The organism is Superficieibacter sp. (genome assembly GCF_032071645.1).
Classification (GTDB): Bacteria; Pseudomonadota; Gammaproteobacteria; order Enterobacterales; family Enterobacteriaceae; genus Superficieibacter.
In genome coordinates, this window is sequence record NZ_DAMAPU010000010.1 from 25,511 (window position 1) to 83,181 (window position 57,671).

At 53.5% G+C, this 57,671-nt stretch carries 37 protein-coding genes, 1 other RNA gene and 2 pseudogenes (1 of these 40 cut by a window edge); 12 read left to right on the forward strand and 28 right to left on the reverse strand.

Annotated features, from left to right (window positions below; all coding sequences use genetic code 11):
* Positions 1-185: 185 nt before the first annotated feature.
* From proX to RT197_RS16540, 4 genes are all read right to left on the reverse strand, one after another.
* Positions 186-1,181 carry a glycine betaine/L-proline ABC transporter substrate-binding protein ProX gene (proX, locus tag RT197_RS16525; protein ID WP_312952240.1) on the reverse strand — a complete coding sequence of 332 codons (996 nt, stop codon included), beginning with the start codon at positions 1,179-1,181 and terminating at the stop codon, positions 186-188.
* A 65-nt stretch (positions 1,182-1,246) separates the two neighbouring features.
* Positions 1,247-2,335 (reverse strand): glycine betaine/L-proline ABC transporter permease ProW, encoded by a 1,089-nt coding sequence (gene proW / locus RT197_RS16530; protein ID WP_312952241.1) that lies wholly within the window; start codon positions 2,333-2,335, stop codon positions 1,247-1,249.
* Entirely contained in the window at positions 2,328-3,530 is a 1,203-nt protein-coding gene (proV, locus tag RT197_RS16535) for a glycine betaine/L-proline ABC transporter ATP-binding protein ProV (RefSeq protein ID WP_312952242.1), read from the reverse strand. Before proV ends, proW begins: the two co-directional genes overlap by 8 nt.
* 364 nt (positions 3,531-3,894) lie before the next feature.
* On the reverse strand, positions 3,895-4,902 hold the full coding sequence (locus RT197_RS16540; protein WP_312952243.1) for a LacI family DNA-binding transcriptional regulator: 1,008 nt from the start codon (positions 4,900-4,902) through the stop codon (positions 3,895-3,897).
* A gap of 188 nt (positions 4,903-5,090) precedes the next feature.
* Here RT197_RS16540 and RT197_RS16545 point away from each other — a divergent pair, with 188 nt between their 5' ends.
* Complete coding sequence (locus RT197_RS16545) at positions 5,091-6,185, forward strand: cellulase family glycosylhydrolase (protein ID WP_312952244.1); 1,095 nt, start codon at positions 5,091-5,093, stop codon at positions 6,183-6,185.
* A gap of 71 nt (positions 6,186-6,256) precedes the next feature.
* A complete protein-coding gene (locus RT197_RS16550; protein WP_312952245.1) occupies positions 6,257-7,618 on the forward strand; it encodes an MFS transporter in 1,362 nt (453 codons plus the stop codon).
* A 46-nt stretch (positions 7,619-7,664) separates the two neighbouring features.
* Here RT197_RS16550 and nrdF read toward each other — a convergent pair whose 3' ends face one another.
* The 5 genes from nrdF to RT197_RS16575 all read right to left on the reverse strand — a co-directional run bounded on the left by nrdF (position 7,665) and on the right by RT197_RS16575 (position 11,992).
* Positions 7,665-8,627 (reverse strand): class 1b ribonucleoside-diphosphate reductase subunit beta, encoded by a 963-nt coding sequence (nrdF, locus tag RT197_RS16555; RefSeq protein WP_312952246.1) that lies wholly within the window; start codon positions 8,625-8,627, stop codon positions 7,665-7,667.
* 10 nt (positions 8,628-8,637) lie between these two features.
* Positions 8,638-10,782 (reverse strand): class 1b ribonucleoside-diphosphate reductase subunit alpha, encoded by a 2,145-nt coding sequence (gene nrdE, locus RT197_RS16560; protein ID WP_312952247.1) that lies wholly within the window; start codon positions 10,780-10,782, stop codon positions 8,638-8,640.
* The gene (nrdI, locus tag RT197_RS16565) at positions 10,755-11,165 is read right to left on the reverse strand and encodes a class Ib ribonucleoside-diphosphate reductase assembly flavoprotein NrdI (protein ID WP_312952248.1); all 411 of its coding nucleotides are present in this window, start codon (positions 11,163-11,165) and stop codon (positions 10,755-10,757) included. The genes nrdE and nrdI overlap by 28 nt, the downstream gene beginning before the upstream one ends.
* Entirely contained in the window at positions 11,162-11,422 is a 261-nt protein-coding gene (gene nrdH / locus RT197_RS16570; protein WP_312952249.1) for a glutaredoxin-like protein NrdH, read from the reverse strand. Before nrdH ends, nrdI begins: the two co-directional genes overlap by 4 nt.
* A 240-nt stretch (positions 11,423-11,662) precedes the next feature.
* Positions 11,663-11,992, reverse strand: a complete 330-nt coding sequence (locus RT197_RS16575) for a DUF883 domain-containing protein (protein ID WP_312952250.1) — start codon at positions 11,990-11,992, stop codon at positions 11,663-11,665.
* 162 nt (positions 11,993-12,154) lie between these two features.
* On the opposite strand from RT197_RS16575, the gene RT197_RS16580 reads away from it, so the two are divergent.
* Complete coding sequence (locus RT197_RS16580) at positions 12,155-12,505, forward strand: DUF2002 family protein (RefSeq protein ID WP_312952251.1); 351 nt, start codon at positions 12,155-12,157, stop codon at positions 12,503-12,505.
* Between the two features lie 26 nt (positions 12,506-12,531).
* On the opposite strand, the gene alaE is transcribed toward RT197_RS16580, so the two are convergent.
* Together alaE and RT197_RS16590 are read right to left on the reverse strand one after the other, a co-directional pair.
* A complete protein-coding gene (gene alaE / locus RT197_RS16585) occupies positions 12,532-12,981 on the reverse strand; it encodes an L-alanine exporter AlaE (RefSeq protein ID WP_312952252.1) in 450 nt (149 codons plus the stop codon).
* A gap of 724 nt (positions 12,982-13,705) precedes the next feature.
* Positions 13,706-13,885 carry a hypothetical protein gene (locus tag RT197_RS16590; RefSeq protein ID WP_312952253.1) on the reverse strand — a complete coding sequence of 60 codons (180 nt, stop codon included), beginning with the start codon at positions 13,883-13,885 and terminating at the stop codon, positions 13,706-13,708.
* A gap of 168 nt (positions 13,886-14,053) precedes the next feature.
* On the opposite strand from RT197_RS16590, the gene RT197_RS16595 reads away from it, so the two are divergent.
* Positions 14,054-14,212, forward strand: a complete 159-nt coding sequence (locus tag RT197_RS16595) for a YqaE/Pmp3 family membrane protein (RefSeq protein ID WP_103678479.1) — start codon at positions 14,054-14,056, stop codon at positions 14,210-14,212.
* A gap of 36 nt (positions 14,213-14,248) precedes the next feature.
* On the opposite strand, the gene RT197_RS16600 is transcribed toward RT197_RS16595, so the two are convergent.
* A complete protein-coding gene (locus RT197_RS16600) occupies positions 14,249-14,785 on the reverse strand; it encodes a 2-oxo-tetronate isomerase (RefSeq protein ID WP_312952254.1) in 537 nt (178 codons plus the stop codon).
* Between the two features lie 189 nt (positions 14,786-14,974).
* Between RT197_RS16600 and RT197_RS16605 the strand changes: the two genes are divergently transcribed.
* Both RT197_RS16605 and lysM read left to right on the forward strand, forming a co-directional pair.
* Entirely contained in the window at positions 14,975-15,370 is a 396-nt protein-coding gene (locus tag RT197_RS16605; RefSeq protein ID WP_312952255.1) for a YdeI family stress tolerance OB fold protein, read from the forward strand.
* Between the two features lie 206 nt (positions 15,371-15,576).
* On the forward strand, positions 15,577-16,017 hold the full coding sequence (gene lysM, locus RT197_RS16610) for a peptidoglycan-binding protein LysM (protein WP_312952256.1): 441 nt from the start codon (positions 15,577-15,579) through the stop codon (positions 16,015-16,017).
* A 266-nt stretch (positions 16,018-16,283) separates the two neighbouring features.
* Here the strand turns inward: lysM and RT197_RS16615 are convergent, their stop codons facing one another.
* The 3 genes from RT197_RS16615 to RT197_RS16625 form a co-directional block, all read right to left on the reverse strand.
* Positions 16,284-18,257: a PhoX family phosphatase gene (locus RT197_RS16615; protein WP_312952257.1), complete on the reverse strand. Its 1,974-nt coding sequence runs from the start codon at positions 18,255-18,257 to the stop codon at positions 16,284-16,286.
* A gap of 136 nt (positions 18,258-18,393) precedes the next feature.
* Complete coding sequence (locus RT197_RS16620) at positions 18,394-18,714, reverse strand: hypothetical protein (protein WP_312952258.1); 321 nt, start codon at positions 18,712-18,714, stop codon at positions 18,394-18,396.
* Between the two features lie 21 nt (positions 18,715-18,735).
* Entirely contained in the window at positions 18,736-19,440 is a 705-nt protein-coding gene (locus RT197_RS16625; protein WP_312952259.1) for an SDR family oxidoreductase, read from the reverse strand.
* Between the two features lie 371 nt (positions 19,441-19,811).
* On the opposite strand from RT197_RS16625, the gene RT197_RS16630 reads away from it, so the two are divergent.
* The 4 genes from RT197_RS16630 to RT197_RS16645 all read left to right on the forward strand — a co-directional run bounded on the left by RT197_RS16630 (position 19,812) and on the right by RT197_RS16645 (position 22,167).
* The gene (locus RT197_RS16630; protein WP_312952260.1) at positions 19,812-20,018 is read left to right on the forward strand and encodes an SDR family oxidoreductase; all 207 of its coding nucleotides are present in this window, start codon (positions 19,812-19,814) and stop codon (positions 20,016-20,018) included.
* 378 nt (positions 20,019-20,396) lie between these two features.
* Entirely contained in the window at positions 20,397-21,059 is a 663-nt protein-coding gene (locus RT197_RS16635; protein ID WP_312952261.1) for a TetR/AcrR family transcriptional regulator, read from the forward strand.
* Positions 21,052-21,408: a DoxX family protein gene (locus RT197_RS16640; RefSeq protein WP_312952262.1), complete on the forward strand. Its 357-nt coding sequence runs from the start codon at positions 21,052-21,054 to the stop codon at positions 21,406-21,408. Before RT197_RS16635 ends, RT197_RS16640 begins: the two co-directional genes overlap by 8 nt.
* A gap of 33 nt (positions 21,409-21,441) precedes the next feature.
* On the forward strand, positions 21,442-22,167 hold the full coding sequence (locus tag RT197_RS16645) for an SDR family NAD(P)-dependent oxidoreductase (protein ID WP_312952263.1): 726 nt from the start codon (positions 21,442-21,444) through the stop codon (positions 22,165-22,167).
* A 421-nt stretch (positions 22,168-22,588) separates the two neighbouring features.
* Here RT197_RS16645 and RT197_RS16650 read toward each other — a convergent pair whose 3' ends face one another.
* The 3 genes from RT197_RS16650 to RT197_RS16660 all read right to left on the reverse strand — a co-directional run bounded on the left by RT197_RS16650 (position 22,589) and on the right by RT197_RS16660 (position 30,154).
* Positions 22,589-22,909 carry a hypothetical protein gene (locus tag RT197_RS16650; RefSeq protein ID WP_312952264.1) on the reverse strand — a complete coding sequence of 107 codons (321 nt, stop codon included), beginning with the start codon at positions 22,907-22,909 and terminating at the stop codon, positions 22,589-22,591.
* A 952-nt stretch (positions 22,910-23,861) separates the two neighbouring features.
* Positions 23,862-25,259: a hypothetical protein gene (locus RT197_RS16655; protein WP_312952265.1), complete on the reverse strand. Its 1,398-nt coding sequence runs from the start codon at positions 25,257-25,259 to the stop codon at positions 23,862-23,864.
* A 50-nt stretch (positions 25,260-25,309) separates the two neighbouring features.
* Positions 25,310-30,154, reverse strand: coding sequence for an AAA domain-containing protein (locus tag RT197_RS16660; RefSeq protein WP_312952266.1), 4,845 nt, complete (start codon positions 30,152-30,154; stop codon positions 25,310-25,312).
* Between the two features lie 278 nt (positions 30,155-30,432).
* Here RT197_RS16660 and RT197_RS16665 point away from each other — a divergent pair.
* Both RT197_RS16665 and RT197_RS16670 read left to right on the forward strand, forming a co-directional pair.
* A pseudogene (locus RT197_RS16665) lies at positions 30,433-31,595 on the forward strand (IS3 family transposase).
* Between the two features lie 39 nt (positions 31,596-31,634).
* Complete coding sequence (locus tag RT197_RS16670; protein WP_312952267.1) at positions 31,635-31,754, forward strand: inovirus-type Gp2 protein; 120 nt, start codon at positions 31,635-31,637, stop codon at positions 31,752-31,754.
* 210 nt (positions 31,755-31,964) lie between these two features.
* On the opposite strand, the gene RT197_RS16675 is transcribed toward RT197_RS16670, so the two are convergent.
* The 10 genes and pseudogenes from RT197_RS16675 to RT197_RS16715 form a co-directional block, all read right to left on the reverse strand.
* Complete coding sequence (locus RT197_RS16675) at positions 31,965-32,597, reverse strand: retron system putative HNH endonuclease (RefSeq protein ID WP_312952268.1); 633 nt, start codon at positions 32,595-32,597, stop codon at positions 31,965-31,967.
* Entirely contained in the window at positions 32,594-34,180 is a 1,587-nt protein-coding gene (locus RT197_RS16680; protein ID WP_312952269.1) for an AAA family ATPase, read from the reverse strand. Before RT197_RS16680 ends, RT197_RS16675 begins: the two co-directional genes overlap by 4 nt.
* Positions 34,161-35,144, reverse strand: coding sequence for a retron St85 family RNA-directed DNA polymerase (locus RT197_RS16685; RefSeq protein WP_312952270.1), 984 nt, complete (start codon positions 35,142-35,144; stop codon positions 34,161-34,163). The genes RT197_RS16680 and RT197_RS16685 overlap by 20 nt, the downstream gene beginning before the upstream one ends.
* A gap of 432 nt (positions 35,145-35,576) precedes the next feature.
* Entirely contained in the window at positions 35,577-36,818 is a 1,242-nt protein-coding gene (locus RT197_RS16690; RefSeq protein WP_312952271.1) for an integrase, read from the reverse strand.
* 203 nt (positions 36,819-37,021) lie between these two features.
* Positions 37,022-37,383, reverse strand: a transfer-messenger RNA (tmRNA) gene (gene ssrA, locus RT197_RS16695).
* 125 nt (positions 37,384-37,508) lie between these two features.
* A complete protein-coding gene (locus RT197_RS16700) occupies positions 37,509-38,699 on the reverse strand; it encodes an HlyD family efflux transporter periplasmic adaptor subunit (RefSeq protein WP_312952272.1) in 1,191 nt (396 codons plus the stop codon).
* Positions 38,680-40,866: a type I secretion system permease/ATPase gene (locus RT197_RS16705; RefSeq protein WP_312952273.1), complete on the reverse strand. Its 2,187-nt coding sequence runs from the start codon at positions 40,864-40,866 to the stop codon at positions 38,680-38,682. The genes RT197_RS16700 and RT197_RS16705 overlap by 20 nt, the downstream gene beginning before the upstream one ends.
* Positions 40,863-42,266: a TolC family outer membrane protein gene (locus tag RT197_RS16710; protein WP_312952274.1), complete on the reverse strand. Its 1,404-nt coding sequence runs from the start codon at positions 42,264-42,266 to the stop codon at positions 40,863-40,865. The genes RT197_RS16705 and RT197_RS16710 overlap by 4 nt, the downstream gene beginning before the upstream one ends.
* A 255-nt stretch (positions 42,267-42,521) precedes the next feature.
* Complete coding sequence (locus RT197_RS22040; RefSeq protein ID WP_409529702.1) at positions 42,522-45,773, reverse strand: BapA/Bap/LapF family large adhesin; 3,252 nt, start codon at positions 45,771-45,773, stop codon at positions 42,522-42,524.
* Positions 45,771-57,671 (reverse strand): annotated as a pseudogene (locus RT197_RS16715) (Ig-like domain-containing protein) (its annotated part continues 4,557 nt past the right edge of the window); the annotation flags it as partial. The gene RT197_RS22040 and the pseudogene RT197_RS16715, both read right to left, overlap by 3 nt.

Below are 57,671 nucleotides of genomic sequence, written 5' to 3' on the forward strand. Positions count from 1 at the left end.
TCCCCGGCCCTCTCCCGGCGGGAGAGGGAGTGGTTAGTGCCACGGGCAGAGTGATAGGGATTACCCGGCCTGAGGGTGGCGACCAACCCAATGACCACGCCAGGCAGTCCCCTCTCCCTTGAGGGAGAGGGTTAGGGAGAGGGGGAGAGTACAAGCCACGGCATCCTCCCAATCCCCTATAAATATTACTTCTGCGCGGCCAGCGCTTCTTTCACCCAGCCGTCAAACTGCTGCTGGTGGGCTTTGATCCAGCCGTCAACGTGACCCTGCACATCCGCTTCTGATGATTTGCCGTTATGCATCATCGCATTCTGCGCGTTGATATCCGCCAGGGGCAGTTTCATCAGCGAGAACAGTTTCGCCGCCGCCGGGTTTTTCTCCGCCCAGGCTTTGTTCGCCACGATATGCATGGTATTCACCGGGAAGCCGTAGTTCGCGCCATTCGGCAGTTTGGTATCAATCCCTTTCTGTTCGCCCGGCAGGGAGGAGAACGGGACCTGCAACCAGACCACATCTTTGCCCGGTTTCATCACATCGCTCACCCAGTACGGCGTCCAGGTGTAGTACAGAATCGGTTTGCCTTCTTTAAAGCGGGTGATGGTATCTGCCATCATCGCTGAGTAGTTACCGTGGCTCACGTTAACGGTCTTCGCCAGATCGAACGCTTCGTTCTGGTGATTAATCACCGCTTCACAGCCCCAGCCCGGTGAGCAGCCCATCATGTCAGCTTTACCGTCGCCGTTGGTGTCAAAAATTTTGGCGATTTTCGGATCTTTAAGCTGGGCAATATTGGTGATTTTGTACTGTTCAGCCGTTTTTCGGTCGATCAGATAACCCTGCGCCGCACCGTTAACAAAAACGCCTTCGCGGTAGAATTTCTTATCACCGCCAGCGGCAGCGTACATATCGTCATGCAGTGGCTGCCAGTTTACGGCGGTGAAAGTGGCATCGCCGGAGGCAATCGAGGTATAGCCGACGTTGTAATCAACTTCGCTGGGCTTACTGACGGTGTAGCCCAGTTTTTCCAGCGCACGACTGACCAGCAGCGTCTGGAATGACTCTTCAGAAATGGTGCTCTGGACCGGCTGAACCGTAATGCCTTTCCCCGGCAGATCGGCAGCAAACGTGCTGGTGGAAACAAGGGTGGCGAAGGCTGTGGCAAAAATCATGCTATGTCGCATCGTTGTTCCTTTTTGATTAAGTGAGGTATTTCAGGCCCGGCGTTGCCGCCGGGCAAATGACATCGTTATTTGATGAAAGGACGGGTGACGACACCCAGCGGGCCGGTGGCATACCAGCGACGGTTACCACGGCTGCGTGAATCGCGGCCGACGGCCTGGGTCAGGCGGTCAAGGATGATGGCGAGGATCACGATCCCGACGCCGCCAACCGTGGCCAGACCCATATCAAGACGGCCAATGCCGCGCAGTACCATCTGACCCAGACCACCTACGGCGATCATCGAGGCGATCACCACCATCGACAGCGCCAGCATCAGGGTCTGGTTGACGCCTGCCATAATGGTCGGCATCGCCAGCGGGAGCTGAACTTTAAACAGCATCTGATGCGGGCTGGCCCCAAAGGAACGCGAAGCCTCGATCAGATCCGCCGGCACCTGGTTTATCCCCAGAATGGTCAGGCGCACAATGGGCGGCAGGGCGAAGATGATAGTGACCACCACGCCCGGCACGTTACCGATCCCGAACAGCATGACGATCGGCACCAGGTACACAAACGCTGGCGTAGTCTGCATCGCATCCAGCAACGGACGAATAATCTTCGCCGCCCGTGGACTGCGCGCCAGCCAGATCCCCAGCGGTAGCCCAAGCACCACGCAGAACAGCAGGGCGGTCAGCACCAGCGCTAACGTGATCATCGCCTGCGACCACGCGCCAATCGCGCCAATGGCGATAAGCGAAATCAGCGTGGCAACGCCCATGCCGAGGCCGGAAATCTGCCAGGCAATCAGGGTGAAGACAATAATCGCCACCGGCGCGGGCATCCCCAGCAGCAGTTGCTGGAAGCCGTTGAGGATGTAATCCACCGGCACACGAATGCCCTGGAATACCGGGCGGAAGTGGACGACCACCCAGTCGATGCCCTGTGTTACCCAGCTATCAAGCGGGATCAGCGTCTTATGGAACGGGTCCATAATGTTGAAATGTTCCGGTGCAGGTGCCGGCGCGCTATTGAGCCAGTCGGCGCTACCGCCGCCGTCCGCAGGGGCACCGGTCGGTGAACCCCATGCATCAGCGGACTGTGCCGCGCTGTCGGTCGCCTGTGCCGCGCTGTCGGCGGCAGGTGCGGTATCCCACGGATTTGATTGATCAGCCATTGTTAGCCCCCTCGCGATCTAAAGACTGGAGCAGCATCCGTTTTGAGATGATGCCAAGGTACTGTTGCTCTTCATCCACCACCGGTACGGCACAGGGTGCCTGACCGACGTGAGAGAGCAACTCGCTGAGCGGCGTTTGCGCATCCACCGCAAGCGGGGAGTCGATTAACGCCGTGTCGATCCCCTGCTGCTGGCGTAATGCCGTTTTCAGCGAATCGATGGAGACAATGCCAACAAATTTATTGCCGCGTTCAATCACATAGCCATATTCCCGGTCTTCATCCTCCAGTAATTTGAGTGCCGAACGGGGGCCAAAACCAGGCGTTCTGCGAATCAAACCAACCGGGCTACGACGGGCAATATCTTTCGCGCTGAATACCTGACTAATATCCACGCCACGGAAGAAGGTGCGCACATAATCATTCGCCGGATTATTCAGAATTTCATCCGGCGTGCCGACCTGGATCACTTCGCCATTTTGCATAATGGCAATCCGGTCGCCAATTCGCATCGCTTCATCAAGATCGTGGGAAATAAAGACGATAGTCCGTTGATGTTTCGCCTGTAATTTCACCAGCTCATCCTGCATTTCGGTACGAATTAGCGGGTCAAGTGCAGAGAAAGCTTCATCCATTAACAGAATATCAGGATTGATAGCCAGCGCGCGGGCCAGGCCGACACGCTGACGCATCCCGCCGGAAAGCTCATCCGGGTAGCCATGCGCGTAGTTTTCCAGCCCCACCTGACGCAGCGCGTCCAGCGCTTTCTCCTGGCGCTCCTGCGCACCCAGACCCGCCAGCTCCATACCAAAAGCGGTATTATCGAGCACGGTCATGTGCGGCATCAGCGCGAACGACTGGAATACCATCGCAATTTTCTTCCTGCGCACCTCGCGGAGTTCGGCATCAGAGATTTTGGCGATATCGACGCCGTCAATCAGCACCTGTCCACGGGTGGGTTCAATCAGGCGATTGAGAAGGCGTACCATTGTGGATTTACCCGATCCGGATAATCCCATGATGACAAATATCTCGCCTTCTTCAATGGCCAGATTAGCGTCTTTAACGCCAAGCGATAGCCCCGTTTTTTCCAGAATTTGCTCTTTCGAAAGTCCTTTTTCGATGTATTTGAATGCACGCTGGGGATGCTCACCAAATACTTTGTATAGATTCTTAACTTCTAATTTAATTGCCATGCAATAAAAGGATTCCCGTTATTTAATTTTGTCGATTTGCTACCTGTAAGAAATAATCACCGCAATATACCCTAGCACACTGAGAATCTGTGACAACCCTCTCGCTGCGCCTGGCACGGATATTGCGTGGTCAGGATCGGCGGGATGTTCCCGTGATATAAGGGCTGAGAGCTAATTGAATAAAAGTGATATTTTTTGCGATCCACAGCAAAATCGCGCCTGAAATCGGATGATTCAAACGAAAGGGGACAACAATATGTACTGTATCGCAAACTGAAATATTTGTGTGATAATTCTGCAGTCTTTGAGAAATATCCGGGCAGGCTTCATGGAAATATAACCTGCCGAATAATTGAGAATGTTCTTAACGTCGGGTGGAATCGCGCACCATCAGTTTACCCGCCATGGTCACCTGTGTCGCCGCGTCTTCCCCGTCGCACAGATACTCAACCGCCAGACGGCCTAACTCCGCGTAGGGGAGCTGCACGCTGGTCAACTGGGGGATCACCTGGCTGGCAAAACGCTGGTCGTCGTAGCCTGCCACCAGCACGTCCTGGGGAATGTTTATCTGCAATTCTGCCAGCGCCTGATAGCAGCCTAATACCATCCAGTCGCTGGCGCAGAAAATCGCTTCCGGCGGCGTGGAGGCCGTCATTAACTGACGGGTGGCGCGATGCGTTTCGTCTATTCTCCAGTTGGTGCTGACCACCAGCGCCGGATCGAACGGGATGCCAGCCTGGGCCAGCGCATCTTTATACCCTTCCAGGCGGTGATGGGTGGCGTCCATCCAGTATTCGCCGGTGATATGCGCGATCCTGCGCGCCCCCTGAGCGATAAGATGCCCGGTGATTTGCCGCGCGTTGGCGTAATCGTTAGGAAGAAAAGTGGGAAGCAGCGGATAATTTTTGTCGTAAACGTTCAGCAGCACCAGCGGCACAGAAGTGCGTTGATCAAACAGGGAAAAATTAATGGCGCTGGTGACGGGGGAGGCAAGAATAATCCCGGCGCAGCCGCGTTGCGTGAGCTGGCGAATGATGTCCAGGGCGACGTCAACATCATCGCTGTAATCATACAGCGTCAACAAGACATCATTGCGCCAGGCGGCATCGCGAGCCTGGTTAAGCGCGTCAACGAAGGGATCGTAGCCGGGCATGGAGTTGATCAAAATGGCGATCCCTTCCTGACCTTCATGCTGATGCGGCGACGGGATTTTTTTGTAGCCCAGTTTTTGCGCCGTCTCGATCACCCGCTGGCGCGTTTCGTCGCTCAGCTTGATCGCCTGGGAATTATTCAGCACTAACGACACCGTTGCCTGGGAAACGCCCGCTTCACGAGCAATGTCGGTCATCGTGATTTTCTCTTTCTTTTTCATCCTGTTCGCCAGTGTTTACCTCTGCTTTGGGCACTATACCACAGCGTAGTGACGGCGGCGGGGCGCGGGGAGTTATAGCGAAAAATTGTGATCCACGTTGTAAATATTTTAGCCACCGCTTGCGATGGCGCGCCTTCAGTAATAATTATTAGCTAATATTTATTACGTAACCTACTGAAGGAAAAAATATGCGCCAACAATGGAGTCAGGAACAGGCAAACCGCTGGTATCAACAGCAGGGGTGGATGTGCGGCTTTAACTATCTGCCCCGCACCGCCATTAACTGGACGGATATCTGGCAGGCGGAAACCTTTGATGCGCCGACCATCAAACAGGAGCTGGGCTGGGCGGCGGACGTCGGCTACAACACTCTGCGAATCAACCTGCCGTTTATCGTCTGGCAGCATGACCGCGACGGCCTGATTGACCGCATCAATACTTTTTTGACTATCGCGGCAAAACGGGGCTTTCGTACCATGCTGACGCTGATGGACGACTGCGGATTCTCCGGCGACGAGCCTTATCTCGGTCCGCAAAAAGCGCCGATCCCCGGCAAACACAACAGCCAGGCGGCCGCCAGTCCGGGACGCGATAAAGTCTGCGATTATGCAGTATGGCCGGAAATCGAGCGCTACGTGCGCGACATTATTGGTACCTTCCGCAACGATGAGCGTATTTTCGTCTGGGATTTATATAACGAGCCGGGCAACCGTGGCACCTTCGCCAGCGGGATTGAAGAAGTGCTGTACGATGAAAAACTGGAACGCTTCGCGCTGGAGCTGATGACCAAAACTTTTGCATGGGCGCGGGACGAAGATCCCTCCCAGCCGCTGACCGTCGGCGCATGGCATCTGCCGCTCGACCCGGATCAGCCGGACGAAACGCTGTATGACCACCCCATCGATCGGGCGGCGCTGGCGCTTTCCGACGTGATAAGTTTTCACGCTTATATCGGCACGGCAAAAATGGTGCGGGTAATTCGTTACGTAGAGCAGTTCGGCCGTCCGCTGTTTTGCACCGAGTGGCTGGCGCGCCAGGTTGGTGGGACGTTTGAAGGGCAACTGCCGCTGATGCATGGCTGCAATGTGGTGCCCTATCAGTGGGGGCTGGTGCGCGGTAAAACCCAAACCTACATGCCGTGGCCGATCTTTGTAAAAGAGCGTCGGGATTATTCGCACTTGTGGTTCCACGATGTGTTTGATGAGCACGGCATTCCGTTCTGCAAAGCGGAAATGGATCTGGTATCACGTCTTTCCCGCATTGGTCTGCATCCACGTTTCTGACGGCATTAAGAAAAAATAATATTTCATATTAATACTCCCCGGTATTTCTACCGGGGCAGTAAGGAGTTTCTATGTCTACGGCAATAAAGATACCTCAAAAAGAGTTATGGTCTTATTTCGGTTACGGCGTAGGTCAATGTTTTAGCTTTGGATTGGTTGGCTCATTTATTAATTACTTTTATACGGATGTGATGGGCATTTCGGCGCTGGCAGCCAGTACTATATTTCTGATTGCCAGAGCCTGGGACGCCATTCACGATCCGTTAATTGCCAGTGTTATGGACACGCTGAACAGTCGTTTCGGTAAATTTCGTCATTTCATGCTCATCGCGCCATTCTTAATCACCATCATGACGCTGGCCTCTTTTTATAATATTGATGCGCCGGTCAGCACCAAAATAATTTACGCTGGCGTGACCTATATTTTGTGGGGCACGCTGTACGCGATATCTGACATCCCTTTCTGGTCAGTCTCATCGGTGATGAGCAATGAACCGCGCGAGCGAACTAAGGCGGTGACGGCAGCGGTGCTGGGCGTTAATGCGGGTTGCGCGTGTGCCAATATTTTCTTTCCCCGCCTGACGGCATTTTTCGCCCCGTACTCGACCGATCACGGCTATTTTCTGGCGGTGCTGGTGATGATGATCATTGGCATGTTATTAATGCTTAATGGCTTCTTTAACGTTAAGGAGCGCGTGCCGCCCAGCGCCGAAAAAGTCACTATGCGTGACACCTTTCGTAATCTCTGGCATAACAAGCCGTTGTTTATTGTATTAGCATCTTTCTTTTGCTGTATTTTGCACAATATGGCAAACGGGATTTATATCTACTTTTTTATTTATAATATTGGCAACGTAGGGCTTCAGGCAGTCATCGGGGTTATAGGTATGGTGGCAGCGCTTGCCTGTTTATTCGCACCGGTATTAACCCGCCATTATAAGAAGCGCACGCTGTTTCTGGTGATTTGTGCACTGGATGTGGTGGTGCGGATTATATTGTGGTTCAGTGGCTATCACAGCCTGACGCTGTTGTTTATTCTGCTGGGACTTAGCGCACTCTTTATGACCATGAACGGGGTTTTTACCTCTGCGATGATCGTCGATACCATTGAGTATGCGGAATATCACACCCATAAACGCTGTGCAGCGATTACTTTTTCCGGGCAAACCTTTACCGGCAAAATGTCAGTGGCGGTCGGCGGCGGGTTGATTGGCGTTTATCTGACGCTGATTGATTATGTTCCACAGGCGGCTACGCAAACCCCGGCGGTACTGAGCGGCCTGTTTTTTGGCATTAGTTTGCTACCGGCGGTGGGATCGGTACTGCGGATGATCATCATGTGGTTTTTTGATTTCACGGAAGACAAACATGCTGAAATTAATCGCCTGCTGGCCGAGCGCCGGGCGGCGCAGCCGGTAGTGAATACACCGTAATAACAATTTGCTGCCGGGTAAGATGACGTGCCCGGCAGCCCTGGGATCAGAAATTCCAGTCTTCGTCTTCAGTTTCCACCGCTTTGCCCATCACATAAGACGAGCCGGAGCCGGAGAAGAAATCGTGGTTTTCATCGGCATTCGGCGACAGCGCCGCGAGGATCGCCGGATTCACTTCCGCCATCTCCGGCGGGAACAGCGGTTCGTAGCCCAGATTCATCAGCGCTTTGTTGGCGTTGTAGCACAGAAACGCCTGCACATCGTCCTCCCACCCGGTCCCGGCATACAGATCCAGCGTGTACGCCAGTTCGTTATCATAGAGATCCATCAGCAAATCAAGGGCGAAGTTTTTCAGCGCTTCACGTTCCCCGGTACTGACTTTTTCCAGCCCTTTCTGATACTTATAGCCGATGTAGTAACCGTGAACGGCTTCATCACGAATAATCAGCCGGATCAGGTCGGCGGTATTGGTCAGTTTACCCCGGCTGGAGAAATACATCGGCAGCCAGAAGCCGGAATAAAACAGGAACGACTCCAGGAAGACGCTGGCGATTTTCTTTTTCAGCGGTTCGTCAGCGTGATAATGGGCCAGAATAAGCTGGGCTTTACGCTGTAGCGGGGCGTTTTCTTCGCTCCACAGATAGGCCGCGTCAACGTCCCGCGTCTGACACAGCGTCGAGAAAATCGAGCTGTATGAGCGGGCGTGAACCGCCTCCATAAAGCTGACGTTCGACAGCACCGCCTCTTCGTGTGGCGTCAGGGCATCGGCCATCAGCGCGGGCGCACCGACGGTATTCTGGATGGTGTCCAGCAGCGTCAGGCCGGTAAACACGCGGATGGTCAACTGCTGCTCCGTCGGATTCAGGCTTTGCCACGCCGGAATATCGTTGGACAGCGGCACTTTCTCCGGCAGCCAGAAGTTGCTGGTCAGACGGTTCCACACTTCAAGATCTTTATCGTCCTGGAGTTTATTCCAGTTCACGGCGCTGACGCGCGACAGGCGGCTCATCCCTTTCTCCTTACAGTGCGCATGATACGCAGCCTTCAATTTCGGTGCCTTCCAGCGCAAGCTGGCGCAGGCGAATGTAGTACAGCGTTTTGATGCCTTTCTTCCACGCGTAAATCTGCGCTTTGTTGATATCGCGGGTGGTGGCGGTGTCCGGGAAGAACAGCGTCAGCGACAGCCCCTGATCGACGTGGCGGGTGGCTTCGGCATAGGTATCAATAATTTTTTCCGGGCCGATTTCATAGGCATCCTGAAACAGCGCCAGATTCTCGTTGGTCATAAACGGGGCAGGGTAATACACGCGCCCGGTTTTGCCCTCTTTGCGGATTTCAATCTTCGACACAATCGGGTGAATGCTTGAGGTCGCATGATTGATATAGGAAATAGAACCGGTCGGCGGCACCGCCTGCAAATTCTGGTTATAAATGCCGTAGCGCATGACGTCATCGCGCAGTTGCTGCCACATTTCGCGCGTCGGCAGGGTGATACCGGCACGGGCAAAGAGTTCGCGGACTTTAGCGGTTTCAGGCTGCCACTCGCCTTCCAGATACTGGCGGAAATAGTCGCCGCTGGCGTAGCGTGAATTCTCAAACCCGGCGAAACGCTGATTGCGCTCGCGGGCCAGCATCATGGACGTATTCAGCGCGTGCCAGGTAATGGTGTAGAAATAGAAGTTGGTAAAATCCAGTCCCTCCGGCGACCCGTAGGCGATGCCCTCGCGCGCCAGATAGCCGTGCAGATTCATCTGTCCCAGGCCGATAGCGTGCGACGCCTGGTTGCCTGCCGCCACCGACGGCACCGAGCGGATGTGGCTCATGTCGGAAACGGCGGTCAGGCCGCGCACTGCCGCCTCCACGGTACGGCCAAAATCCGGCGAATCCATGGTGTGCGCAATATTCAGCGAGCCGAGATTACAGGAGATATCGTGCCCGGTGCGGGCGTAGTCCAGATTTTCGTCGTAGGTGGACGCGCTGTTCACCTGCAAAATCTCCGAGCACAGGTTGCTCATATTAATGCGCCCGGCAATCGGATTCGCGCGGTTCACCGTGTCTTCAAACATAATGTACGGGTAGCCGGACTCAAACTGGATCTCCGCCAGCGTCTGGAAAAAATCGCGGGCGTTAATGTAGGTTTTACGGATGCGCGGATCGGCGACCATTTCGTCATACAGCTCGCTGACCGCAATATCGCCAAACGGCTTCGCGTAAATGCGCTCCACGTCATACGGTGAAAACAGCGCCATCTGCGCGTTCTCTTTCGCCAGCCGGAAGGTGACATCCGGGATCACCACGCCAAGCGAGAGCGTTTTGATGCGGATTTTTTCGTCGGCGTTTTCCCGTTTGGTATCCAGAAAACGCTGAATATCCGGGTGATGGGCGTGCAGATACACCGCGCCCGCCCCCTGACGTGCGCCAAGCTGGTTGGCGTAGGAAAACGCATCTTCCAGCATTTTCATTACCGGGATCACCCCGGAAGACTGGTTTTCGATGCGCTTAATTGGCGCGCCCACTTCGCGCAGGTTGGAGAGCAGAAACGCTACGCCGCCGCCGCGTTTGGAGAGCTGGAGCGCCGAGTTTACCGCACGGCCAATCGACTCCATATTATCTTCAATGCGCAGCAGGAAGCAGGAAACCAGCTCGCCGCGCTGCTGTTTGCCGCAGTTAAGGAACGTCGGCGTCGCGGGCTGAAAGCGTCCGGCCAGCATCTCATCGGTCAGTTGCTGCGCCAGCGCAGTATCGCCCTGCGCCAGGGTCAGCGCCACCATCGTCACGCGGTCTTCAAAGTGTTCAAGGTAGCGTTTGCCGTCGAAGGTTTTCAGCGTGTAGCTGGTGTAATACTTCCACGCGCCGAGGAAAGTCTGGAAGCGAAAACCGCTGGCGTGGGCGTGAGCAAACAGATCCACCACGAAAGCGCGGTCGTAACGGGCCAGTACGCTTTGGTCGTAATATCCTTCGCTAACCAGCCAGTCGAGCCGGGCATCCTGATTCGGGAACGAAACGGTATTCGGCACAACGTGCGCGGCAAAAAACGCCTCCACCGCCTGATGATCTTTTTCAAACTGGATGCGGCCGTCTTTGTCGTACAGATTCAGCATCGCATTGAGCGCATGGTGATCCGGTCCGGCCTGCGCTACACGTTCTGCGGTTGTCGTTGCCAAAATTCGCTCACTCCTTTTCGCACATTGTCGATATCACGCTGGGTGCCCATCAGCTCAAAACGGTAGAGCCAGGGAACATTGCACTTCTGCGCTACCACGTCCCCGGCGCGACCATAGGCCTCGCCGAAGTTGCGGTTGCCGGAAGCGATGACCCCACGGATCAGCGCACGGTTATGTTGATCGTTTAAAAATCGAATCACCTGACGCGGTACGGCGCCAGCGGTGCCACCGCCGCCATAGCTCGGCACAATCAGAATATAGGGTTCGTCCACCCGGATCCGTTCACGCTCATTCAGCGGAATGCGAATCGCAGGCAGCCCCAGCCGCTCAATAAAGCGCTGCGTGTTTTCTGAGCTGCTGGAGAAGTAGACGAGGGTGCTCATGCGCGGGCAGCAATGGGATCGGCGCTTAAGCGGTTAATCATATCCGGGCGGAAACCGGACCAGCGGGTTTCCCCGGCAATCACCACCGGTAACTGGCGGAAGCCTTGCGCGCGCAGAGTCTCAATTTCTTCCGGCTGAACGTCAAGATTGACCATTTCAAAAGCCAGCCCGCGACTTTCCATCGCCCGTTTAGTGGCATGGCACTGAACGCAATCATTTCGAGTGTAAATAATAATGCTCATGATTCGTATTTCCATTTAGAATGAGAGTGGCGGCGCAGGATGTGCGTCGGAATATGTGTTGCTCTATAAGATGAGATACTAGATGTAGAGAACTAAAAGTTCAACCATACAAGATATAGTATTTTTAGATAAGTTTTGCCTGGCTAATGAACGTAGCGTGGGAGAGGGCGCTGTGACTGGTCTGCGCAAAACGAAGGGGGTTAAAAAAAGAAAACCCCCGCAGGCGCGAGGGTTTTGGTCAAACCGGATTGCTGATTAACGGCGACGCAGGCTTAGCAGTGCGCCGACGAAAATACCTACCGCAGCGGCAGAGCCGACGCTGCACCACGGCTTATCACGGACAAACGATTCTGCGCAACCGATGGCATCGCGGGCGGCCTGACCTGTACGGGTCCGGCCCTGAGCGCGCGCACGCGTCTCTTTCAGCAGCGCTTTCGCTTTACGACGCGCTTCTTCCGCTTCACCTTTGGCATCGCTGCCCCAGGATTTCAGTACCGACTCCAGGCTATCCGCTAATTGGTTAACGTCATTCTGGATATCCTGCACGCCATCATCTACATCGTTACGGTTCGGTCGATTAAACATAGGATCCTCCATTGATTTCGATGTGGGTTTAAGTGTAGACCAGCTTTTTTCACCCTGAAATCAAACGCAGCGCGAAAGACGCTTTTATGGACTTTTCTGAAAGCGAGGACAATGCTGAATACGTTAAGGTTGCGATGCAGTAAAAGATAACGAGGAAAAATTATGTATTTACGACCCGATGAGGTGGCACGCGTTCTTGAGAGAATGGGCTTTACAATGGATGTGGTGACGCAAAAAACCTATGGTTATCAGCGCGGCGATGACTACGTGTATGTCAATCGCGAAGCGCGGATGGGCCGAACGGCGCTGATTGTTCATCCGACCCTGAAAGAACGCTGCATGTCGCTTGCGGATCCGGCCTCGGATATAAAAACCTGCGATCATTATCAGCAATTTCCACTGTATCTGGCAGGCACCCGTCATGAACACTACGGTATTCCTCACGGTTTCAGTTCGCGAATGGCGCTTGAGCGTTTTGTGAAGGGCGTATTCGGGGATTATCAGGTGAACTAACGACCGGCAGCGCCGGTCGTCTCACGTCAGGCTTTTGCCTGCTGGCAGGCACTCACGCGGAACAGGCGGCGACAGTAATCAAGGAAGTAGCCGTATACCGCCCCCATCAGCATGGATATCACGATATTCGAACTCACGGCCGCCACAATTTGCGGCCAGCCAGCGCCAACGGTCAGCAAAATCGCGATATAGACCGGCGACTGAAACGTCACGTAGGCCAGAATATCCGCCAGATTTCTTATCCATCCCGCCGGACTTATCCGCCGCATAGCGCGCACCACGGCATCACGATAAAACCCGTATGGCCAGGCAATGATAATGTTTACCGGAATCGCGACCAGCCGCGATGAAAGCGACTGCTCAAACGTCATTCCAGAGAGGAATATCTCGATCAGCATGTTCACAATGGAACAGTAGACAACCATCGCGAAGGTGTCTGCAACCGCGTGACGCAGGCGTGACTGCGCAGAGAACATCTGTCGGCTCCTGAAAAAGTAGGGGATAAATAGGGTAAACGGGCTTCATCGCAGCGTTTTACGATGCATGACGCTTTGGATATAGATTATCTGCCTGGTTATAAACTCACAACTAGTGAAATATTTTTATTTATTGCTTTTATTTGGATAAATCGCTTTGCGGGTGTGCGTTTTTTGTTCGTTTCGCTATTTTCGTTGCTTCAGGTTTATAAAGTTATTTAAATCAATGTGTTAATTAGAATTCATTAATATTATTGATGAGAAGCGGCAGGTTCTGTTTCACATTTTTTAGCACAGGATCGCGGGCGGACGGGTAAAACCCAGGGCAAAGCATTTTTCATGCGTGCTTTGCGTTTTTACCAGAGGAAAATGCTAGCAAAGGTAACGGATAGCTATGCAGGCAAACTGCATGAAAAAACGGCGGCGGGGACGTTTTAGCCGCCGTAAACGGTCGGTGCCGCCGGGGGCGGGCCTGGCGGGTTCCTCAAATTCACGTCACATTCTCCGCAGGGGCATGTGCGCCAGCAATATTTTGTTCAGGTAGAAGATCTGGCGCTGGGGGCGGAAATCGGCGCGTTATTGAATGAGTCCCTGTCTGTGCACCCGGAACGACCAGTCAGTACCTTCAGGGTGCAGCGACGGTCAGCGTGCGTTGTAAAGGCAGCAACAACAGAGCGGGGAGGGAATGTATGAATGCGTCGTGCGGGCAGGTTCCTGCTGGTTTTCAGCACACGCCAAAATCACCGTCTTCAGTATAAAGTACAACGTCAGCGGCCTTCAGCGTTACCTTACTACCCTGCTCATTACTGGCCGGGACGGCAACAATCTGGTCTTCGTGAACTTCTATCACTTTTAATTTTTGTCCGCCAATGCGCGGCTGAACAATATCGCCGATTGAGAACATACTTACTCTCCATTTTTGCTTTATATCCGTGTAAACATTAGCACAGGAAAGTCAGGAAGGTAAAAGAGGGTAAAAAGACGAAGCGCTGCTGGCGGCTTTGACTACACTGTCTACTCTTAGAGACAAATCTCTTTTTTTACAATGATCTACTTTTTATAGGGAGTATTTATGGGTTTCTGGCGCGTAGTGATTACGATTATTCTTCCCCCGTTGGGCGTGCTGATTGGCAAAGGTTTTGGCTGGGCCTTCCTGCTCAATATCATCCTGACGCTGCTGGGTTATATTCCGGGGCTTATTCACGCTTTCTGGGTACAGACACGTAACTAATATTGGCTCTCCGGGCGCTTTCCCGGAGAGTTTCCCTTAGCGCGCCTCCAGTTGCACCAGCAGGCGAGCTAAGGCAAATTTCACTGCCTCATGAATGACCTCTTCACATTCCCCGCTAAACTGATGCGATTCGCTGAATACCGGCTGGTCGAGCACTGACCAGGCAAACCAGATAAAACCGGCGGGCGTGCCGTCAGGGCCATCTTCCGGCCCGGCGTAACCGCTGACGGAAACCGCCAACTCTTCGCCGGAGATTTTCCTGGCTCCCAGCGCCATTTCCTCAACCGTTTGTTGACTGACCGCAGTATGTTCCGCCAGCGTTTGCGGGCGCACATGCAGCAATTTTATTTTTGCTTCGTCGGTAAAGGTGACAAACCCGCAGCCGTAAAATTCCGGGGTATCTTCAGCAGCGCAAAGCGTGGTGGCAATTTGCCCCCCGGTACAGGATTCGGCGGTGGTCAGGCGTAATTTTTTTTGGCTAAGCAGATTTCCCAGGCGGTCGGCGATTTGCTCCACGCTAAGCTGGAAAACATCATTTTGTGCAGTGTCAGGGGTGTTTACGGAATTATTCATTATAACCTTCATTGTTCCCGGTTAAATTCAGATTAACCATAAGCTATGGATAAATATAGTTCAGCAGAGGCCCGGAGGAATAAAAAACGCTTTGCCGCTTCGTTTACCAGCCGGGGCAGGCCGCATGTTGCAAGAATGACGGTTGGCTGCCAGGCTTAATTCTTAAGACCTGTAACCGGAGAGGCTCGGATGAATAAAAAAGCGATCTTAATTCTTCTCGGCTCGCTGCTGAGCGTGGGCGCTCATGCTGAGGAAAAGGGTGGCCTGAAACCGGGTGACGCACCGCCGCCGCCGCACGCCATCGATGACGGCTACCGGGGAGTGGAAGATGCCCGTATTTCAACCATTGAAAAAGCGAAAGAGATGCATGACGGCGCATCGGTTTCTTTCCGGGGTAATCTGGTGAAAAAGACCGGTGAAGATCGCTTCCTGTTCCGTGATAAAAGTGGCGAGATAGACGTGCAAATTCCGCCCAGCGTATTTGACGGGCGCGAGGTCAAACCGGATCATCTGTTGACGCTAAGCGGCAGCCTGGATAAAAAACAGAAACCCGCAATAGTACGCGTAAGCCATCTGGAAAAATAGCCGGGCGCGGCGGCAAATAATGTTGCTGCACCTCATGCTTTACGTATTGGATATATTCTTCTTTATAAGAATAATCTTTATAAGAATAAACTGATAAAAAATCGGATAAAGCCAATTATAACTTTAAATCACAACGGTATCAGCGCCGATAAATAAATATCGTCTGCTACACTTTGATCGTATTCACTGCATATAACGAGGTAAAAATGGGACTGTTTAATTTTGTAAAAGATGCTGGCGAGAAACTCTGGGATGCGGTATCGGGTCATCATGACGATCAGGCAAAAAAAGTGCAGGAACACCTGAGCAAAACCGGGATCCCGGATGCCGATAAAATTAATGTGCAGATTGCCGATGGCAAAGCAACCGTGACCGGCGACGGTCTGAGCCAGGAAGCGAAAGAGAAGCTGCTGGTGGCCGTGGGGAACATTGCCGGGATCGCCAGCGTTGACGATCAGGTCAAAACCTCCGCTCCGGCGCAGGAAAGCAAATTCTACACCGTAAAATCCGGCGATACCCTAAGTGCCATTTCTAAACAGGTTTATGGTGACGCCAACCAGTACAATAAGATTTTTGAAGCCAATAAACCGATGCTGAAAAGCCCGGAAAAAATTTACCCGGGTCAGGTACTGCGTATTCCGCAATAAAATTAGCCGGTTAAATGCCCGTCTACACTGATTCGGCTTGCAGGAAAGCCAACGTACCTGCGACCTGAATTATGACGAGCATGATATGGCCCCGCTGCGTCGGGGCCATATTTGTTTTTGCGGTTCGGGGTGTTGTGCCCTGGCGGATCGGCATGAGTTCCTTCAGGAGAGGGGGAAAATGGCGTTTCCCTGTTACCTGTTAAAGGAAAGTCGCTCAGCCTGTCTCCGGTCGGTTCCCTCTCCCCGAGCAAAAACCCGCATCAGACCTACAACCCAATCACATCGCCATCGGCGCGGGTGATCACCACCGTTGACGAGCGCGGGCGACCGTCAGGGTTGGCATCCGGCCAGTTTGATACCGCGCGTGGATTTGCCGGATCGGTTACGTCCTCGCCGCCTTCGCCGGGATGCTGAATATTAATAAACAGCGTGCGGTTATCCGGGGTGAAGGCAATGCCGGTGATCTCGCAGCCGCGCGGTCCGGTCAGGAAACGGCGGTATTCATTGGTACCAGGAATGGTTGCCACCATCTGGTTATTGCCCATTCCGGCGTAATCTTTCTGGTTGATAGTGCTGGAAGAGACGTCGGTCTGGATCCACAGCACGCCACGATGGTCGAATGATAATCCATCCGGGCTGCCAAACTCCGCGCCCTGCATCGAGCCTTTGGCTTTAGCATCGGTACTGTCGGTGCGACCGGCCAGCACCAGGATATCCCATTTGAAGCGCGTGGCTGCCGGATCGCCGTTTTCTTCATTCCAGTGCATGATATGGCCGAACAAATTGGCGGCGCGCGGGTTGGCGGCATCCGTCGGCGCTTTGCCTTCCATCCCGCGATCGCTGTTGTTGGTCAGCGTGCAGTAGACGCTGCCCGCGCTGTGCGGATCGACGGCGATCCATTCCGGCCGGTCCATTTTAGTGGCACCCACCGCATCGGCAGCCAGACGGGTTTTGATCAGCAGATCGCCCTGATTCTCAAAGCCTTTACTCTGATCCAGCCCGTTCTCACCAAACACCAGCGGTAGCCATTCACCGCTACCGTCTTCATTGAACTTTGCGACATACAGCGTGCCGGACTCCAGCAGCTGCATCCCGGTTTCGCGATTACCGGCGGCATATTTTTCATTCGAAATGAATTTATAGATGTACTCGAACTTCTGATCGTCGCCCATATACACCACCACGCGCCGATCGGCCGCCAGTGTCACTGCCGCGCCCTCGTGTTTAAAGCGGCCCAGTGCGGTGTGTTTACGCGGGGTGGAGGTGGGATCGTAAGGGTCGATCTCCACCACCCAGCCAAAGCGATTGGGTTCGTTCGGCGTTTTATCGACGCTGAAACGCTCATCCACTTCATTCCAGCGGTAGGAAGCATCGCTGTCGCTTATGCCGTAGCGTTTTTCCAGCGCGTTGCGCTCCGCTTTTTTCACAAAAATATCGGACCAGTTTTCTTCGCAGGTGAGGTAGGTTCCCCACGGTGTAAAACCGTTAGCGCAGTTCTGCATGGTGCCGAGCACCGTTTCTCCCTGCGGGTCGGCGGCGGTTTTCATCAGATCCTGATGACGCGCCGGGCCGGTTAACTGCATCGGCGTATTAACGGTGATCCGCCGGGCATAGCGGGAAGGGCGCACCACCTGCCAGTCGTTGCCGGTTTTTTTCACCTCAATCACCGATACGCCCATCGCGTTCTGTCCTTTGAGGGCTTTATCCCGACTCCAGTTAGCCACGCCGTCTTTGAACAGCATCCCGTTATCAATATATTCATGATTCAGCGCCAGCAGGCCGTGCGCGGGATTATCTTCCCCGCGCGGCAGGCTGAACCAGGCCATTCCGTCATGATGCATTCCCGCCTGCGCGGCCTGCTCTTCGGTGGTATTGCTGGCATCCGCTTTAAACGCCGGCAGATTGCCTTTCAGCCCGACAGCATCACCCCAGCGGTAGAAGGGGCGCGCAATATAGCCTTCCGGCACGATCACGGTATCGTCGGTTGATAGCGGAATACTGCTAAATCCCAGCGACACCGCTTTTGCCAGCGGGGAAGGGCGGGTCAAAGCGGCGAAGGCATTTTCCGGGTGCAGAAGCGCCGGGAACGAGACGGCGGCACCGGCCACCGCACCCATCTGCAAAAAACGGCGGCGGGAGAGGAACACGCTGGCGACTTCTGAGAACGCCGGGTTAGCGCTGGGGTTACTGATCTCTTCACTGTGTTCTTGTTTGAATACGGATTTTAACGGTCTGCTCATAGCGGCTTCCTGTCGATTTGCAATAAAGACACAAGATGCGGCTATGGTAGAAAATATTTGTTACAGATTTATAACATCTGGCGAGAGTTTACGCGGTGGGATAAGCGGAGCCTCGCTGGTGAGACTCCGCCGGGGATTAGCGTTTAAGATTAAATAACGTATCGGCTTCAGCGATCTGCGCCTTTTTCGACGCGCGATGCCACAGGCACAGCTCACGCCCGCGCTGTTTTTTCATCTGCGGCTGCGGATAGCGCCCGCCGATCGCCAGCGCGGAGTAGCCCACGCTATCATCAAACATCATGATCTCACTGATTACCGTCGGGTTCTTAAGCTGGCTGGCCTTCAGGCATGCCGCCTTCATCGCTTTGGCATCCTCCGCCCACGCCTCATCTGAACTGGCAAGGGTGGCAGAACTGAAGGTCAGCGCGGCAGTCAGCAGAAGCAGATTTTTTAGCATCGGTTGATTCCTCATCGCGTTTTACACCGCGCGCGTCAGGCCGCCGTCAACGCGGATACTCTGGTTAGTGATATACGCCGCCCCCTCGGAGGCGAGGAACGCGATCGTCGCGGCAACCTCTTCCGCCCGGCCATAGCGCCCCAGCGGCACGCTCTCCCGACGCTCTTCGGTGCCCGGCAGACTGTCGATCCAGCCGGGCAGCACGTTATTAATGCGGATATTGTCGGCGGCATAGGTATCAGCATACAGCTTCACAAACGAAGCCAGCCCCGCGCGCGCCACGGCGGAGGTCGGAAACAGCGAGGTTGGCTCAAAGGTCCAGGCGCTGGAGATATTAATAATCGCCCCGGATTTTTGTTTTTGCATAATCGGCGTGACCAGACGCACGGCGCGGATCACGTTCAGCAGATAGACATCGATGCCCTTGTGCCACTCTTCATCGGTCAGCTCCAGCAGCGGCTTGCGCGGCCCGTGCCCGGCGCTGTTCACCAGCACATCGATCCTTCCCCAGCGCTCTACCGCGCCATTGACCAGCCGCTGCAAATCCGCACTGGACTCATTCGACCCGGTGACGCCAAAGCCGCCCAGTTCCTGCGCCAGCGCCTCGCCTTTACCGGAGGAGGAGAGGATAGCGACCTTAAACCCGTCCTGCGCCAGACGACGCGCGGCCGCCGCCCCCATGCCGCTACCCCCGGCGATAATGACAGCAACTTTTTGTGATGACATCAGGAAGATCCTTATCGGTTGGAATAAAAATAGTGAGTGTTTACAGATTATTATAGGAGGGATTTTTGGGGCGGTGAGGGAATACAGGCGTTGCGCGTGTCGATATCCCTGTTGCGAATCGGGAATATTCAAAGAGGACGTTAATCTGAAGGCTGGAATATGCCTGACTTACTCCTGTTGATATTAACAGGTGGGAGTGCGCATTTTAATTAAGGCACAGACCGCCTGGTTTTTAGCGGCCCGCATTATTCAAAGCTGTAAACCTGGGAGCCTTTATTTTCCATGCAGCGTATGACGTTGGTCTCGATGTGCTGCATATTTCATTGTCAACGTTCTGAGCCAGCACGAAAGTCTGTTGTCGAGGTTTAGCTGTGCGTCTCGATCTTACCCCGATGGTAGCATCAGAGCTACCTGAAGATATCGTCAACGCGCTCGCTTCACATTCATTATTACGACGCAATGGTGTACCTGATGACATTTCAGGGACAGTTGCGTGGCTACTTTCTGATGATGCCAGTTATGTTACAGGACAGGAAATTATGGTGGATGGCGGTTTCATTATGGGTGGAATGAGGTAATAGCTTTTACACCAGCCCGCCAGGCGCTGGCTGGATGCTATCTGGCGGGACGGCCTACGTTATAACAAGGCAGAGGGCATGCCTGGTGACTTCTTCATCAGGCGGTGGGATAGCTAAAGTTGTTTGATGAGCTTGCGCAGGGGCAGACAGCGAGAGTCCATTGAGGGTATGGACTGAAGAATATTGAAGCCTTGCATCTCTTGTCAGCAAAGAAAGCCAGACGTATCCCATACCTCACAAAACTACTTAGACGTCACTGGAAGGATCGCCCCCAGCATAGTCGCGTTAAACAGACATTGCTTCTTTCACTTTACTCATTAAAAGGAATTTTGGTATGGTATGTTACCGTACCATTAATCATAAAGGTTATGTTCATTTATGAGAAAAATCGAAACATTACGCTCAATTTCCCCAGGACAAGCATTGGGCCCTAAAGGAAAGGAACGCCTCAAAAAGCTTACCGACTCAGCAACAAAGCTCTTTCTTGAACACGGATATGAAGCAGCCTCTATGGATACCCTGATCCAAGAGGTCGGTGGATCACGACGTAATATTTATTCACATTTTGGCGGTAAAGAGGGACTATTTTCTGCAGTTATAACTGAAGAATGCAAAAAGCTGGCGGCCCCTCTTGAATCATTGGTCCTGTCGGATACATGCATTAGATCAACATTGGAAAAATTCGGGCATGAACTCCTTCGCATTATTAAACAACCCCGGACGCTCGAACTACACCGCCTTATGATTGCTGAAGGTAAACGTTTCCCACATCTTTCTCGCGCAATCTGGCTCGCTGGTCATCATAATGCCAAGCAGATACTTGAAACATGGATCAAACGCCAACAGGATCAAGGCAAACTGCGTGAAGATCTTGATGCATCAGCTTTATCCTATGCGTTCATTAATACAGTTACTGCAACCACACAAATGCAGATGTTAACTGGCGGATATTTAACCACTGAAGAGCAAGATAACAGCACTGTTACTATGGGAGTAATGCTATTCCTGTCAGCCACAATTAAGGATACGGACAATGGGTAAGATAAGTGCAAAGCAGCTGCTTGCTTATGCTTTAGTCGTGTTTTTTATAATTGGTGCAACTGGTAATATCATTGCGCCAAAAACCATTATGGATGATTACGCCAGATGGGGCTATCCACAGTGGTTTCATTTTATAACGGGATTCCTTGAACTGGCGGCGGCCATCCTGATGTTAAGGAAAGCCAGTCGGTTAGCCGGAAGTATTATTGCTGTAGGTATTATGTCTTCAGCCATTATTACTGTTGTTTATCACAGTGAATATTCACATATGATTGCACCATCCATTGTCCTGATATTATTAATTATATCTATTTATCTTCATCGAAAAAAATTGACCAAAGAGTCGTGAGCATTTTATTACGCAAAACTAAATGGAGATATCATGAATAATAATCAACCCATCGCACTCGTTAGCGGCGCAACCAGAGGTATTGGAAGAGCAATAGCACAGGGACTTGCTCAACAAGGCGTCAAAGTTCTGCTGGGCGCTCGTAACTTACAGACTGGGCATGAGATTGCCAATAGTATCCTTACACAGAATATTTCTGTAGAGGCAGTTCATTTGGATACTACCCGTCAGACAACCATTGATAATCTTGTTTCGCTTATCCATAAAAAATACGGACATCTGGATATTTTGGTCAATAATGCGGGTATCAGTCTGGATTTCTATCCTGATATCCCCTTAAGAGAGAAACTGTCCAGGACGTTTGAAACTAATGTGGTGGGCACTGCTGCGTTGACGGACGCGATGATTCCATTGCTTGAAAAGTCTGAGCATCCGCGAATTGTCAATGTATCCTCTGTTCTTTCTTCTTTTACAAAACGTACCCAATCTGACTGGATGTATGCTGACGTGTATATGCCAACATATCAGGCATCAAAAGCGGCGCTGAATGCTTTAACTCTCAGTTATGCAAAGCAACTCGCCGAACGCAATATTAAGGTAAATGCAATTTGCCCGGGCTTGACTGCAACAGATGCAACGAATCATTACGGCGACAGATCTCCTGAAATGGCAGCAAAGATAGCAATAAAGTTTGCATTACTGGAAGATAGCGGGCCAACCGGTTTCTTCGCGAATGAAAGTGGTGCTCTTGCCTGGTAATGATATTCAGGGTTAAGCAACGGCTCCCAAATAATTATTTCTCTATGTTTCGATAACATAGATGTGCCGTTCCCTGATGATTAACACACTCCTGCGTTTGCAAAGCCCACTTTCTGGTACAAAGTAGCCATTAAGTGGGTATTCGTTGTCTGTCAGGAGCGAGGAAACGATCTCTGGTTTTAGCCTGCGCCTGCATGATGATCATGTTCGCTCTCTGATATGATCTATAAAAATTTGAAGTTGACCCAATGCCATGATATTCCACCGCTGCAATTCTTGAATGACAAAAGATTACTGTAAATTGCCAGAATGACGGTCAGAAGGTGCGTGGAATAAAGTGTCTTAGCCTGGCATCAATCGCATTCAAAACGCTAAAACAAACCCAGCATCATTAACCATGAAAAATACTGGAGGACAAACACTATAAGGATTTTACTGTGATAACTGCAGAGAGAAGTACGTCTATGAAGACCAGTTCGAAGAGCACCAGAATCAATAACCTTTCGACTTTCCTTAGACCGGGATATGAAAAGATTACATAACCCGCACTAAATGCTGTGAATATCATCCCCAGCGTAGAAGCCAATAACAAACCCCAGAAGATGATCGGATGCCAGTCAGGTCCTTTTACTTCCTGTTGTCTTAGAACCGCCACCATCACTACAGAATGTAAAATTCCCAGGGCTATCAAGCCAGACGTTTCATTTGCGATTTTGCAGTAGGAGGATAGAAGCTTCTTCATAACAAACATTTTACCGGTAGTTGATACAACTATTAATTAAATCAGAGTTGCTCGCACTTTGCCGTAATTTTTCTTCAGAAAGAGAACATCCAGAGGTGATATGCATTGTCGATAAAACCTTAAGTCAGAAGCAGTTCTTCGAGGAAAAGCCCATCACCATCATGCAGCGTTAGATCGTTCTCTAATGCTTTAGCGCGCAGAACTTCAGTGTTGGTCAGGGGGCGCGTGCCACTATGGCCGCTCCTTCATTAATCGGTATACGTGTTCAGATATACATCCTACCGTATACCAATAATCACCGGATTTAGCCGGGTGCCCTCGGACAACAACAGGCACAAAAAAGCCCGCAAGGCTTTCACCTTGCGGGCTTTCAGGACTTCATCGGATGACTCTGGTAATCACCGAGCTGGCGTCCCTGTGATTGTTTTTGCAATTATTTGATATTATTGTATTTTTCATAGGTTATTTTATTTTAGGGTTCAAATAGGAACCCTAAAACAGAGCCACAATACTACGCATGATACTAACATGCTTGGTGACGCTCTGCAGCATGCTCAATGTGAGTGTTATGGGATTGTGGCGGCACACGAAAATAGGACGCGGTATGGGAGTATTCCCTACAAATACCCACTTAAAATTGAACGAGTATTTTATGCTCAACCTAATCAACAGACAATATTTTGTAGATCTACTTAGGAGTTTTAGGTATCCAGTACCTTCATACATTCGCACAATCTACTCATGGCACTTGAAGGGAAGTACGAGGCTCTTCCATTAGCGAAGAGGGGGAGTTAACTTCGTATGGATATGTTACATTTATAAACTAGTCCTACTAAATAAAATAAGATAGAAAGAGATATGACTTATTTACCTGACCCTAGAACGCTGGGTCAGGTTCAGTATGTCACTGAGTATAAAGCTTTTGCTTTGTGATTGAATTGTCTCTACTACACTATAGTTTTTGCTGAAGTATTGGGATGAAATACTTATTTCTGACTTTCTGATCTTCCTTTACATCCTTTTTCTCAAAGTAGTCATTATAACTGGTTTGAAGTATAGTCCAATTCAGAAGATTATTCGATACGTCTGAAATTACTTTATTTTCAAAACTCACGTATCCTACCGGAAGAGAAACTCCCCGCTTATCATTCAACTTAAAATGGAATAAACTTGCGACCAGCACACCAGGGATAATTAAAAATTCTGCATCCTCACCACCATATTGAATAGGGAGGTCCAGTAGCTCGACATTAGATAACTTCCAAAAATTATTACTTAGCGCAATCGATTCTTGAAAACTATTACAAGTCATGCCTAATACAACTTTTGATGTACTCTTTCTTTTGTCGAAAAAGGCGTAGATTTCATCTATTAATTTATTTAAATCAGTGGTTTTCCCCCATGTTTTAGATTCTGAATTTGTGAGCCAAATCAAACCTGAACTCTCTGGCTTATCTTTAAATATAGACTTGATCCTATAAGATAAAAGCTCCCTATTACTTTCAGTGTAAAAATTACCAAGTAGCATAAAAGTGTCATCATTTATTTTTGCTAATCCATGCTCATAATGATTAACTAAAGCCTTAATATCAAGAGTTCTAGCATCATCATCCCAATACTGAATGAGGAATGGATCATTTGATGCAGCAAGATAATCGTTAAAACTATCATGCTGATCTTTCGCCACCTCAACCTCAATAGTTGAATCCATTATAGAGAAAAAGGACTTATCTTCATCCCATTCATCAACTGTTTTGGAAGCATACTCCATTCTCAGAGCACTTGGTGATTCAGTGTCTATGAAATATTCGACCTCAAGAGGTAGAGTCGCATCGTATCGATCTGTAACCTGATTTATTTTATAAAGTTCTTTTATTTCTGAAAAAACATCTTCCTTCAGAACTAGTTCTCTGAATAAGTTGAAGTTAGTATCGAACGCGCTTTGCGCTTTGTTCAATAAATTACAATAACATTCATCTGGTAAGTTCAGTGAAATATTAAAATCTTGTGAACTGGAACGTCTGACATCACTAGACAATATTCTAAAACTATACAGTTCAAACTCAACAGGTGAAGTCTCATCGGTTACTTCAAAAAAAGTAGGCCTCAGGTTTCCGTCTTCTTCTGTAAACTTACTCATCGCATAGTAAGTAAGCTTCACTTTCCCTTCATGCCACTCAATCAGATTTTCTTCTTGTAAATCATCTATAATTGCAAGAATCTCTTTATTTGTCAGGCCGAAGTAACCTTGTATTGTATCTAAGGTCGTTGAGGATAATGTATGAATCAGCCTTATCACGAACTCTTTAACTACAGGTAGTTCTCTTTTCTTACTAACAGTGTAATCCATAAAAAAAGACTTCATTGGTAGACCAAAGCAAACCTTATTTAATGCTATTCTCATTTTTTGGCCTCCAAAGAAGATGAATTGATAACAGAATATTCTTCACTATTATGTTCTGAAATATATTTATATACTCGACCAAAGGCTGAGCCTTCATTACGATTTTTCCACATATCAGAATTGCCAATGATAAATAATGCCTCTTTGGCGCGAGACAGTGCCACGTTCGCTCTATTTTCTGACGCTACGTATCCTTGGCTACCGTTCAAATTACTTCTAACAAGGGAAACGATGACAATATCGTTTTCTTTACCTTGATAACTATCTACTGTATCTACTTTAATGATTCCCCTTTCTAATAACGTTCGTGCCCAGGCTACTCTATTAATTTCTCTAATCAGGTATCTAACTTGTTCGCCATACATGCAAATAATACCAATTTTAGGATCGTTGTCTGCAATCAAGAGATCTTCGGAATTTTTGTTTGAAGACAACTTATTTAGAAGTTCCAATATTATTTCTGCTTCATATTTATTAATGTAGCTCTTATGATTCGCATTTTTTGTAGTTGGTCTAGATTCAAATGAATTCTTTTTAGTTTTACTCGTATCAATCCAGGTTACAGGAGTGCATACATCTTCAAACAACTCCAAATAAGCCTTTTTAGTTTTACCTCTACCAGTTTCTAAACCACCTTCTTCTATGTAAAAACATTCTGATACTAAGTTTCCAACAGCCGGTATCATTCTATATTGGACTTTCAAAAATCGGCCAACAGTTTTCCCGTAAGTGGAAACAAAGGCTCTTTCAAAATCACTGCGCTTTAACTCATCAGTGCTAACATTTGGTAATATTCTTTTTGCTGCTTTGATATGTTCTTCATTGAACAAAGGTGGTAACTGTTTGTGATCTCCAACAAGGAGGACTTTACGTCCGACCTGCATTGCTATTGCAAGCTCACTTGCAGGGGATCTGGCAGCTTCATCAATAACAACTAAATCATAAATGCTCTCTTGAATTCCATAATGATTTCGGCCGATCCCAACACAGGTACCGCATACTAATGTTCGAGTTTTGGCTAAGAAGTTTTGGAATTGAGATTGACTTGAAGCCATAACACTCAGCCACTCATTTGATATAGAAATGATGTTATTAAACTTTGATATTAAGTTTTCTGAGAAAATTTCATAGTGTCTTGCTAACGCTGAATAAATGAATTCTCGATAGTTGGCAAGCTCAATATTATCTAGATTAAGAACAAGGTCTGCTCTGCGAACGAAGAATTCAGGTAGCTTCTCACGAAATATTTTAATGTGTTTTATTGAAGCGATTTCCGAATCACTATCTGTATCTTTCATGCGAGAAATAATACGATCTAATTGTTTTCCAAATGATCTTTCAAACTCAGTAGCAATGCGAGTAAACTCCTCATCTAAACCTATTTCCTGCGCAACTTTGGCGATGCGTTCTTCATATTCAGCTTTAAATCTATCTCTATAATGTTCTTGAAGGGCCTTTTCTCCCACATCATCAAGCTGTTCAGAAAGGACATGCTGATCGCCAAGACGCACAATATCTATCGATGTATCATTCCTTCCAAATAATGACCTAACTTTCTCTGTAGCATTGTTCACAGCCTCATGTGACTGACTCACCAAAAGTACTCGTCTGGCTCCATTTGAAATACAATAGTGTATAAAAGATCCAATAAATGCAGTCTTACCAGTTCCCGGAGGGCCTTGAAGTAAGCTAATAGGTCCATATTTATATAAACCTTTAAATGCATCTCTCTGTTGCTCATTTAGCTTAAAGAGCACATTGCCATCATGATCTAATTCGGTATATAAATCGAGTTCTGCATCAGTTGGCTCTTTATGCTCTGAAGGCTTTACATTGGCTCCAGGTGAGAAGTAATCTGCGATATTACTTATAATACTTCGATTGTTGACAAGGTTTTCTGTTGCTGATTTTCGCTTATTTAATGACGATGCCGACAATGCCCCTTCAAGAACTAAGGTATCACCAAGCTCAATTCGAGCTTTACCCCAGATATTTATCGCCATCGAATTTGGACCAATATCTGCAATAATTCCAATCCTTCGAAGTTCACCATGTCTATCAGAGTATACAAATACACGCTCAGTATTAAGGTTGAAATCTAAAGCAGCACCTTCACTAGTGTACTGGAAAATGTACTTATCACCTTGTATTCGGGGGTCTGTAGATATTTCAACTCTGGGATTACTTTCATGCTCGGTATCAATTAGAGCTTTCCATACAACTCTCACATCTGTTACTTTTGAACTCTTAATATTAGATAAAGCAAGCAAGTCGCCACTAGAACTATTCTCTTCGGAATTTATGTTGTTATTCAAAAGTTCTTTGTATGTAGGGCTTTCAAGAATTATATCAAAAAAATCTTCAGAAGATTCACTTTGATATTTACAAAAAAGAATCTCTCCATTTAATTCTAGAGTTGATCTCTTTTTGTTTTTGATGAAATCATTATGCCTGATTTCATCAAGATTGGCGGATACAATGAATTTCTTTTCCGGATGCACTAATATGCTCAATCTATGTTTTACACCCGTAATTCGGATTGAAACTAGATTGTTATCTTTACCTTTATTTACTTCAATATCTAAATAATATTTACCATCATCAGACAAGAATATTCCTTGTTTGATTTGAAGATTTTTATGATAAACATTATAGGTGGCTACAAGTTTTAGAGGAGGAGGCGTCATTATATCCTCTAGCTCATCGTGTAGCTTTATGATTTCTTGGTGAGAAATTTCAGGAAGTTTAATTAATTCATTTAAATATTGTAGTAAATGTGTGAACTGCTTCAAATTAGCCAATTCATTAATTATTTTTACCACAGCGTAGCGATCTATACTCGCCTTAGATAGATTTTCATGGTTAGAAGGTGCGTAAGTAGGAGTATATTTATTTTCATCGAACTCTATAATATCGATAAAGAACAAACCGTTCTCATTAACGATAATATTCTCAGGATGAATGTCTCCATGATATATATTTGCAGAGTGTATCTTTATTAGTGAAGATAATAATTGCTTAATTCTCAATATAGAAATATCAATGCTACTAGATATTGTAAACTGCTGCCAGGTAATGCCTTTTATCCACTCGAATTGGATAAAAGCACATGTCATTTGTGGATTAAGGCCATAATCTATAATTTTTGGTAAGCACTTTAGGTCAGCATTTTTCCTGATGTCAAGTCTGTTGAAAAAAGACAATAATTGATTATTTACTCCACCATCATTCGAGACATCATTGATACCAAACCAAGCTTTCAAACCAAATGATTCATCAGCTGCTTTTAAAAAAATGAAAGTTCCTTCAGCCTTAACATGATTAGTATTACCAAAATTGACATATATATTTTTTGATGAGTGATAAGTTGAAAGTAAGCCTAATTTATCTTCACTACTAAACTCACCAACATTCAATAGCTTATTTAGTTCAGTTAAGGCTTCTCGTAAGTCCTTAAAGCGGGCCGCAGCTTCTAGCTCTAACCCCCTTTCAAACCATTTCTCAAGTTGTATGCTAATTGGGTTATCTTCAATTGGTTGCCAGAGGTAAATTCCATCTTCCTTTATTGGTGGTTTACCAAATGCAATATAGTGGCAAGCGGCGGTAGCCAAATATACATCACGAGTAAAATGGGTACCATCGGTATCTTCAAACAATTCTTCAGGTGTGGATACCTGGTTGTGCTGAAGTATTTTACGGATATTTGATACTGTTTTATTTTGTGGGTCTGGATATGTTGCAGTTAGAAAATTTGATAGTACTACCTTACTTGGCAATGACACCCAGATGCTATGATTGCCAATGTCACGGTGTGCGACTTCAATATCATGAAGGTTTGCGAGGTGACTGACTAGAGCTTGAATTAGATTTAGTCTATTTTCATCAGTAAGCTTTTTATTGTTTTTTCTAATGAATGCATCAAGTCTTTCTTTTTTATTTGGCCATTCATATAACTCCACGAAGTCAGATGATAATTCACTTGGTAAATATTCTAGTCTTAAGAATGTATCCTTGAGGTCTTCATCTTGGCTACTTATGTAACCCAGTACATCACTTTCTCTATGTGCAATGAGCGATCGTTGCTCAGGTGTTTTAGCATGCTCAATGATACATGGAGACGTGAAGTCCCACCTACGCATAATAGCTTTATAATTGGGATTATCAGATCGTTGACTTTGATATTCAGCGTATAGTCCATCTCTGTGCTGAAATAAATGTTTTCCTTGTAGTATGTAATTGTTTACTGAGTAATTCTTTGCTTTGAAATCTGCGCTATTATTAGAGAAAATTTTATCCCATTGCTTTAAGTTTTTATTAGGGGCATCTTCCTTACGTTTAATTGTCCATGTTTTGTCTTTGAAGTATTGTTTGTAAACCTTATCATCGCCAATTTTCGAGAATTCTTCTAACGTAAATACGTACTCCTGTTCATCTGATGGGAGATCATCCTTTGTAGCAGACCCGCAGAGCACTACACAATAATCTACCCACGGGACAAAACGGTTATTTAACCTTTCTTTCAATTTAGTTGCTAAAATTTGAGCCGATCTCCTTGCCTGCCGTACACCATTACTACGGTGTTCTTCTCGGCCATCTGGGAACTGCACAACCCATTTACCATCGTTAGAGAATATTTTTCCAGACCATTTTTTTAATTCTACGTTTATGATTCTATCATGCGTAATTAAAATTAGATCGCCTTCAAACTCATTGCTCTGTCTACCGCGCATTTCTAAAGAAGAATAACCCTTCCAAGTATTTGGCAAAGTAGCTTCAAGCTTTTCATTAGCTTCTCTTTCGTAGCCATTAATTCCCAAAGGGTCTAAGCATTTTATTTCCATTATTAGTCCTGTAATAACAGTGTTCTAACTAACCGTGACCGCATTGGCTACTGTTAGCCTTCAATTATGGTTCATAATCACAGCATTATAATCTATTCTTTTTGTGATTAAAACGTAACAACCTTCTGATCTGTTACCCTTGAGTTAGCACCGATTGATCTTTGCAATGTCCGCTTCTGGCTATGAGTTTCTGAACAACGTAAGTTGGTATATTGATCTTACCCAGCAATAGTGGACACGCGACTAAGTGAGTAAACTCTCAACCAGAGGTGACTCACATGACAAAGCCTGTATCGACGACCAAAAAGCCACGTAAGCAGCACACGCCTGAATTTCGTCACGAAGCCCTGAAACTGGCTGAACGCATTGGTGTGGCCGCAGCCGCCCGCGAACTTAGCCTGTATGAATCACAGCTCTACAACTGGCGAAGCAAACAGCAAAATCAGCTATCTTCTTCTGAACGCGAACAGGAGATGTCCGCTGAGATCGCCCGTCTTAAGCGTCAACTGGCAGAACGGGATGAGGAACTGGCCATTCTCCAAAAGGCCGCGACATACTTCGCGAAGCGCCTGAAATGAAGTATGTCTTCATCGAAAAACATCAGGCAGAGTTCAGTATCAAAGCCATGTGCCGTGTACTTCAGGTTGACCGTAGCGGCTGATACATCTGGCATCAGCGTCGTCGCCAGATAAACCAGCGTCAGCAGTTCCGCCTTGTCTGTGATAACGTCGTCCGGGAGGCATTCAGTGACGCAAAACAGCGCTATGGTGCGCCACGCCTGACGGATGAGCTTCGTGCTCAGGGACTGGTGTATAACATAAAAACCGTGGCGGCCAGCCTGCGTCGGCAGGGACTACGGGCGAAAGCCTCGCGCCGGTTCAGCCCGGTCAGTTACCGTGAGCATGGTCTGCCGGTGTCGGAGAATCTGCTGAAGCAGGACTTTTACGCCAGCGGCCCGAATCAGAAGTGGGTGGGTGACATCACGTATCTTCGCACCGGTGAAGGCTGGCTTTATCTGGCCGTGGTTATCGACCTGTGGTCGCGGTCAGTCATTGGCCGGTCGATGTCCTCGCGGATGACGGCACAGCTTGCCTGCGATGCGTTACAGATGGCGTTGTGGCGGCGTAAACGTCCGGAAAATGTCATCGTGCATACAGACAGAGGTGGTCAGTACTGTTCAACGGATTACCGGAGCTTACTGAAACGTCATAATCTTCAGGGCAGTATGAGTGCCAAAGGCAGTTTTTACGACAATGCCTGTGCGGAAAGCTTCTTCCACACGCTGAAGGTGGAATGTATCCACGGAGAGGACTTTGCCAGCCGGGAAATAATGCGGACAGCAGTATTTAATTATATCGAGTGCGATTACAATCGGTGGCGTCGTCACAGTGCCTGTGGCGGTCTCAGCCCGGAACAATTTGAAAAACAGAACCTCGCTTAGGGCCGTGTCCACATTACGCGGGTAGGATCAGATCTCAGCGTGAAAAATAACAATTATCATAACTTTCTGCTACGATTGGCATACTTGGCAAAAGAGTATAGTAAAGATTTCCATGATGGTAATCGAAACTTCGGTACAAGCCAGCATCATATAGTTTAACTATTTTATAAAAAAAGCAAGGAGCTTAATGCTCCTTACTTTATCTGCACTTTAGTGCATGTCCGACATGACGCAGATGTGGCACAAAACTTCCCCTAATCAGCCGCGCGGATACCTTATACACCATTGATGTTGAACCTATAGACGTTTAGCAATTAGTACATCGGAGGCACATCATTATTATGTGTATCTATTATTTTCTTAATTCATTCATAGCCTATGTGAAAGATAATTTTCAACAAGACCACAATAAACTCTCAAGTGCCCTTGAGCATTAACAATCATATATTCATCTAATAATCGTCTAATTTCAGCCTTAGTACGACGCCTTCCTGATTTGCATGAAAGTTTTGAACGCAACCACTTTATAACTTGCAATCTATTGCCTACATGCCGGGCCTTGTTAAGGTTGAGTACTGTATTTAGTTGTACCGAAAAAACTGCATCAGTTGAATATATTTTCCCTTGCCCACCGTACTGTATTATTGTGTTAATTCTATCCTGTGGGCAACTAGGGTTAAATTTCAGGGGGCTATTCCCTTTACGGCTATCGCAGGTCTGATTAACCCCTTTCTCCCCTTCATCTCCCTTGCAACAACCTAGCAAATTTGAATAATCAAGCTGAAGTGCTGGGTTGTCGGATTGGCATGCCCAATGTTCAACTTTCATATTATCTATTGCAATTCGACTCATGCAGTAAGCGCAAAGATGCCCCTGCTCCTTCAAAAGGGATAATTTTATCGCATGCTTTACCGGGGTAAAATCATGCCCGTCGTATACTCCACCTGCTGCACGATACATGGTAAGTGAACGAGGCTCATTTCCTTTATTTATACCTCTCATTCTTCATCCCACCCCTGAATTTCTATATCGAGTTTAGCACCAATAAATTCAGGGATCTCTCCATTGAGCTCTATTTCCATTTCAGAAATATTTGATTTCGCTTCTTCAAATTTTCCATTAGCTATTAGCAAAAATATTTTATCAATTCTTTCCTGAACTTCTGGAGAGCGATCTAAATCAGTAATCCCAGTTTTCATTATTTCATTGAGAACTTGGTTTGATGTCAGACCATAGGACTGTTTAGGTGATGAACAGTTGAATTTATTATTGTCATCTCTGCCGAGCATGAATATTTTATCGTATGTAACCTCACTAATAATTTGAGGTGAGTGTGTTGATACAATAAATTGACAGTTTGGGAAAACATTGCTTAACTTACTCAATATACTTCTTTGCCATTCCGGATGAAGGTGTAGATCTATTTCATCAATCAAGATGATCCCGGAAGAAAGTAAAGGGTTTTCTGATAAAGGGTTAAGTATTATCATTCTTCTACAGATGTCAAGAACCAATGCGAGTAAAGATTTTTCACCCTGAGATAGTTGAAGCACATTGATTTTTATATTATTTTTTTCAACTGAAATATGTAATGTTGGTTTTAGCTCAATTCTTAAGTTTCTAAAATCACCCATGAAAATTGACACTGCATCATTTATTATTTGTTGTGTCCTTTTTGCACTGCTACTTTCTTTTCCTCCTTGACGAGCCTTGGTAATTAAATCATTCAATAAATCTCGAGGATCTTCATCCGATTCTGCTAGTTTTTCAAGAGAGTCAAGCATTGACAGATGAGCATGAGTAATGTTTTTATCTTCGTGCTTAACTAAATCATCGAGACGTTTATACCAGCGGAAGAATCCTTTAAAATCAGCTTTACCTGCAAGAGCATTAGTATAACCATCGAAACGATTAGGAATCTCTATAGAAGATGTTTCATCAAATTCCGCCACATCTTTTGAATGTATATCAGTCGCACGTGTTACACCATAGTAAGCTAAGATTGGTAGTTCGAATTGCTCATCTTTCTCGCAAGCTAGTTTGTATAAATTACCTAATTTAGTAAAGTCATTGTAATAACTTTTTTTATTTACAACACTTCCATCCTCAACTTCGCACAATTCGAGTTTTGAACTGTAATTTTTTCTCAGCTTAATTTCAGTAATAATTGAGCTATAACCATCATTGTTCTCAAGGGTTATATCAGACTTATCAATATCCTTACCTTTCCCACCTTTGTGTACTATCCGTTGTATAAGCCAACTAAGGCTTTGAGAGATAGCATCCAACACAGTAGTTTTACCTGCGCCGTTATTACCAACTAATACTTGGATTTTATTGCTGGTGAGGTTTAAGCTAAGGCGATCTACAATTCTAAAATTAAGAATGGATAAGTGAGATAATTCAATGTGTTGCTGTCGAAACTGCTTTAATGCCAAATCAAGATATTCATTTGCCTTATTACTATTCTTCTCCAAAAATTTTCCGCTATTATAGTTGGAATATAATTCGTAGGACGCATTGATATCTCCCTTCTGAGAGCTAGATATGAGTTTGATAAATTTTTTATTTTTTATAGGTTCCATCTTCCTTCCTCAGTTTAATTATTTCTAAGATGATTTCTTGAGAGTATTTCTTGGACATTCGGGTTCTGAACTCAGGTTCAATGTAAATGGCAAATGATAACAAGCCTTGAAGATAATAGGTCATCTCGGGTTCAAGTAAGCCTAATTTATATTTATGAATTAGAGATGAAATAAATCTCTTACGCTCTCGCCCTACTGATAGTGTGCCTTTAGTGGTCAGTGTAATTCCTGTTATATGGCGATTATGGGCTCGAGAAGTAAATACTGTCTTACGTTCATTTAATGTTATTCTATTGTGATAGTTTTTATTGAGGAAAGTTCTTACTTCATCAGGTAAACTAAACAAAATGTTTTTATGTTGAGTGGAAAACGTAAGATCATCTGCATAACGAGAATAAATAATCTCGCGTTGCTCACAAAGGCTGCTGAATGTTTCGTCAAAGAGATACATTACGATATTAGAAATTAGTGGCGAACTAGGAGCTCCAACACTTAAAGAAAGCCTACCTGACTGGCTTTTAGCTTTATTCCAAAATAAACTTTTTGTTAGGACTCTTTCCTCGGCAATAGATAAAGTGTACCCATTCCATGCACATGCCATTAAGAGCAGATCTGGTGTGATACTGTTGAAGAAATCTGTAAAATCTAATTTGAGGATATATGGATTATTAGAATGCAAGGCTGCATTATGTTTTATTCCCCAACCTTTTTTATAGGCTACGGCGCTCTTATGGATTAAAAAATTGGATTCCAAAATATCAATCAGACTATGTTGAAAAGATTTCAGCTCACTTGATGGATGCGCGATGATTCTCTCCCCACCATTACGCTTGGGGATACTGTACACTTTATATCGGTTAGGCGCGTTAAAGAGGAAGCTATCAATTTGTCTGCGATTACGGGATTGTATTTCGGTCAGTTTCGCATAAAGGTTGAGGCGCATCCTAAGTCCTTGAATAATCATAGACACATGCAGAAAAAAATGTGGCAAACTGCATATCCAGTTTGCCACTGCCCTTTACTAAAGGATGCGGTAGTTGTTCTCCGCAGCCGCGAAGTTTACAAGCGGCTGCGGAGAACAACTACCGCAACCACGAAACTTAACAATAAGTTAGAGTCTGGCTAATCACCCGACTAGACGTAATCGTCTGAACGCTAAAGGACATCCCAAGTTTACTGTATTGGTTACTTCACATCAACGCCCCAATCTGTAGCAGGAATGAGGCCCTAGCCCTTCGTATCATCATTTGTTACCTATGCTGCTTGTAACATCCGCTTCTAACACGAACCACATTGGCAAATTCGATTGTAATTTATCTACGAAACCTGCAGAGCAGGGTTAAGTCATTGCGCTTTAACCCGGAGAAAAACCAATGAAACTAGTCCTGCTGGAACCTTAACCCACAAGTTTGAACTCCTTTTTTTCGGCTTCAACAATACATTCGCTGTCGGCCTTGCTTACAAAATCAGCCCACCACTGCATCATCGGACGACGTTGCTCAAGGTAATCGCTGCGGTTGTAAGCGCGACGTACCTCATTTTTGTCCACATGAGCCAGTGCTGCTTCAATGACATCAGGCGGAAATCCTTCCTCATTGAGTGCCGTACTAGCGATAGAACGTAAACCGTGTGATACGAGTACGCCTCCTAGGCCAGCACGCTTGAGTGCTGCATTCACTGTTTGGCTGTTCATTGGCTGGGTTGGTTTGATGCGACTGGGAAAGATAAATTCTCGACCACCACTGAGAGACTTCATCATCTCCAGAATAGCGAGAGTCCCATCAGATAGTGGAACCGTATGGTCCCGGTTCATCTTCATTCGAGCTGCAGGAATTTTCCATTCGCTAGCATTGAAATCGATCTCATCCCATCGAGCCTCAGCTGCTTCGGTAGGGCGGGTAATGGTGAGAAGCTGCCACATGAACAAGCACCGCGTTGACACACTGATACTTGCCGTACGCATTGTTTGCATTAACTGTGGAAGCTGATCCGGACGGATACTCGGCATGTTTTTCTTTTGCGGTTTCTCGAATGCTTTCCCGATGTTTACGCTGGGAACCGCATCAATCAGGCCTGTGTTCTGCGCATAAATCATGACTTCGTTAATACGCTGACAAAGGCGGCGAACAGTCTCTAATGCACCTCTTGCCTGAACCGGCTGAACTGCTTTAACCAAAATATGAGCCTTAATCTCGGTGACACTGATATCACCGATTGCTGGGAAAACATCTCTCTCAAGCGAGCGCCAGATATCATCGGCATAATCTTCGGTTACGCTGGCTTTCTTCACATTCCACCAACGCTCGGCAACTAACAGGAAAGTGTTGGTTTTGGCCTCTTGAGAATTTCTCACCTGTTCTTTCTGATGTTCCAGAGGATCAATGTCTTTCGCCAATAAAACTTTAGATTCGGCTCTGAGTTTACGAGCATCAGAAAGCGAGACGGCAGGGTAGGCACCGAAGCTCTGTTTGGTTCGCTGTTTGGTTAGAGGTCGGTAGTAACGGAACTGCCATAGCTTACTGCCGTTGGACTTGACTAATAGAGTAAGCCCGTCACCATCATACAGCTGGTAATCGGCATCTTTAGGTTTGGCGGCTTTGATTTCCGTATCAGTTAACGGCTTGGTTTTTCTTGCCATGGGGAGTCTCCATGCGTTTAGGCCCAACGAAAACCATAGAACTTTTCGTTGGGCCTATCAATGGGCCTAAAAGGTTCGGATTTAATTAGTTCTCTTCGGACTTCGCGGGACAAATTCAAGGCACAAAAAAGCCCGCAAGGCTTTCACCTTGCGGGCTTTCAGGACTTCATCGGATGACTCTGGTAATCACCGATGGAGAATTTTGGTGGAGCTGGCGGGAGTTGAACCCGCGTCCGAAATTCCTACATCCTCGGCACTACATGCTTAGTCAGTCTTTACATTCGCCTGGCACCTGCGGACAGACACGCCACTACCAAACTAGCCTGATTAGTTTTAACGCTTCAACCCCAGGCAGGGTCTCCACGCGATCTCTTTTGGGTTTGACCTCTCTTGATCCCCGTCCTAAGAGCGGAGGCTAGGGAGAGAGGGCTCTTAGCAGGTTATTAAGCTGCTAAAGCGTAGTTTTCGTCGTTTGCGACTATTTTTTTGCGGCTTTTACGAGGCCAACCGCCCCTCGGCATGCACCTTGGGTTTCGCAAATCCCGTCGAATCCAGAATCAGCCCCAATGTGTTGGAAACGAGTATAACAGCTTTGTGACGTTTTATGCCAGTTTTGTCACGCGCTTTGCAAGCGTTTAATTTTGCTCACTTAATACACAATTTCTTGTTACAACAATAGTATAGCGTGTTTTATCGTTCGCGCAGCGCCTCTTTTGCCCGGTTGAAGGGTTTGATCAGATAGTCAACGATGGTTTTTTCGCCGGTTTTGATGTCTACCGTGGCGATCATGCCGGGCGCGATAGAGAAGCGGCGGCCTGCTTTGTTGAGCAGAAAATCCTGATGGGTGCGGATAAATACCCGGTAATAAAAAATCTCCGGCTTCACTTTATCCTGAATCGTGTCCGGGGAAATGGTTTCGACTTCACCCTCCATGCCGCCGTAGATGGCGTAATCGTAAGCGGTGATTTTGACCAGCGCGCGCTGGCCGGGATGGATAAACGCAATGTCACGCGGCGACAGCCGGGCTTCTATCAGCAGTCGGTCGTCAATGGGCACAATCTCCATCATCTCGCCGTTGGGGGGGATGACCCCGCCGATGGTAGTCACCTGGATGTTTTTGACAATGCCGCGTACCGGTGAGCGCACCGTCAGACGGGTCACGGAGTCTTCACGGCCTTTGATGATAGCCGAAAGCATCTCAACTTCGGCGTTGGCTTTGGAGAGCGCTTCCCGGGCCTGGACGTAATACTGCGAGCGCAGATCGCTGATTTTAAGACCTAAATCGCTTTTTTGCCGTTGCAGACGCAGCACTTCAACGTGGCTCGCCGCGCCGCTTTTCTCCAGCCGCTGGGTGATCGCCAGCTCTTTATTGACCGAGGCCAGCGCCTCTTTTAACTCCGTCTGGGCGTCGGCAAGCTGCGCGCGGCGCGAAGTATAGAGGCGCGTCTCGGCGGCGATAAGCTCCGGCCAGGCGTTTAACGCCTTCGGGAAGACCAGCGGTTTATCGCTCACCTCGGCATACAGACGAGCGCTGGAGGCGAGGGAGGCCCGGTAGCGCGCCGCGCTCTCGCCAACGTTAGACTCGGATCGGGTAGGGTCGAGACGAGCCACGACCTGACCGGCCTGGACCTGATCGCCTTCGCGCACCATCAGCTCTGCCAGCACGCCGCCGTCGAGGGACTGCAAAAGTTGCTCGCGCGAGCTGGGCACCACTTTGCCGGTGCCGGTGGAGACTTCATCCAGCACGCCGAACCACGCCCAGACGCCGATCGCCGCAAAGAGCAGAGTACAGAGCACGATGATGCGGGTTGAGCCGGAGAATACGCTCTCGCGGCTGCCGTCGAGGTCGTCGAACGCCGCGTCATGCTGACTGGTTTTCATAATTATCCTCCCGTCCGGTTGTCGGCGTGGCCTTGCGGCTCTGGCTTAGCGCCTGCGCTTTGGGCGCGTCCATCACCAGTTGTCCCTCCTTCAGTACCACTACCCGTTCGACCAGATCGAGCACCGGCACGCGGTGGGTGGCGACGATCAGCGTGCGGTTGCCGAGCCACCCGGCGAGCCGCTGGATAAACTCGCGCTCGGTATGCTCGTCCAGCGAGGCGGTAGGCTCATCGAGCAGGACAATGTTGGGCGAGCGCAGCAGCATCCGCGCCAGCAGGATCGATTGCCGTTGACCACCGGAAAGCCCGGTGCCGCCTTCCATAATCTGATGATCGAGTCCCTTCGGCTGGGTTTTAACGAAGCGCGCCGCGCCACAGATCTCCAGCACGCTGAAGATCTCTTCATCGCTGGCGTGCGGCGCACCGAGGGTCAGGTTCTCGCGCAGGGTGCCGTAGAAAAGGCGCGCGTTCTGACTTAAAAAGCCGATGTTGCGCCGCAGATCGGCCATGTCGATTTGCGGCAGGCTCAGGCTGTCAAGACGCGCCTCGCCGCCTGCCAGTTCCACGCCGCCCGCCAGCGCCTGGAGCAGCGTGGATTTACCGGCCCCGTTGCGCCCCAGCAGGGCCACACGCTCACCGGGGTGGATCTCCAGCCGCCCGACGCGCAGCGGAATGGTCTGGTCATCGTTGTGATAGCGAAACTGCGCGTTCTCAAACTGATAGTGACCGTGGAAAATCTCCTGATGCACCAGGCTGTCATCGCGCTGCGTCTCGCTGGGTAACTGCATAATGCTGTCCAGTCCCACTTTCGCCGCCTTTACCTGCTGCCAGCGGGCCAGCACGCCGCAAAGGTTCGCCATCGGCGCAATCATCCTTGAGGCCAGCATTGAGGCTGCCACCACCGCACCGGTGGTCATGGTGCCTTCAATCACCAGCGGCGCGCCAAACATCACGACCGCCGCGTAAACCAGGCTCTGCACGGTGATCCCCCAGCTAATCAGCCCCTGCGACAATTCGCGTGTGCGCAGCCCGGACTCGGCGGTGATGCGGATGTAGTGATTCCACTGCTGCAAAAAGCGGTTCTCAGCCTGCATCAGCTTGATGTCCTCCAGCCCCTGCACGCTCTCAACCAGCACCGCGTTGCGCAATGTCGCTTCATGCGCCGACTGGTTCGCCAGCACCGCCAGTCGTTTTTGTAGCAGCAGGCCCGGCAGGATCATCAGCAGCGCGGCGACCGGGGCGATCCATGCCAGCGGCGGGGCGATGATCGCCAGCACAACCATAAACAGCAGAAAGAAGGGGAGATCCACCACCGTGGACATCGTGGAAGAGGTGATCATCTCGCGGATCTGCTCCAGCTCGCGCAACTGGGAGATAAAACTGCCGGTGGAGCGGGGGATCGCGCTGTTACGCAGGCGCAGCGCGTGGCTGAAGACCCGGTCAGAGACGCGCATATCGGCGCGTTTACCTAACAGATCCATAATGTTGCCGCGCGCGATGCGCAACAGAAAGCCGAAGATCACCGCGATCAGCACGCCGAGGGAGAGCACGTAAAGTGACGGCCAGGACTGCGCCGGGATCACCCGGTCATACACCTGCATGGAAAAAATGATCCCGGAAAGCGACAGCACGTTGATCAGCAGCGCCGCCAGCATCACCGGGCCGTAAGGCCGGAGATCTTTCATCACCAGGCTTTTGAGCCAGTCGGGGCGAAAGCGCGAGATGTAGGCGTCAACGCGGCTGTCTTTGAGGGCTGAAAGCGGGCGCAGGGCGACCACGTAACGGATCTCGTCAAGCACGGTGCTTAGCGCCACGCGGTTGCGCTGGCGTTCGTCGCCGATGAACGTGACGTCCAGCGTGTCTTCGCCGTCGAACTGGCCGATAACCGCCAGCTGGCCGTCGTTGAGCGCGGCGACCACCGGCAGCCGCCAGCGTGAGATCGCCGCCTGGGTGTTGTCCAGCGGCTGGAAAGACAGCCCGGCCTGCCGCGCAAGCTGGGTCAGCGCCGGAAGTGATTTTTTCCCCTGAAACCACGGGGCGTTGGCCTGAATAGTGCCCGGCGAGCAGGAGATGCGGTAATGTGCGGCGATCTCGCTTATCGCCTGCGCCCAGCGGGCCAGCGCCTGGGTGCTGAGGGGTTCCACGTCGGGAATGTCGGCCTGTTTCATGGCTGGATCTCCACGGACTGTATGCGACGGTTCTCCAGGCCAAAGGCGCTGCGCAGTTTGCCGGTGTTATACAGGCAGTTGAGCTGAAGCTGATGAAGCTGGTTGAGGGTCTGCTGCTGGGCGAAGCGCGCCTGATAAACCTCCTGCTCGGCATTGAGAACGTCAAGCAGCGGGCGGGAGCCTAAATCCAGATACTGCTGCTGGTAGAGCTGCCGGGTGCGCTCGCTTAGCGCCTGCTGCCGGGCCTGGACCTGAAGCGAGCTGGCGAGGTTTAACGCTTCGCTGCGCGCTTCGAGAAGTTTCTGGCGCACCTGAAGGCGAATGCGGTGAATGGTCGCCTGGGCGGTGTCCACCGCATGGCTGGCGGCATTGCGCCGCGCGGTCAGGCCGCCGCCCTGGTAAATCGGCATTTCTACCCGCACCCATGCGGAATACTGGGTGCGATCCAGTTCGGCGCTGTTGGCGTATTTATCATTAAGGTAGTGGCGGACTTCCGGTTCGAGGGAAATGGTCGGGGTCATCTGCGCGTTGGCGTAATCAAGGTTGGCCTGGGCGACGTTAGCCTGCGCCCACGCCGCCAGCACCGACGGCACCAGACGGTCATCCGGCTGCGCCACGTCACAACTGCGGGACAGCCTGGCCGGAAAATCGTTGCTGATGCCGTTGAGGTTGTTCCAGCCAAGCCACATCATCAGCGTGGCCTGGGCACTCTCAAGGCTGGCCCGGTACTGCACCAGCTGCGCCCGCGCGCCTTCAATACGCGCTTCGGTCTGCACCACGTCAGAAAGCGAACTGGCTCCTTCGTCGTTGCGCTGATGCGCCAGATGACCGATGGAACTCAAGGCACTGAGCTGTTCTTCGGCGATGTCCACCATCTGCTGCCAGGTCTGCACCTGCACCAGCGCGGTGGCGGTATCGTGGCCGACGGTATCGATACTCAGCAGCACGTTGGCCTGCTCCTGCGCCACGCCCGCGCTCTCCGCCCTGACCTGGCTTGAAACTTTGCCGAAGTCATACAGCATCTGCGAGAGCGAAAGCACCAGCGACGGGCTGAAGCCGCTGTCCGAGTAAGTGTTGCTGTAGCCGTTGTTCATTCCGGCGTTGACCTGCGGATAATATTTTGAACGGGCGACGTCCACCTGATCGCTTTGCGAGGCCAGTTTGCCGACCGCTTCGCCAATGGACGGGTGCCAGGCGACGGCGCGGTTGACCGCGTTATCCAGCGTCAGCAGGCCGGGGGCAGCGGTCTCCAGCGCGAGAGGGGCCGCGCCATCCAGCGACGGAAGTTCCTGCTGCGCCAGCGCGGTCGAGGTAATCACAGGCACTGCATCGGCGGCGCAGAGCTGAAACGGACACAGGCAGCTAACCAGCCACCCAACAACGGGCCGTATTTTTCCCATAATTTATCCCTAAGAAAAGGTTACTTCACACCTGTTCGGGGCGAGGTGCGCCCCGAACTCAGTGTCTGCCACTTCACACCTGTTCGGGCGGAGTGCGCCCCGAATTCAGTGTCTGCCACTTCACACCTGTTCGGGCGAGGTGCGCTCCGAACTAAAGTGCTTGTCACTTCACACCTGTTCGGGCGAGATGCGCCCCGAACTAAAGGCCTGTCACTTCATACCCACCGGGGCGGCACGCCCCGGTGGGGGTGCCCGTCAGGTAATAATGTGATTTTGTTGGATCAGCTCTTCGAGATTGGTTTGTACATTCTCCAGGGTGACCAGGTTAGTGGACTGATAGGTTGATCCGCCACCGTCCCGGTCAATCGCTATCACCGTGTTGTTGCCGCTGGTAGTGACGTTCAGGTAGCTGCCGAGCGAGGACTGATCGCCATTCCAGCCCACCAGCAAATCGCCAATGTCGATTTTGTCGCCCTGCGCCAGCGAGAAATTGCTCCAGTTGTCGCTGCCGTTACCGCCGGTGGCGCTGGTGGTACTGAGCAGTTGATAGATCAGCGTGTCGGCGTAGGCGGTGCCGATGATCGTATCGTTCTGCGCGGTGCTCACGAACTGCGGGGCCATGTCGATGGTCAGGGTGGCGTTATCCGTATGACCGTTCTGATCGTTGAGCGTGTAGTTAAACGTCTCCTTCGTGGTGATGGATGAGGTAGCGATCCCCGGCGTCAGCGTGTAGGTATACGAGCCGTCGAGGTTGATGGTCAGCGTGCCGTAATGCCCCTGCACGGTGCCGCTGGCGCTGCTGTTGGCGAACGGATCGAGCGTGGTCGTGCTGCCGTTGTAGCCGGTCATGGTCAACCGGGTATCAACGGTGGAAAGCTGATCCAACACGCCGCCTGCATCGCTGCCGTCAAAAATGTTGCCGCTGACGGTATGCACGCCGCTGGTCTCAAAGTTATCGAGATCGTACGTGGTGCCGGTGACGCGCGGGGTGATGGTAATATTACCCACCGAAAGCGCGCCGATGGTGCCGGTATAGCTCAGCGTGAAATTGCCAGGATGCAGCTCCAGCCCGCTTAAGGCGACATCGATGTTATTACCCAGCAACGCGCTGCCGCCGAACGAGCCGGTACGGATGGCGGTCGTACCGTCGTACAGGGTCCAGTTAACCGTCAGGCCGCTGAGCGCCAGACCGGAGGCGACGTTAAAGTGCAGCACCACGTCTTTAACCGCCGTTCCCGCCGCCACCTCGACGATACCGCTACCGGTTCGGGAGGTGGTGTTAAACAGCGAACTGGTCCAGGTGGCGTTGCCCACCGCATTATCGGTAAAGGCGGCGGTATCCTGGAGCGTATTAAAGGTTAACAGCGGGCTGATATCGTCCACCGCATTGACCGGCTGCGGCGTGGCGGTGATGTTCAGCGAGGCGCTGTCGGTGCTGCCGTCCGGGGCGCGCACGGTATAAATGAAGCTGTCCGGTGCGCTGATGCTGTCGGCCCCGATGCCGCCGCGCAGCGTGTAGCTATAGTTCCCTGCCTGGTCGATGGTCAGCGTGCCGTATGCGCCTTCAATGGTGGCCCCCGCCGCGCCGACCGCGACGCCGTTAACTTCAGTCAGCAGCGTCCCCGCTGGCGCAACGTCATTGTCCAGCACGTTCCCGGCGGTGGCGGCGCTGAGGCTTTCCACGTTGTAGACGTGATCCTGAAGAATGTTCAGGGTGTAGCCGGTCAGCGCGGTGACGCCGGAGGCGTTGTTGAGCAGGAACAGATACTCGCCGCCCGGCAGCGTCAGCGTGAGTTGCCCCGACTGCCCGCCGAGAAGCGGAGCCTGAAGCCAGCCGCGCTCGACCCGATACTGCTCAAACTGCTGGATGGTATCGTTGAAGCGGTAGACGTACAGATCAAAGGTGGAGATCAGCGCCACGCCGCCGACGCTGGATTGCAGGGTGAGCGTGCGGGTGGAGCCTTCCTCAACGTCAAAGATAATCGGGTTGGTCAGGTTATCCAGAATATTGGCATTCAGCACGTTGCCGAGCGCAATGCCCACGACCGAGAAGCCCGCCTGCGACGATGGCCCGTTATTAATGGCCTCGACGCTGGTTTCATAGTTCAGCGCGGCAGTGTTATCGACCGCCGTCACCGTGCTGCCGGTTGCGCCCGCGCCGAGGGCGACCACCAGCTGCGCCGAGTCACTGACGCCGTTATGGGTGATGGTATAGGTGAAGCTCTCGGTGCGTCCCAGCACCGTCGGCGACGTGCTGGTCAGCGCGTAGCTGTAGCTGCCGTCCGGGTTGATGGTCAGCGTACCGTACAGGCCGTCGATGCTGGCCCCGCCTGCACCCACCGTCACCGTCTGGCCGCTGGCGTTGGTGACCTGGCTGACGACCGTGCCGTTCGGCGCGCTGTCGCCACCGCTGACCGGATCGATATCCTGGATCACGTTGCCGACCTGCGTCGTCTCACCGTTCAGCGTCCCGGCGCTGGTCTGCACCACGGACACATCAAGGCTGGTGTAGGAGCCGGTAGACAGCAGGCTGGTGTTGTAGCTCAGCACGCGGTACGTGCCGCCGGTCAGACCGTTGAGATTAAAGGTGACGCTGCTGCCGTTCAGCGTCAGCAAATCGGCGAACTGAGGCTGGGAGGAGTCCGCCACCGTGACCCACGCGCCGCTGGTGGCGTCGAGGCGCTGCACCGCGATTTGCTGGGTGTTGAGCAACGACAGCACAATGCCGGTCGCGGCGGAATCAATACTGATATCCGCACTGCCGCCCTGGGCGACATTGAACGTCACCTGCGCCGTATCGTTACCAATCACCGTTGCGCTGTTACCCAGCGCCCCGACCAGCAGAATGCCGTAGTCGCTGTAGTTCTCAGTGCTGATGGTGGCATCGGTGGTCAGATCCAGTTCGGTGACGTTATCGCTGGCGGAGAGCGGCAGGACCGGCGCGGTCAGCGGCGTGGCGGCGGAGACGTTACCCGCCGCGTCGCGTGCCGTCACTGAAATCGCCTCGCCTTCGGTCTGGCGGTCGGTGAGGGCAATGCTCCATGCGCCGCTGCCGTTAGCGGTGGTGGTCAGTTGTACGTTGCCCGGCAGCGTCACAATCACCGTACTGCCCGCTTCGGCGCTACCGCTGATAAGGCTGCCATCGGCATTAATGGCCGCCAGCGGAGCCGCCGGTGCAATCGTGTCTATCACCACGCTGTAGGCGGCGGAAGCCGCGCCGGTGTTGCCCGCCGTATCGGTGGCCGTGGCGGTCAGAGTATGCGTGCCTTCGGCGAGGTTAACGCCCGGCGTAAAGCTCCAGCTGCCGTTCGTTCCCACCGTGACCGTGCCAATCTGCGTGCCGTTATCCAGAATGCGCAGCGTGGCACCCGCTTCCCCGGTGCCGTTCAGCGTCGGGCGTGCGTCATTGGTGGACAGGCCGTTGCCGACCACGCCCGTGACCGGCGCCACGTCATCAGTCACGCTGACAATCACCGGCGCATCCGGCGCGGTGGTATCTACGGTGATGAGGAACGGTGTGGACGCCGGGCTGGTGTTGCCTGCGGCATCGGTGACCGTGGCGGTCAGGGTATGCGGGCCGCTGGCAAGAACAGTGGTCGGGGTGAATGACCAGTTGCCGTTACTGGCGACGGTGGTGACGCCAATCTCCGTGCCGTTGTCGAACAGGCGCAGGGTAGCGCCCGGCTCGCCCCTGCCGCTGAACGCGGGCTGGGTGTCGTCGGTGGTGCGCCCGCTGCCCAGCGGTCCGGTTACCGTGCCGACGTTATCGGTCGCCAGCGCGATCACCGGCGCGGCAGGGAGGAGGGTATCGACAACAATCGTGAACGAACCGGACGTCAGGCCGCCGTTGCCCGCCGCGTCGGTAGCGGACGCGGTGAAAGCATGGCTGCCGTTGGTCAGCGGGGCGTCAGGCGTGAAGCTCCACGTGCCGGTGTCGCTGGCCTGCACGCTGCCAATCGCCACGCCGTTATCGAAAATACTTACCGTAGCGCCCGCCTCGCTGGTGCCGTTCAGCAGCGGACGGGTATCGTCGGTAGACTGGCCCTGAATCAGCGGGCCGGTCACGCTGCCGACATCATCGGTAATGCTGACGATAACCGGCGCGTCCGGGGCGATGGTATCAACCACCAGCGTAAAGGCATCGGAAGCCGGGCCGGTATTGCCTGCGGCATCGGTGGCGACCACGGTTAGCGCGTGTTCCCCCTCCGCCAGCGGCGTATCCGGGGTGAAAATCCAGCTTCCCGTACCGCCCACGGTGACGGTGCCGATCTCATTGCCATTATCCAGAATGCGCAGCGTGGCCCCCGCTTCGCCGCTGCCGCTCAGCGCCGGACGGGTCTCATCGGTGGTCTGCCCCTGCACCAGCGCGCCGGTGAGCGGTCCGCTGCCGTCCACGACCGACGCGATCGTCGGCGCAGCCGGAGCCAGGGTATCCACGTTGATGCCAAACGTCGGCGAAGCGGCGCTGGTGTTACCTGCGGCATCGCTGGCGGTGGCGGTGAAGCTGTGCGCGCCGTCCGGCAGCGGCGTTAACGGCGTGAAGTTCCAGTTGCCGTTGTTATCGACCAGCGCGGTGCCGATCGGGGTGCCGTTGTCGAGGATCTGCACGGTCGTGGCGGGCTGGCCGGTTCCGCTCAGGGTCGGCAGATTATCATCGGTGAACTGACCGTCCGCCAGTGACCCGGTGAGCGTTCCGGCATCGTCCGCTATCGCCGTAATCAGCGGGATGGCGGGCGCGGTAGTGGCGATCTCAATGCTGAAGCTCGCTGTCTCCGGCCCGGTGTTACCCGCGGCATCGCTGGCGCGCAGCGTGAAGCTGTGCGTTCCGGCGTCGAGAGCGCTGGTCGGCGTGAAGCTCCACGCCCCGGTATTGCTGGCCTGCACGCTGCCGATCTGCACGCCGTTGTCGAAGATCAGCACCGTGGCATTCGCTTCGGCGCTGCCGTTCAGCGTTGGCGTGGTGTCGTCGGTAGTCTGCCCGGCGGTGAGCGGTCCGGTGACGGTTCCGGCGTTATCCGCCACGCTGGTCAGCGTCGGCAGCGGTGGCGCGAGGGTATCCACCTCCACGGTAAACGCCGCTGACGCCGGGCTGCTGTTGCCTGCCGGATCGGTGGCGACGGCGGTGAGCGCGTGCGTACCGTCATCCAGCGCGGCGGCAGGGGTGAACGTCCAGTTGCCCTGCGCGTCTGCCACGACGCTGCCCAGCAGTTCGTCGTTATCCAGAATAGTGATCGTCGCGCCCGCTTCCGCCGTGCCGCTCAGGGTCGGCTGCGCGTCGTTGGTGATCTGCCCGCTGACCAGCGGACCGGTCAGGGCGTCCACATCGTCTGTTACCAGGACAATCGCTGGCGTATCCGGCGCAGCGGTATCGACGGTGATAGTGACCGGCGAGGAGGTCCCGCCGGTGCCGATGGCGTTGGTGGCGTTGACCGCAAAGGTATGCGGACCGTCACTGAGCGTGCCGGGCAGGGCGTACTGCCACGCGCCGCTGGCATCGGCTTCCACGCTGTCAATCACCACGCCGTCCACGATAATCGTCACCAGCACCTCCGGCTGGGCGGTGCCGCCGAGGGTAAGCTGGTTGTCATCGGTACTCTGCCCGTTGGTCAGGTTGCCGGTCAGCGTGCCGACGTCATCGGTAATGTCGGTGATCGTTGGCACCGTTGGCAGGCCGGAATCCGAGGCGATCAACGGGGTCGGATCGCTGACGTTGCCCGCCGCATCTCTGGCGACCACGGTCAGCGGCTCGCCGCCGGTCTGCGCGGGGGTGATGGTGACGCTGAAGGTGCCGCCAGGCCCGGTCAGCGCGCTACCGATGACATTTCCCAGCCGGTCGCTGACAATCGCCGTGCTGCCTGCTTCCGCCGTGCCGGAAATGGTGGTGCCATCGGGAGTGGTGGTGACGTTTTCCGGCGCATCCGGCGCGGTGAGATCCACCGTCAGCGTAAACGGCGAAGAGAGCGGGCTGACATTACCCGCCGCATCCGCCGCGCTGACGGTCAGCACCCAGGTGCCTTCCGGCAGCGGGGCCAGCGGTGTAAAGCTCCAGTTGCCCGCGCCATCCACCACGGCGGTGCCGATTTGCTGATCGGTGGCGAAAATCGTCACCGTGCTGCCCGCCTCGGCGGTGCCGCGGATCAGCGGCAGGGTATCGTCGGTAAAGCCGCCGTTAGCCACCGGGGTAGTAATGGTGCCGACGTTATCCTCGACGGTGACAATCGCCGGTACGCCAGGCGCGGTAGCATCAACGGTCAGGGCAAACGGCGCGGTGGGCAGGCTGACGTTGCCTGCGGCGTCGGTGGCGGTGACGGTCAGAGAATGCGGGCCATCCGCCAGCGCGGTAGTCGGCGTAAAGTTCCAGTTGCCCTCGTCATCCGCAACGACGCTGCCCAGCGCCACCCCGTCGTTATAAATCGTAACGGTGCTGTTGGCGGGCGCGGTGCCGCTAAGCGCGGGCAGGTTGTCGTCGGTCAGATCGCCGCTGGTGAGCGGGCCAACCTGTGCGCCGACGTTGTCGGTCACGCTCGCCAGCACCGGCGTATCCGGTAGCGTGGTCTGCACGTTGATGATAAACGGCACCGTCGCGTCGCTGACGTTACCCGCCGGATCGGTGGCGGTCAGGGTCAGGCTGTGCTCACCCGTATCCAGCGGTGCGGTCGGGGTAAAGCTCCAGTTGCCGCTGGTGCCGATGATGACCGAACCCAGCGGCGTTGTACCGTCATAAACCGTAATAGTGTCGCCTGCGATGCCGGTGCCGCTCAGGGTTGGGCGGGTGTCGTTGGTGATCTGCCCGGAGGTGAGATCGCCCGTGCCTTCCGGCACGTCGTCGGTGACGGCGGTCAGGATTGGCGCGGCGGGCGCGGTGGTATCCACCACGATGTTAAAGGCGATCGATACCGGGCTGATATTGCCTGCTGCATCGACGGCGGCGACGGTAAGGGCGTGCGGCCCTTCGCTGAGCGCGGTGACTGGCGTAAAGCTCCAGCCGCCGCCTTCGGCAACGGTGGTGCTGCCGATCACGGTGCCGTTATCGTACACATTGAGGGTTGCGCCCGGCTCGCCGCTGCCGTTCAACTGCGGGCGGGTGTCATCGGTGGTTTGCCCGCGAGTGAGATTGCCGGTGACGCTGCCGACATCATCATTGACGCTGGCAATCACCGGCGCAGCCGGGGCAAGGGTGTCTACCGTCAGACTAAAGCTGGCGGCCGGGCTGACGTTTCCGGCGGCATCGGTGGCAGTTACGGTAAGGGTATGCGCGCCATTGGTCAGCGGGGTGGTGGGCGTAAAGCTCCAGCCACCGTTATTGCCCGCCTGCACCGTCCCCAGCAACGTGCCGTTATCAAAAATGCGCACGCTGCTGTTGGCTTCCGCCGTACCGCTTAGCGCGGGGCGCGCGTCATCGGTAGTCTGCCCGCTGGTCAACGCGCCGGTCAGGCTGCCGGTATCGTCAATGACCGCGTTGATGACCGGCACGCCTGGCGCGACGGTATCGACCGTCAGGGTGAACGGCGCAGAGAGGGCGCTGGTGTTGCCCACGCCGTCGGTGGCGCTGACCGTCAGGCTATGCGGCCCCGACGCCAGGGCGTTGGTCGGGGTAAACGTCCAGCTTCCGTTATTGCCGACCAGCGCGTTACCGATCGGCGTGCCGTTGTCAAAAATGTTAACGGTGGTGCCGATTTCGCCGATGCCGGACAGCGCCGGGCGGGTATCGTTAGTGCTTTGCCCGTTGGTGATTTGCCCGGTGACGGGCGCGATGTCGTCAGTCACCAGGGTGATAGCCGGAACCTGCGGCATCACCGTATCCACCACCAGGCTGAACGCGGCGGAAGGCTCGCTGACGTTACCGTTGCCATCGGTGGCGGTGACGGTGAAAACGTGCCCGCCAGTGCTGAGCGCGCTGGTCGGCGTGAAACTCCAGTTACCGTCCGCATCCGCCGTGACGGCTCCGATTTCCTCGCCATTATCAAGAATGCGCACCGTGGCGTTAGCCTCGGCGGTGCCGTTGAGCGTCGGGCGGGGATCGTTAGTGCTTTGCCCGTCGGTCAGTTCGCCGGTAAACGCCGGAACGTCGTCGATCACGCTGACAATCAGCGGCGACTGCGGCGCGGTGATGTCCGGTGCGTTAACCGTGGCGGCGAGACCGGTATTGGTGGCTGCGTCTGTCGCCGTGGCGTTCAGCAGTTCCCCGTTGGTCTGCGGCGTGGTCAGGGTGACGGTAAAGCGCCCGTCATCGCCTGCCGTGGCGCTGCCGAGCGGCGTATTGCCAGGCCCGGTTATCGCGACCGTGCTGCCAGCCTCCGCTGTCCCGGTGACGGTGGTGCCATCGTCGGAAACCAGCAGATCGGCGGGAGCCGCAGGCGGCGTCAGATCCGGCGTGGCAACGGTAGCGGCGGGACCGGTGTTGTCTGCCGTATCGGTCGCCGTGGCGCTTAACAGCTCCCCGGTGATTTGCGGCGTGGTCAGCGTGATGCTGAAGTTACCGTTGTCATCCACAATCCCGCTGCCCACGTTTTGATTACTGGCGTTGGTGATAGTGACGGTGCTGCCAGGCTCAGCGCGTCCGCTGACGACGGCCCCGTCCGGGGTAATGGCCAGTTCGGTCGGGACGCCGGGCGCGGTGGTATCACCCGCGTTGACGATTTCCGGCTGGCTGCTGTTGCCTGCGGCATCGGTAGCGATGGCGGTGAGCGGCTGACCGTTGGTTTGCGGGGCGGTAAGGGTAAGGGTGAACGTGCCGCCGTCAGGCACGGTGGCGCTGCCAAGCAGGTTGCCGTTGGCATCGGTGATCGCCACGCGACTTCCGGCTTCGGCGCTGCCGCTCACCGTGAGGCCGTCTTCACTGACCCGCAGATCCTGCGGCGCATCCGGCGCGAGGGTATCGACCGTAATGGTGAGCGGCGCGGAAAGGCCGCTGGTGCCCGCTGCGGTGGTGGCGCTGGCGGTGAACTGATGCGGCCCGTCAGCCAGCGCGGTCTGCGGGGTGAACAGCCAGTTGCCGTTCGCATCGGCGCTGACGGTGCCGATTTCCGTGCCGTTGTTGTACAGCGTGATGAGCGCGTTCGCTTCCGCCGTTCCGCTCAGCAGCGGACGGGTATCGTCGGTGGGCTGGTCGGGACTGAGGTTGCCGGTCAGGGGGCCGGTATCGTCGTTAATGCTGACAATCACAGGCGCATCCGGGAGGCCGGAATCGGAAGCGGCGAAAGGCGTGGGCGTTCCCACGTTGCCCGCGCTGTCCTGGATACGCGCTTCCAGCGGCTGGCCCATGGTTTGCGACGGAGTGAGGCGCACGCTGAAGCTGCCGTCAGGGTTAACGATGCCGCTGCCAATCTGCACGTTGCTGGCGTTCACAATAGTGATTAACGCGCCCGCTTCCGCCGTTCCGCTGACCGTGGTGCCATCCAGCGCGACGTTGGTAATGACCGGCGCATCCGGCGGGGTGACGTCAATAATAATGGCGACAGGCGCTGAAGGTTCGCTGACGTTGCCGACGCTGTCGGTTTCCCGCACGGTGAAACTGTGGCTGCCTTCGGCAAGCGGCGCATCCGGGGTAAAGCGCCACTGACCGTCGGTGCCCACCGTGGTGGTGCCAATCTGCGCACCGTTATCAAACAGCACAATCTGGTTACCCGCCTCACCGCTGCCGCTCAGCGTCGGGCGGGTGTCATCGGTGCGCTGACCGTCTGCCAGCGCACCGATGAGGGTGCCCACATCATCGGTGATGACTGGCGTCGCGGCCTGCGGCGCGGTGACATCCACCACCACCGTAAACGCTGCCGACGCCGGGCCGGTATTGCCCGCCGCATCAGTGGCGCGCAGGGTCAGGGCGTGGGTGCCTTCGCCCAGCGCGGTCGTGGGGGTGAAGCTCCAGTTGCCGCTGGCGTCGGCCTGCACCGCGCCAATCTCCGTGCCGTTATCAAAAATACGCACCGTGGCACCGGCTTCGCTGGTGCCGCTCAGCGCAGGCTGGGTGTCGCGAGTGAGTTGACCGCTGGTGAGCGGTTGCGCTGTGCCGCTGGCATCGTCAATGACCGCCGCCAGCACCGGGGCGACCGGCGCGGTGATGTCGATCAGCACGTTGAAGACCGGCGATGGCGTACTGCTGTTGCCCGCCGCGTCGGTGGCGGTGACGGTCAGCGGATGATTGCCGCCGCTAAGCGGCGTGGCAGGCGTCAGGCTCCAGCTACCGTCAGCGTTAACCTGCGCTGAACCGATTTCCACACCGTTATCATACAGCCGAACGGTCGCGCCCGGCTCGCCGCCGCCGCTGAGGGTCGGACGGGTATCGTCCGTTGCCTGTCCGCTGGTCAGTGGCCCGGTGACGCTACCGCTGTCATCCGTCACGCGGGTGATGACCGGCGCTGCGGGGGCGGTGGTATCGACGGTAATGGTCACCGGCGCTGACGCCGGGCCGCTGTTGCCGGAGGCGTCGGTGGCGCTTACCGTCAGGCTGTGCGTGCCTTCGCCCAGCGCTGAAGTTGGGGTAAAGCTCCACGTTCCGTCGGCACTGACCGGCGCGCTGCCGATGGCAACGCCGTTATCAAAAATCTGCACGCTGCCGTTTGGCTCAGCGTTGCCGCTGAGGGTCGGGCGGGTATCGTCCGTCGTCTGGCCTGCAGCAATCGGTCCGGTCAGGCTGCCAACGTCATCGATGATGGCGGCAAGCTCGGGCGCATCCGGCCCGCTGATGTCCACCACCAGCGTAAAGCCTGCGGAGAGCGGGCTGCTGTTTCCGGCGGCGTCGGTGGCGCTGGCGGTGATGAGATGGCTGCCGTCACCCAGCGGCTGCGCCGGGGTGAGCGTCCAGTTCCCGGCGTTGCTGGCCCGCACGCTGCCGATGGCGATCCCGTCGCTGTACAGCGTGACGGTCGCACCCGCTTCGGCGGTGCCGCTGAAGGTCGGCTGGGTGTCATTGGTGGCCTGTCCGCTGGTGAGCGGCCCGGTGCCGGGGGCGATATCATCCGTCACGCTGACGATAACCGGCGCGGCAGGGGCGAGGGTGTCAACCACCAGGTTGAAGACTGACGACGGGGCGCTACTGTTTCCGGCGCTGTCGGTGGCTGTGACGGTCAGCGGATGCGCACCGCTGGCAAGCGGCGCGGTGGGGGTGAAGCTCCAGACGCCGTTAGTTCCCGCCTGGACGGTGCCCAGGGCGGTGGTGCCATCGTAAACCGTGATTGTGGCTCCCGGTTCGGCGGTGCCGCTCAGGGTCGGCTGCGGATCGTTGGTGGGCTGTCCGCTGACCAGCGGGCCAGTCCCGCTCTCCACATCATCGACCACCTGGCCGATCGCCGGAGCGTCTGGCGCGGTGGTGTCGATGATAATTGCAAACGGCTGGGATTCGCCGCTGGTGCCGTTGCCGTTAGTGGCGGTAGCGGTAAAGGTGACGTTGTTTTGCCCTTCCGCCAGCGGTTGTGCCGGGGTGAAGCGCCAGTTGCCGCTGGTATCAACCCGCGTGGTGCCGATTTCTGTCCCGTTATTGTAAAGCGTAATGGTTGCGCCCGCTTCGCCTGTGCCGCTGAGGGTCGGACGGGTGTCGTCGGTGCGCTGGCCGTTGATCAGATCGCCCACAATCGGGCCGACGTCATCGCTGACCGAGACGATAACCGGGGTGTCCGGGAAACCGGAGTTTGTCGCGCTAAACGGCGCGGCAGCACCGACGTTTCCGGCGCTGTCGGTGGCCTGCGCCAGCAGATCCTGCCCGGCGGTCTGCGCCGGAGAAATGCCGATGCTGAAGGTGCCGTCAGCATCGGCGGTGCCGCTCCCCAGCACCACGGTGCCGCTGGCATCGGTAATGGTGACGCGGCTGCCCGCTTCGGCCGTCCCGGTGACGGTGGTGCCCTGCGGGGACACAGCCAGATCGCCAGGGGCGGCAGGCGGCGTGGTATCAACCACAAAGCGCAGGGCAGCGGAAGGTTGGCTGGTATTGCCCGCCGCGTCGGTGGTGGTAACGCTCAGGGCGTGCGCGCCTTCCGTCAGGGGGGCGGCAGGGGTAAACGTCCAGTTGCCGTCTGCGCCAACCGGCACGCTGCCGAGGATCGTGCTGCCGTCGTACAGGGTGATAGTGGTGCCCGGCTCCCCGCGCCCGTTAACGGTTGGCCGGGTATCGTCGGTGCGGGTGCCGTTAACAATCGCGCCGGTGACAGCGCCAACATCGTCGGTCAGGGTCGGCAGCACAGGCGAGGCGGGCGGCGTGATATCGACGGTAAAGGTAAAGGCTGCCGACGGTGCGCTGGTGTTGCCCGCCGCGTCGCTGGCGGTGACGGCGATCGCGTGCGCGCCTTCCGCCAGTGGGCCGGTCGGGGTGAACGTCCAGTTCCCCTGGGCGTTCACCTGGGCGCTGCCGATCTCGGTGCCGTTATCCAGAATGCGGATCGTGGTGCCTGCCTCGCCGGTGCCGTTAATGATCGGGCGGGTGGCGTCGGTGGTCTGCGCCTCCAGCAGCGGGCCGTTTACCGCACCTGCGTTATCAATAATGGCGGTGATCGCAGGTGCGCCCGGCGGCAGGGTATCAATGGTCAGCGTGAAGGCAGGCGATGCCGGACCGGTATTGCCAGCAGCATCGGTGGCGGCGACGGTCAGGGCGTGCGTGCCGTCGGGCAGCGCGGCGTCCGGGGTGATGCTCCAGCGACCGTCGGCGTTGACCGTGGTGCTGCCAATCGCCGTACCGTTGTTATACAGCGTGACGGTGGTGCCAGCTTCGCCGCTGCCGGTCACGGTAGGGCGGGTATCATCGGTGGTTTGTCCGCTGGCAATCGGCCCGGTGAGGCTGCCGACGTCATCAAGGATTTCACCCATTGCCGGGGCCGCCGGGGCGCTCAGATCGACCGTCAGACTAAAGGCGGCGGAAAGGGCGCTGGTGCCGTTGGCGTTGGTGGCGGTGGCGGTAAAAGCGTGCGCCCCTTCTGCCAGCGCGGCGGCTGGGGTAAAGCTCCACTGACCGTTTGCCCCGGTCAGGGCAGTGCCGAGCAGGGTGCCGTTATCGTACAGCGTCAGCGTGGTGCCGGGCGCGGCGGTGCCTGCCAGCAGCGGACGGGTATCATCCGTGGATTGCCCGTTGGTAAGGGTGCCGGTGACTGCACCCACATCGTCGGTGGCGGAAAGGATCGCCGGAACGGCCGGGAAGCCGGAACTGGTGGCGGTCACGTTGGCCGCCGCGCCGCTGTTGCCCGCGCTGTCCTGCGCCACGGCGGTGAGGGTCTGGCCTGCGGTCTGCGCCGGAGAAATGACAATGTTAAAGCTGCCGTCGCTGCCGACGGTGCCGGAACCCAGTACCGTCCCGCCGGGGCCGGTGATGGTCACCAGGCTGCCCGCTTCCGCGTTGCCGGTAACGTTAACGCCGTTCTCGCTGACCGCCAGCCCGGTCGGGGCGGCAGGCGGCGTGGTATCCACCACCAGCGTCAGCGGAGCGGAAGGCGGGCTGACGTTGCCCGCCGGATCGGTGGCGGTGAACGTCAGGGAATGCTCGCCTTCAGTCAGCGCGGCGTCCGGGGTGAAACTCCACTGGCCATTTTCATTAACGGTGGTCGTGCCAACCACTGTGCTGCCATCGTAGAGGGTGATCAGGCTACCCGCCTCGCCGCTGCCGCTTAAGGTCGGGCGAGTATCATCGGTAGTCTGACCGTCAGCCAGCGGTCCGGTAACGCTGCCGACATCATCCGTGATAGCGGGCAGGGCGGGCGCATCCGGCGCGGTCACGTCAATAATCAGCGTGAAGACCGGGGAGGCGGGGCTGACGTTGCCCGCTGCATCGGCGGCGGTGACGGTAAAATCATGATTGCCTTCTGCCAGCGCGGTGGCGGGCGTAAAGCTCCAGCGACCGTCTGCATCGGCGGTCACGCTGCCCAGGGCTACGCCGTTGTCATACACCGCGATCAGGCTGCCCGCCGTCGCCGTACCGCTTAACAGCGGCTGCGTATCGTCGGTGGTTTGCCCGCTGGTTAATGCTCCGGTCACCGCACCCGCGTCGTCGCTGGCCGCGGTGATGATCGGCGCGGCGGGCGCGAGGGTCGCCACCGTAAAGCTGAAAGCCGGGGAAGGCGTGCTGACGTTGCCTGCGGTATCGGTAGCGGTGACGGTCAGGCTGTGGCTGCCATCGGCCAGCGGCGCGCCGGGCGTAAACTGCCAGTTGCCGCTGGCGTCGGCCTGCACGCTGCCAATCAGAATGCCGTTATCGTAGAAGGTGAGGGTGGCTCCGGCTTCGCTGCTGCCGCTCAGCGTTGGCTGGCGGTCGTCGGTGGATTGCCCGCTGGTCATCGCGCCGGTAAGACTGCCCGCGTCGTCAATCACCTGCGCGATGACCGGGGCGTCCGGGGCCAGCGTATCCACCACGAGAGTAAACGGCAGGGATTCGCCGCTGGTGCCGTTACTGTTGGTGGCGGTGACGGTAAAAGTGAAGGCGTTTTCGCCCTCCGCCAGCGGCTGCGCCGGGGTGTAGCTCCAGTTGCCGGAAGCGTCAGCCAGCACGCTATCCACCGCGTCACCGTTCAGGTAAACGGTGATGGTCGCGCCCGGCTCGCCGGTGCCGTTCAGGGTAGGCTGAGTATCATCGGTATGCTGACCGCTGCTTAAATTGCCCCTGATGGTCCCGACATCATCGGAGACGGAAATAATGATCGGCACGTCAGGATAGCCGGACGTGGAGCCGTTAAAGGCGGCAGCCGGACCGCTGTTGCCCGCGCTGTCACGGGCGACGGCCTGCAGCGCTTCACCGTTGGTTTGCGCCGGGACAATATTCACTGAAAACGCGCCATCGCTGCCTGCGGTGGCGGAACCAATCACCACGCCGCTGGCGTCGGTGATAGTCACCAGGCTTCCGGCTTCAGCCGAACCGGTAACGGTGGTGCCATCCACGGAAACGGCAAGATCGACCGGCGTATCAGGCGCGATGATATCCACATTAATTGTCAGAGGCGCTGACGCCTCGCTGACGTTTCCGGCGGCATCGGTGGCGGTAAAGCGCAGCACGTGCGTGCCGTGCGCCAGCGGGGTGTCAGGCGTCAGGCTCCAGTTGCCGTTGTCATCAACCATTGCGGTGCCAAGCATTTCTGCGCCGCGCCAGGCGGTGATCATCGTGCCCGCTTCGCCGTTGCCGGTGAGGGTCGGACGGGTGTCGTCGGTAGGCTGGCTGTCGGCCACCGGCCCGGTGAAGATGCCGGTGTTGTCATTAATGACCGGCATGTCAGGCACGTCGGGAGCGGTAATATCCACCACCAGATCCAGCGGGGCAGAGACCGCGCTGATATTGCCTGCGGCGTCGCGGGCGGTCAGGGTCAGCGTGTGAGTGCCTTCAGCGAAATCGCTGTCCGGGGTAAAACGCCAGCTACCGTCCTCAGCAACCTGCACGCTGCCAATCAGCGTGCCGTTGTCGTAAAGGGTGATAGTGCTGCCCGCTTCACCGTTGCCGCT

Excerpts from the sequence above, each read along its gene's own strand:
- proX (WP_312952240.1), bottom strand. The coding sequence starts at position 1,181 with ATGCGACATAGCATGATTTTTGCCACAGCCTTCGCCACCCTTGTTTCC.
- proW (WP_312952241.1), bottom strand. The coding sequence starts at position 2,335 with ATGGCTGATCAATCAAATCCGTGGGATACCGCACCTGCCGCCGACAGC.
- proV (WP_312952242.1), bottom strand. The coding sequence starts at position 3,530 with ATGGCAATTAAATTAGAAGTTAAGAATCTATACAAAGTATTTGGTGAG.
- RT197_RS16540 (WP_312952243.1), bottom strand. The coding sequence starts at position 4,902 with ATGAAAAAGAAAGAGAAAATCACGATGACCGACATTGCTCGTGAAGCG.
- RT197_RS16545 (WP_312952244.1), top strand. The coding sequence starts at position 5,091 with ATGCGCCAACAATGGAGTCAGGAACAGGCAAACCGCTGGTATCAACAG.
- RT197_RS16550 (WP_312952245.1), top strand. The coding sequence starts at position 6,257 with ATGTCTACGGCAATAAAGATACCTCAAAAAGAGTTATGGTCTTATTTC.
- nrdF (WP_312952246.1), bottom strand. The coding sequence starts at position 8,627 with ATGAGCCGCCTGTCGCGCGTCAGCGCCGTGAACTGGAATAAACTCCAG.
- nrdI (WP_312952248.1), bottom strand. The coding sequence starts at position 11,165 with ATGAGCACCCTCGTCTACTTCTCCAGCAGCTCAGAAAACACGCAGCGC.
- nrdH (WP_312952249.1), bottom strand. The coding sequence starts at position 11,422 with ATGGAAATACGAATCATGAGCATTATTATTTACACTCGAAATGATTGC.
- RT197_RS16575 (WP_312952250.1), bottom strand. The coding sequence starts at position 11,992 with ATGTTTAATCGACCGAACCGTAACGATGTAGATGATGGCGTGCAGGAT.
- RT197_RS16580 (WP_312952251.1), top strand. The coding sequence starts at position 12,155 with ATGTATTTACGACCCGATGAGGTGGCACGCGTTCTTGAGAGAATGGGC.
- alaE (WP_312952252.1), bottom strand. The coding sequence starts at position 12,981 with ATGTTCTCTGCGCAGTCACGCCTGCGTCACGCGGTTGCAGACACCTTC.
- RT197_RS16590 (WP_312952253.1), bottom strand. The coding sequence starts at position 13,885 with ATGTTCTCAATCGGCGATATTGTTCAGCCGCGCATTGGCGGACAAAAA.
- RT197_RS16595 (WP_103678479.1), top strand. The coding sequence starts at position 14,054 with ATGGGTTTCTGGCGCGTAGTGATTACGATTATTCTTCCCCCGTTGGGC.
- RT197_RS16600 (WP_312952254.1), bottom strand. The coding sequence starts at position 14,785 with ATGAATAATTCCGTAAACACCCCTGACACTGCACAAAATGATGTTTTC.
- RT197_RS16605 (WP_312952255.1), top strand. The coding sequence starts at position 14,975 with ATGAATAAAAAAGCGATCTTAATTCTTCTCGGCTCGCTGCTGAGCGTG.
- lysM (WP_312952256.1), top strand. The coding sequence starts at position 15,577 with ATGGGACTGTTTAATTTTGTAAAAGATGCTGGCGAGAAACTCTGGGAT.
- RT197_RS16615 (WP_312952257.1), bottom strand. The coding sequence starts at position 18,257 with ATGAGCAGACCGTTAAAATCCGTATTCAAACAAGAACACAGTGAAGAG.
- RT197_RS16620 (WP_312952258.1), bottom strand. The coding sequence starts at position 18,714 with ATGCTAAAAAATCTGCTTCTGCTGACTGCCGCGCTGACCTTCAGTTCT.
- RT197_RS16625 (WP_312952259.1), bottom strand. The coding sequence starts at position 19,440 with ATGTCATCACAAAAAGTTGCTGTCATTATCGCCGGGGGTAGCGGCATG.
- RT197_RS16635 (WP_312952261.1), top strand. The coding sequence starts at position 20,397 with ATGAGAAAAATCGAAACATTACGCTCAATTTCCCCAGGACAAGCATTG.
- RT197_RS16640 (WP_312952262.1), top strand. The coding sequence starts at position 21,052 with ATGGGTAAGATAAGTGCAAAGCAGCTGCTTGCTTATGCTTTAGTCGTG.
- RT197_RS16645 (WP_312952263.1), top strand. The coding sequence starts at position 21,442 with ATGAATAATAATCAACCCATCGCACTCGTTAGCGGCGCAACCAGAGGT.
- RT197_RS16650 (WP_312952264.1), bottom strand. The coding sequence starts at position 22,909 with ATGAAGAAGCTTCTATCCTCCTACTGCAAAATCGCAAATGAAACGTCT.
- RT197_RS16655 (WP_312952265.1), bottom strand. The coding sequence starts at position 25,259 with ATGGATTACACTGTTAGTAAGAAAAGAGAACTACCTGTAGTTAAAGAG.
- RT197_RS16660 (WP_312952266.1), bottom strand. The coding sequence starts at position 30,154 with ATGGAAATAAAATGCTTAGACCCTTTGGGAATTAATGGCTACGAAAGA.
- RT197_RS16675 (WP_312952268.1), bottom strand. The coding sequence starts at position 32,597 with ATGAGAGGTATAAATAAAGGAAATGAGCCTCGTTCACTTACCATGTAT.
- RT197_RS16680 (WP_312952269.1), bottom strand. The coding sequence starts at position 34,180 with ATGGAACCTATAAAAAATAAAAAATTTATCAAACTCATATCTAGCTCT.
- RT197_RS16685 (WP_312952270.1), bottom strand. The coding sequence starts at position 35,144 with ATGATTATTCAAGGACTTAGGATGCGCCTCAACCTTTATGCGAAACTG.
- RT197_RS16690 (WP_312952271.1), bottom strand. The coding sequence starts at position 36,818 with ATGGCAAGAAAAACCAAGCCGTTAACTGATACGGAAATCAAAGCCGCC.
- RT197_RS16700 (WP_312952272.1), bottom strand. The coding sequence starts at position 38,699 with ATGAAAACCAGTCAGCATGACGCGGCGTTCGACGACCTCGACGGCAGC.
- RT197_RS16705 (WP_312952273.1), bottom strand. The coding sequence starts at position 40,866 with ATGAAACAGGCCGACATTCCCGACGTGGAACCCCTCAGCACCCAGGCG.
- RT197_RS16710 (WP_312952274.1), bottom strand. The coding sequence starts at position 42,266 with ATGGGAAAAATACGGCCCGTTGTTGGGTGGCTGGTTAGCTGCCTGTGT.